At 51.6% G+C, this 51,968-nt stretch carries 39 protein-coding genes and 1 pseudogene; 25 read left to right on the forward strand and 15 right to left on the reverse strand.

Annotated elements, in window-relative coordinates; translation table 11 throughout:
* Positions 1-1,515 precede the first annotated feature (1,515 nt).
* From GTP27_RS21570 to GTP27_RS21585, 4 genes are read right to left on the reverse strand one after another with little or no spacing between them, the layout of a single operon-like run.
* Positions 1,516-4,611, reverse strand: coding sequence for a type I restriction endonuclease subunit R (locus GTP27_RS21570; RefSeq protein ID WP_161041162.1), 3,096 nt, complete (start codon positions 4,609-4,611; stop codon positions 1,516-1,518).
* 21 nt (positions 4,612-4,632) lie between these two features.
* Entirely contained in the window at positions 4,633-5,835 is a 1,203-nt protein-coding gene (locus GTP27_RS21575; protein WP_161041163.1) for an AAA family ATPase, read from the reverse strand.
* A 1-nt stretch (position 5,836) separates the two neighbouring features.
* Positions 5,837-7,069: a restriction endonuclease subunit S gene (locus GTP27_RS21580; protein ID WP_229634281.1), complete on the reverse strand. Its 1,233-nt coding sequence runs from the start codon at positions 7,067-7,069 to the stop codon at positions 5,837-5,839.
* Between the two features lie 2 nt (positions 7,070-7,071).
* Entirely contained in the window at positions 7,072-8,628 is a 1,557-nt protein-coding gene (locus tag GTP27_RS21585; protein WP_161041165.1) for a type I restriction-modification system subunit M, read from the reverse strand.
* 544 nt (positions 8,629-9,172) lie between these two features.
* Between GTP27_RS21585 and GTP27_RS21590 the strand changes: the two genes are divergently transcribed.
* The 5 genes from GTP27_RS21590 (at position 9,173) to GTP27_RS21610 (ending at position 15,539) form a co-directional block, all read left to right on the forward strand.
* On the forward strand, positions 9,173-9,568 hold the full coding sequence (locus tag GTP27_RS21590) for a helix-turn-helix domain-containing protein (protein ID WP_161041166.1): 396 nt from the start codon (positions 9,173-9,175) through the stop codon (positions 9,566-9,568).
* A 316-nt stretch (positions 9,569-9,884) separates the two neighbouring features.
* On the forward strand, positions 9,885-10,655 hold the full coding sequence (locus GTP27_RS21595; protein ID WP_161041167.1) for a hypothetical protein: 771 nt from the start codon (positions 9,885-9,887) through the stop codon (positions 10,653-10,655).
* A complete protein-coding gene (locus GTP27_RS21600) occupies positions 10,652-12,685 on the forward strand; it encodes a TnsB C-terminal domain-containing protein (RefSeq protein WP_161041168.1) in 2,034 nt (677 codons plus the stop codon). The genes GTP27_RS21595 and GTP27_RS21600 overlap by 4 nt, the downstream gene beginning before the upstream one ends.
* Positions 12,682-13,668, forward strand: a complete 987-nt coding sequence (locus GTP27_RS21605) for a TniB family NTP-binding protein (protein WP_161041169.1) — start codon at positions 12,682-12,684, stop codon at positions 13,666-13,668. Before GTP27_RS21600 ends, GTP27_RS21605 begins: the two co-directional genes overlap by 4 nt.
* A complete protein-coding gene (locus GTP27_RS21610) occupies positions 13,665-15,539 on the forward strand; it encodes a TniQ family protein (protein WP_161041170.1) in 1,875 nt (624 codons plus the stop codon). The genes GTP27_RS21605 and GTP27_RS21610 overlap by 4 nt, the downstream gene beginning before the upstream one ends.
* A gap of 225 nt (positions 15,540-15,764) precedes the next feature.
* On the opposite strand, the gene GTP27_RS21615 is transcribed toward GTP27_RS21610, so the two are convergent.
* From GTP27_RS21615 to GTP27_RS21625, 3 genes are read right to left on the reverse strand one after another with little or no spacing between them, the layout of a single operon-like run.
* Complete coding sequence (locus GTP27_RS21615) at positions 15,765-16,643, reverse strand: plasmid partitioning protein RepB C-terminal domain-containing protein (RefSeq protein ID WP_161041171.1); 879 nt, start codon at positions 16,641-16,643, stop codon at positions 15,765-15,767.
* A gap of 2 nt (positions 16,644-16,645) precedes the next feature.
* A complete protein-coding gene (locus tag GTP27_RS21620; protein ID WP_161041172.1) occupies positions 16,646-17,551 on the reverse strand; it encodes a ParB/RepB/Spo0J family partition protein in 906 nt (301 codons plus the stop codon).
* Complete coding sequence (locus tag GTP27_RS21625; protein ID WP_161041173.1) at positions 17,548-19,122, reverse strand: recombinase family protein; 1,575 nt, start codon at positions 19,120-19,122, stop codon at positions 17,548-17,550. The genes GTP27_RS21620 and GTP27_RS21625 overlap by 4 nt, the downstream gene beginning before the upstream one ends.
* A 1,207-nt stretch (positions 19,123-20,329) precedes the next feature.
* On the opposite strand from GTP27_RS21625, the gene GTP27_RS21630 reads away from it, so the two are divergent.
* The 5 genes from GTP27_RS21630 (at position 20,330) to GTP27_RS21650 (ending at position 25,257) form a co-directional block, all read left to right on the forward strand.
* On the forward strand, positions 20,330-20,620 hold the full coding sequence (locus GTP27_RS21630; RefSeq protein ID WP_161041174.1) for a P-loop NTPase family protein: 291 nt from the start codon (positions 20,330-20,332) through the stop codon (positions 20,618-20,620).
* A gap of 89 nt (positions 20,621-20,709) precedes the next feature.
* On the forward strand, positions 20,710-20,988 hold the full coding sequence (locus GTP27_RS21635; protein WP_371865977.1) for a helix-turn-helix domain-containing protein: 279 nt from the start codon (positions 20,710-20,712) through the stop codon (positions 20,986-20,988).
* Between the two features lie 648 nt (positions 20,989-21,636).
* Positions 21,637-22,629, forward strand: coding sequence for a tyrosine-type recombinase/integrase (locus GTP27_RS21640; protein WP_161041175.1), 993 nt, complete (start codon positions 21,637-21,639; stop codon positions 22,627-22,629).
* On the forward strand, positions 22,626-23,009 hold the full coding sequence (locus GTP27_RS24290) for a hypothetical protein (RefSeq protein WP_161041176.1): 384 nt from the start codon (positions 22,626-22,628) through the stop codon (positions 23,007-23,009). Before GTP27_RS21640 ends, GTP27_RS24290 begins: the two co-directional genes overlap by 4 nt.
* A gap of 877 nt (positions 23,010-23,886) precedes the next feature.
* Entirely contained in the window at positions 23,887-25,257 is a 1,371-nt protein-coding gene (locus tag GTP27_RS21650; protein WP_371865978.1) for a replication initiation protein, read from the forward strand.
* Between the two features lie 70 nt (positions 25,258-25,327).
* Here GTP27_RS21650 and GTP27_RS21655 read toward each other — a convergent pair whose 3' ends face one another.
* From GTP27_RS21655 to GTP27_RS21670, 4 genes are all read right to left on the reverse strand, one after another.
* On the reverse strand, positions 25,328-26,359 hold the full coding sequence (locus GTP27_RS21655; protein WP_161041178.1) for a ParB/RepB/Spo0J family partition protein: 1,032 nt from the start codon (positions 26,357-26,359) through the stop codon (positions 25,328-25,330).
* Positions 26,356-27,045, reverse strand: coding sequence for an AAA family ATPase (locus GTP27_RS21660; RefSeq protein ID WP_155436751.1), 690 nt, complete (start codon positions 27,043-27,045; stop codon positions 26,356-26,358). Before GTP27_RS21660 ends, GTP27_RS21655 begins: the two co-directional genes overlap by 4 nt.
* Before the next feature lie 478 nt (positions 27,046-27,523).
* Positions 27,524-28,867 carry a competence protein CoiA family protein gene (locus GTP27_RS21665; RefSeq protein WP_161041179.1) on the reverse strand — a complete coding sequence of 448 codons (1,344 nt, stop codon included), beginning with the start codon at positions 28,865-28,867 and terminating at the stop codon, positions 27,524-27,526.
* A gap of 631 nt (positions 28,868-29,498) precedes the next feature.
* On the reverse strand, positions 29,499-31,277 hold the full coding sequence (locus GTP27_RS21670) for a site-specific integrase (RefSeq protein ID WP_161041180.1): 1,779 nt from the start codon (positions 31,275-31,277) through the stop codon (positions 29,499-29,501).
* A 561-nt stretch (positions 31,278-31,838) separates the two neighbouring features.
* Here GTP27_RS21670 and GTP27_RS21675 point away from each other — a divergent pair.
* The 5 genes from GTP27_RS21675 (at position 31,839) to GTP27_RS21695 (ending at position 38,308) form a co-directional block, all read left to right on the forward strand.
* Positions 31,839-32,387 (forward strand): OB-fold protein, encoded by a 549-nt coding sequence (locus tag GTP27_RS21675; RefSeq protein ID WP_161041181.1) that lies wholly within the window; start codon positions 31,839-31,841, stop codon positions 32,385-32,387.
* Positions 32,388-33,492: 1,105 nt separating this feature from the next.
* Positions 33,493-34,122 carry a hypothetical protein gene (locus GTP27_RS21680; protein WP_161041182.1) on the forward strand — a complete coding sequence of 210 codons (630 nt, stop codon included), beginning with the start codon at positions 33,493-33,495 and terminating at the stop codon, positions 34,120-34,122.
* Between the two features lie 68 nt (positions 34,123-34,190).
* A complete protein-coding gene (locus GTP27_RS21685; RefSeq protein WP_161041183.1) occupies positions 34,191-36,101 on the forward strand; it encodes a TnsB C-terminal domain-containing protein in 1,911 nt (636 codons plus the stop codon).
* 32 nt (positions 36,102-36,133) lie between these two features.
* Complete coding sequence (locus GTP27_RS21690; protein WP_161041184.1) at positions 36,134-37,123, forward strand: ATP-binding protein; 990 nt, start codon at positions 36,134-36,136, stop codon at positions 37,121-37,123.
* Positions 37,124-37,378: 255 nt separating this feature from the next.
* A complete protein-coding gene (locus GTP27_RS21695; protein ID WP_161041185.1) occupies positions 37,379-38,308 on the forward strand; it encodes a hypothetical protein in 930 nt (309 codons plus the stop codon).
* 186 nt (positions 38,309-38,494) lie between these two features.
* Here GTP27_RS21695 and GTP27_RS21700 read toward each other — a convergent pair whose 3' ends face one another.
* Positions 38,495-39,550, reverse strand: a complete 1,056-nt coding sequence (locus tag GTP27_RS21700) for a WD40 repeat domain-containing protein (RefSeq protein WP_161041186.1) — start codon at positions 39,548-39,550, stop codon at positions 38,495-38,497.
* A gap of 539 nt (positions 39,551-40,089) precedes the next feature.
* Here GTP27_RS21700 and GTP27_RS21705 point away from each other — a divergent pair.
* From GTP27_RS21705 to GTP27_RS21720, 4 genes are all read left to right on the forward strand, one after another.
* Positions 40,090-40,452, forward strand: a complete 363-nt coding sequence (locus GTP27_RS21705) for a hypothetical protein (protein ID WP_161041187.1) — start codon at positions 40,090-40,092, stop codon at positions 40,450-40,452.
* 321 nt (positions 40,453-40,773) lie between these two features.
* Positions 40,774-41,163 (forward strand): DUF2946 domain-containing protein, encoded by a 390-nt coding sequence (locus GTP27_RS21710; RefSeq protein ID WP_161041188.1) that lies wholly within the window; start codon positions 40,774-40,776, stop codon positions 41,161-41,163.
* Positions 41,164-41,292: 129 nt separating this feature from the next.
* On the forward strand, positions 41,293-41,559 hold the full coding sequence (locus GTP27_RS21715; protein WP_161041189.1) for a hypothetical protein: 267 nt from the start codon (positions 41,293-41,295) through the stop codon (positions 41,557-41,559).
* A gap of 59 nt (positions 41,560-41,618) precedes the next feature.
* Positions 41,619-42,569 carry a TonB-dependent receptor gene (locus GTP27_RS21720; protein WP_161041190.1) on the forward strand — a complete coding sequence of 317 codons (951 nt, stop codon included), beginning with the start codon at positions 41,619-41,621 and terminating at the stop codon, positions 42,567-42,569.
* 1 nt (position 42,570) lies between these two features.
* Here the strand turns inward: GTP27_RS21720 and GTP27_RS21725 are convergent, their stop codons facing one another.
* Positions 42,571-43,107, reverse strand: a complete 537-nt coding sequence (locus GTP27_RS21725; protein WP_202416992.1) for a TlpA disulfide reductase family protein — start codon at positions 43,105-43,107, stop codon at positions 42,571-42,573.
* Between the two features lie 30 nt (positions 43,108-43,137).
* Complete coding sequence (locus GTP27_RS21730) at positions 43,138-43,302, reverse strand: hypothetical protein (RefSeq protein WP_161041191.1); 165 nt, start codon at positions 43,300-43,302, stop codon at positions 43,138-43,140.
* 621 nt (positions 43,303-43,923) lie between these two features.
* Between GTP27_RS21730 and GTP27_RS24295 the strand changes: the two genes are divergently transcribed.
* The 6 genes from GTP27_RS24295 (at position 43,924) to GTP27_RS21760 (ending at position 51,630) form a co-directional block, all read left to right on the forward strand.
* Positions 43,924-46,065 carry an RHS repeat-associated core domain-containing protein gene (locus tag GTP27_RS24295; protein ID WP_161041192.1) on the forward strand — a complete coding sequence of 714 codons (2,142 nt, stop codon included), beginning with the start codon at positions 43,924-43,926 and terminating at the stop codon, positions 46,063-46,065.
* 7 nt (positions 46,066-46,072) lie between these two features.
* Complete coding sequence (locus GTP27_RS21740) at positions 46,073-46,582, forward strand: hypothetical protein (RefSeq protein WP_161041193.1); 510 nt, start codon at positions 46,073-46,075, stop codon at positions 46,580-46,582.
* A gap of 806 nt (positions 46,583-47,388) precedes the next feature.
* Positions 47,389-48,009: a hypothetical protein gene (locus tag GTP27_RS21745; RefSeq protein WP_161041194.1), complete on the forward strand. Its 621-nt coding sequence runs from the start codon at positions 47,389-47,391 to the stop codon at positions 48,007-48,009.
* A complete protein-coding gene (locus GTP27_RS21750; RefSeq protein WP_161041195.1) occupies positions 48,006-49,991 on the forward strand; it encodes a TnsB C-terminal domain-containing protein in 1,986 nt (661 codons plus the stop codon). The genes GTP27_RS21745 and GTP27_RS21750 overlap by 4 nt, the downstream gene beginning before the upstream one ends.
* A gap of 27 nt (positions 49,992-50,018) precedes the next feature.
* Entirely contained in the window at positions 50,019-51,008 is a 990-nt protein-coding gene (locus GTP27_RS21755) for an AAA family ATPase (RefSeq protein ID WP_161041196.1), read from the forward strand.
* 28 nt (positions 51,009-51,036) lie between these two features.
* Complete coding sequence (locus GTP27_RS21760; RefSeq protein ID WP_161041197.1) at positions 51,037-51,630, forward strand: TniQ family protein; 594 nt, start codon at positions 51,037-51,039, stop codon at positions 51,628-51,630.
* A 127-nt stretch (positions 51,631-51,757) separates the two neighbouring features.
* Here the strand turns inward: GTP27_RS21760 and GTP27_RS24095 are convergent.
* A pseudogene (locus tag GTP27_RS24095) lies at positions 51,758-51,968 on the reverse strand (IS4 family transposase); the annotation flags it as partial.

Raw genomic sequence — 51,968 nt, forward strand, 5'->3', positions numbered from 1 at the left:
CGTCACCCAAAAGACGAGAGTAAACGCGAAAAGTCGGCAGTTTACAAGGGCAGATGCGAAAATTGACCAGCTAAGCCGGTTTCAGCTCGGGCGAGGCTCCGGCTGGACTTGTGTATAAGGGCATGGGGTAGACCTGATCTACTACAACTCCATTTTTGACATGTTCACTCTCGTTCAATACAAGTTAATGCGAGACGAAAATGGGGAAATGGTGTATCGCCAAGATAGTAATATTCATGCAGAATTGGATCGAATGGACCGATTTTATCTCTCAACCAAAGTTCAAAGTCCGGCTTCACAACACAAACATTTTCGTCTGAACGATGACGGATTTTTTTTCAAGTTCGTGCCAAATCGGGGCATTCAAGCCGCGACAGGAGAGCTTGTAAAAGGTATGTATTGCTCCCGGGAATATGTTCGCTATTTGCTCGGACCAGGTGGCCCAAAAGGGCCACAAAATGGGACACGTATTTCGTTTAAGGGAGCTCCGCGCTACTTGACGAATTCTCAATTTTCGGACCACGTACATGGCGGATGGCTTGGCAGTAGAAGCGACCAATCAAAGGCGATTTTCGAAATGGTGCAGACTCACCTGAGCACTGGCAGAGCGGTCGTCGTCTCCCGTGAAACACGACGCTAGCTGCATAAGTGTCGAGCATGACGACAAGACGACCCGTATTGGATCGACCATATCCCCCAATTCATCCAGGTTTAGGTTTCATCGTGCGTGGCCCGGCAATTGAGAGATAGCTACCGGTCGGACCTACTAAGTGGAATTGAACGCTCAGGACATGGTTTCGACCTTTACTCTTCGTCTCCCATTCGGCGTCGAAGCCGATGTGGACGACATCCTTTCCTTTCTTGGGAGGATATTGCCGTTCTTATCGGGGTGAGAGGGCGGCATCGCGAGGTATTGCAGATAGTATAGGATTGGCATGAGTCTGGAACTTACTTCGACTTGCGCAAGCGCTCGTGAAGTAAGAAGGATTTCTGCACGTCGGCGAAGCTCGCCAACGTGCGCAACTTCCGTACCTAAGATGCCTCCAAATTTTGAAAGAACCTGACGCGTTACTTTGCATCAGACGGTGCGCTTCGTGCACCACGGGACGCACTATAGCGGCAGTTTTCTAATCTGTCAGTATAGACGTCTGCTCACGTTTTTAGCACTTATCGACGCTGTTTTGATGTTTGGGGAACGCGCAAGATCTTATCTTCACAAAACGAATTCATATCGCGCGAATTGTCCGTATAAAATGGGGACTTTTCTTCGGAAATTTACACCGCCATGCTCTCCGCCTCAGAACAAGCCCACATCAAGCGACACCTACAGCAGTACGACGGGCGTTCATTCGCCCAGGTCGCAGTATCGCTAAGCCAAGCGTTCGGGCGCGAGATCAGCCGAAACACTGTTCGGCACTATCTCAGTCAGATGCAAGCCCACGTCGGCTTGTCGAAGGGGTGGCCTAGCGGCAGTAGCCGTAATGAGGATGCATGGGTACACCAGCCGCATGGGGGTTATAACTGTCCACCCACTCCTTTATATTTCTCAACAAAAGCGGCGATTTTCTGAAAAGCGCTTTGCTTCTTAGTCAGGTATTGAGGGTTAAGTGGGCTCATTTTGGGGAGGACAGCATTGAGTTCGGTGCCATTCTCGCTCGCGAATTCACGTTTTAATGAGTTGGCGATATAACGTTTCGCCGCGTCGGGATTTAGGTTCTCTGCGATGATCAGCTCTTGTGCTTCACGCTGTTGTTCCGCTTGTGCAAAGGTAAAGAATGAGTCTATCACATTGGCCTTGTCACGAATTTCGTCCAAATCGGTTTCGTTAATGAAGTCCACCAGCAGGCCCTCTTTGGCGCGGTTGCCGAGGCTAGCACGAATCACTCGGCGCACGTCTTCAACGAGGGCGGCCTTGTCCTTGACCTTCTTATTATTTTCAAAAATCAATTCAAGGATGTAGTCTAGATTGATTTCTTGTGACTTTAGCAGGTCTACCTCAAATACGACATCGTCCCAATCGATCGTAGATTTTTCTTTCTCGGCGGAAGATTTTTCTCGGCGCAGCCAATCGCGGATGTCGTTGTAGGTTGAGCGATAGTCCTGGATTTTCCTTTCAGAGGGTATCTTGATTGTTTGCAGCACCGCAAAATCATCATCGCTTAAATAATACTTCGACTTGAATTTTGCAACTTCATTCGGGTCGTCTACATTGGTGCTTTGCAAGGCTATTAAGCTGGCAAATTCATCGTAGTTTTGCAGCACGTTCTCCACGCGCAAATATTCGCCAAACAGTTTCGAAAAAGCCTTCTTATCAGACTCTTTTTCAATCATTGATGGATCGGGAAATCGTTGCTCTAACTCGCTTACTACGTCCACAAAACCACGCCTTGCCTCACCAGTTACGACGTCGGTGAAGCCTTCCATATATTCCGTGTAACTCTTCTCCAGCACCACATTCTTGGTATTTTTATCGCCAAATAAGGTAATAGCGTCAATGGTCGCTTGCTCAAGGTCGCGGAAGGTGACGATATTGCCGAAGGTTTTGGTGGCGTCAAAAATACGGTTAGTACGTGAATAAGCCTGCATCAGTCCATGATAACGTAGATTTTTATCTACAAATAAGGTATTAAGGGTCGGGGCATCAAAACCAGTCAGGAACATACCTACTACAATCAGCAGGTCGATCTCTTTTGCTTTGACCTGTTTGGCTAAATCGCGGTAGTAGTTCTGAAAGCCATTGCTGTCCACGCTAAAATTTGTTTTGAACAGCGCGTTATAGTCAGCAATGGCGGCATCCAGGAACTCTTTGGCGCTGGTATTCATAGCTGAGACATCAAAGCTCTCATCTTGAATATCTCCCACCGCATCCTGCTCTTCGTTAGGTGCAAACGAGAAGATGGTAGCCACTTTCAAAGGTCTGTCGATCCCTTTCTGCAAATCCTTAAATGATTCGTAATACAGCTTGGCGGCATCCACGCTGCTTACGGCAAACATTGCGTTAAACCCCTTTGCTCCAGCTTGAAGACGGTGAGTTTTCTGCTTGAAATTATTCAATACGTAAGTACTAATTTCCCGAATGCGGTCGGGATGTAACAATGCTTGCTTGTTTTCCGCTGCGCTCAGTTCCTTTTCATCTTGTTCGGTCTCAACAGCTTTGAACCGAGGACGGACATCGTTGTAGTCGACTTTGAATTTGAGCACCTTCTCATCTCGGATTGCATCAGTGATGACATAAGAGTGCAACTCACGACCGAACACGCTGGCAGTGGTTTCTGCACTAAGGGCGTTTTGAGGGAAGATTGGAGTGCCGGTAAAGCCGAACTGATAGAACTGTTTAAATTTCTTCTTCAGGTTCTTTTGTGCTTCACCAAATTGGCTACGATGACACTCGTCAAAGATAAAAACTACCTGCTTGTTGTAGATGGGCAGGTCGATTTCGCTTTTCATCAGGTTGTTGAGCTTCTGGATGGTTGTGACAACGATCTTGTTGTCATCTTTATCCAAGTTACGCTTGAGGCCAGCAGTGCTGTCCGATCCATTTACGCTGTCCGGAGAAAAGCGCTGGTACTCTTTCATGGTTTGGTAATCCAGGTCCTTACGGTCCACCACGAAGAATACTTTGTCGATGAAATCCAATTCAGTGGCTAAACGTGCAGCCTTAAAACTGGTCAGGGTCTTGCCAGAGCCGGTTGTGTGCCATATAAAGCCGCCACTTTCGGTATTGCTCCAGCCTTTAGCCTGATAGGCGCTGTTGATTTTCCACAGAATACGTTCTGTCGCGGCAATTTGATAAGGGCGCATTGCCAGCAACGTGTTGCTGACGTCGAACACTGAATAATGTAACAATACATTCAGTAGTGTGCGCTTTTGGAAAAAGGTAGCGGTAAAGTCTTTAAGATCTTTAATCAGACTGTTATCCGCCTTTGCCCAGTTCATCGTGAAGTCGAAGCTGTTCTTGTTGCGTTGAGTAGTGTTAGCGAAATATCGGGTGTCAGTACCGTTGGAAATTACAAACAGTTGCAAATACTTGAATAAAGAATTTTCGCTGTTAAAACTCTCCTTGCTATAACGGTGCACCTGATTGAAGGCTTCGCGAATGGCTATACCTCGCCTTTTGAGTTCCACTTGCACCAATGGCAGTCCATTGACCAGTATGGTGACGTCGTAACGGTTAGCGTGGGTGCCGGTCTGCTCAAACTGTTTGATTACCTGAACTTTGTTGCGGGCGATATTCTTTTTATCGAGCAAGTAAATATTTTGGATGTGACCATCATCAAACACAAAGTCATAAATATGGTTGTCATGAATCTTGCGAGTTCTCTCGACAACGCCATCGCTAGGCTTATCCAGCCAGGTTTCCACAAAGCGCAACCATTCTGCATCAGAAAATTCAATGTTGTTGAGAGTTTGCAAAGCGAGGCGCACATTGTCGAGCAACGCTTCCGACGTATTCAGACCTAGGAACTCATATCCCTGATTAACCAAGTCTTGAATAAACTCGCGCTCCAAGTCGCCTTCACTTTGGTAGCTATCGGCTATCTGCCATTCTTTGATGTATTTATCGAGAATGATGAAGTTATTGGACTCAGCCACGGCTGTGTAGTTAAACATGCTTACCCTTGGGTTCAGTTGCTAGCCTTCAGGTTGCTGAAAGCGATACATACTATTTAGTTCATTCACCAGATAACGCAGAACACGCTTATCATCTTCGGTTAGCTCTGCTACTTCTTCGCCGGCATGTTTCGAATGGCTGGAAATATTTATTATTCGAGTCTCATATGGATTAATTTTTCCATCGTCGGTCCTTGGCAGCAAATCGCCCCATTTGTTGTATCCAAGGAACGTCGAAGTCTTCTCAAGAATATTTCTCAAGAAATTAAAATGATACTTACTAATCTGACCGCTCGCGATTGCTTTTTCGATCTCTGACTTCAAGAAAAGATGGTAAGAAAATGGAGAGTCATTTGGCTGGCTGATGAGCTCATAAGTTCCGTCATCAAACTTTACCAGCCGATATTTTTCAAAATCCCTTCTTTTGTAGCTACCTGCGTCATTGCTCAGCTCGTTGTGTAAGACGTTGTAAAAAAGCGGATTATGTGTAGTGATAACGAATTTGACATCAGACTCGGTTGACTTAATCAACTGCGCGAGATCTACGGCTAGTTCAATCAAATGGTTCTCATCGAGCGAACTGACCGGGTCATCAATAAATATATACTCCAACAGGTCGAAAACATTTGTTTCACGATCGACTGACTCCGGCACATTTAGAACATCAATCACTTGCTCAAGCAACGTATAGAAAATACTCCAGATAAAATTACTTTCCTCACCTTTGGAAATTTTAAGATTGCCTGAGTGTTCATCATTGCCACGCTCAAGGGAGAAAGTCACCTCTGAGAAGGCTCTTACCGATGAATCTTTCCCAGCCTCATCTGTAGTCTTATATTCTTCGTTGAAGCGAGGTGTCAGCTTGTCATTAGTGTAGCGCTGGAACGTAGTGATGATGCGCTGATCTTGCCCTTGATCCTTTAGTACCCAATCGGTAAAGGTATTGGGCTGGATTTTAAGCTTAGGTTCTGCGTCTAGCTTCAAATCATTGTCCCAATAAAACAAATCCTCGGTAAAGGCGTTGTAGTAAAGAATTTTGTTACGAGTCAATTCGGTCGGTTCTGAGGCTTCATCGTCTCCATTACCGTCAGCACTTGGTGCAATCAATTGTTTAAAAGCCCTAGAAAGACGTGTCTTTCCGGTGCCGTTAAAAGCATAGATAAGTTGAACCTTTTTGTTTGCATCTTTTAGCTTCTGAGTAATTTCGACTAACGTTTTGCTCATGTCAATTCGTTACCTTTCTCGGCCTGGAAAAACCTAGTAGCCGTTCGCGATAATATTTGTATTGCATCTGACGCAATGATATTTCGCGCGGCAAACCTTCGCTCGCAGAGTAGATGAGATCGTTGAATTTATCCAGAATGGCGACGACTCGGGCCTGTTCAGCAAGAGACTTTTCGTTGTCGCTCGGGTAAGGTATTGGAATTCTGATTTTCGCGATTCCATCAATCAGCAGCCTATTTATTTTCCCCTGAGATACATGTTTCGCTTTCTCGTTGATGAATGTAGCGGTTTGCATCATGTAGGAGAGGAATTTTGGATTTATTGAATGGCGAAAAGCGTAGCTGTCGTCATGAATAGCGACGTTTTCATTGCCAATCCAGGCAACGGCCTTGCCAACATCTTCAACAGTTTCCCCAACACTTGCTATTACCACGTCTCCAGGCTCCGCATAACGTAGCGAATTGGCTAAACTAGGGCGAACCTTAGATGCCGCATGAGTTGTCCAAACACCGTACTGGGTATATATCTCACCGTAATGGATGGCACTGATTCCGTCCTCAACGTAGTCAGCTTTAGTGAAGCGTTTTCCTCTAATAAATTCGCCAATTTCGCCCAATGCCTTCCACTCTACCTCCCCGTCATCAAAACTCAACAACTTATCGCGATAGTAATTGTATTGTATTTTACGGGAAGTCAGCTCCGCGTTGAGCTCGACGGTGTACGATGTAAATGTGTCCAAAATACGGACAATTTCAGCTTGGATTTCCCGTGATTTTTTTGGGTCCTCCGGACATGGAATTGGAATTTGATACTTGTCAGTATCAGGCGTCGCAATTTGCGGCATCTGCATCTTGTTGCCGATATTTTGGAAGTGAGGCTCATTCAACTTCAAAAAATAATAAGCGTACTTAATATTAATTTCTTCACGGTTGGAGTGATATGACCACATCTCATTCTTGTGGGAGAATGGTTTATCGTAATATTCGAATTCAATGTTTCCACGGGATTTTACGACAATTGAGGGTTCATTATTTATGTCTTTTTCCGGGATATCCTCAAAATCGACAAATGCAATAGTTCTGCCACCCGCAAAAACTTTCAAAGGTGCGCCAGCCTTATGCAATTTTTTCATTTCGCCAGCGGTGATCTTTGTGCCCTTGGTACGAACAAGCAGACTCCCCAACGCCTCCCATTTGACTTCAACCCCATTCAGCAATTTTTTCATGACATCCATGCTCATTTCCCGAGATCCTTACCTTCGATCTTCGAGACAATTGAATCAATATCGGCGCGGAGTTTGTCGATCTTAGCAGCGGAGATCTTTAGCTCGGCATTGAGTTGGACGATATTAACGGCTTCACGCTGTTGTTCAACTTCGACGTAACTGCTCACAGAGAGGTTGTAGTCATTGGCTGCGATGGTTTCTATTGGCTCGGATTGGGCAAAATGCGCCACATCCATTTTGCTATCGAACACCTGCATAATTTGCTCGATATGCTCTTCGGTTAGCACGTTGTTATTGGTTTCTTTTTCAAAGAGAGCACTGGCATCAATGAATTGTGTTTTGGTATCGGTTTTGTGTTTGGAAAGAACTAGAATATTAACTGCGATGGTTGTGCCAAAGAATAGGTTGGACGCGAGCGAGATCACCGTTTCCACATAATTATTGTCTACCAGATACTGACGAATTTTCTGCTCGGCACCGCTACGGTAAAAAATTCCAGGGTAGCAAACAATCGCCGCACGCCCTTTGCTGGAAAGGTAGCTGAGTGCGTGCAGCACAAAAGCAAAGTCAGCCTTTGATTTGGGCGCAAGCACGCCAGCCGGGGCAAAACGATCGTCATTGATGAGCGTGGGATCGTCGCTCCCTACCCATTTTACGGAGTAGGGAGGGTTAGAAACAATGGCGTCAAAGGGTTTCTGATCGCCAAAATGGGGATCGGTCAACGTATTACCCAGCTGGATGTTGAACTTGTCGTAGTTGATGTTGTGCAGGAACATATTCATCCGCGCCAAGTTATGCGTGGTGTGGTTGATCTCTTGACCAAAAAAACCATCTTCAATGATGTGCGCATCAAAGTGTTTTTTTGCTTGCAGTAGCAGCGAACCAGAGCCACAGGCTGGGTCGTAAATCTTATTGACGCTGGTTTGCTTGTGCATGGCGAGCTGTGCGATCAGTCGGGACACATGCTGTGGGGTGAAAAACTCACCACCGGATTTACCAGCGTTAGCGGCATAGTTAGAGATCAGGAACTCATATGCATCGCCAAACAGGTCGATGTGACTGGCGTCGAAGTGGCCGAAATTTAACCCAGCCACGCCCTTAAGCACGGATGCCAGACGGGAATTCTTGTCTTTGACGGTATTTCCCAGGCGATTGCTGGTAGTGTCAAAGTCGGCAAACAAGCCTTTGATGTCGTGCTCTGACGGGTAGCCATTGGCGGAGGCTTCAATAGCGGAAAAGATGGCAGCCAAGTCGGTATTCAGGCTCTCGTTGCCGCTGGCATTCCCGGCGACATTCGCAAACAACTGGCTAGGGTAGATGAAGTAGCCCTTAGTTTTAATGGCATCGTCTTTGATGTCTACGGTGATGACGCTATCGGACAGCTCTGCGTACTTGACGGTGTCGTCCCCACCTTCGATATAGCTGGCAAAATTCTCACTGATAAAGCGGTAGAAGAGGGTGCCTAGGACATACTGCTTGAAGTCCCAGCCATCGACTGCGCCACGCACATCGTTGGCGATTTGCCAAATCTGGCGTTGCAGTGCGGCGCGTTGTTGGATGCTAATCATCGTAAAAGTTCTGTGTCAGTTCGGTTGGTGAGGCTTACGCACGACGCGTGAGCTAAGATGGGATGGTACGCAATAAAATGCGATATCGCCATAGGTAAGTGCTAGGAGGAGGCCATGGCCAACGAGCTTAGTCTCGATAGGTAAGCAAGCGCTACATTCACCGCAGATGTCCTTCCGGTTTCTGGTAATTCATTCGGACAACGACATGGGCTGCGTGGCAGTAAATGCGTGCATGATGGCTCCCGGCGGCACTGCATAAGTAAGGTAAGCGTCCTCCCAGCGCCGTCTGGACTACCTGACAGCCTCATCCATGATCAAATTTTGGCACAGCATTTGTGCCCACAATTTTCGATCTTGCCCTCAATAAAGGTACTTCGTACTTTTTGAGACCAAGAGCAACTTGGCATCGGACTGTGCAAAAAAATGATATTCGCAACAGAGAATAATTCCTTTAAAAACAATGGGTTATGTGAAATAAATTTCCACATGCATCTTCAACTGTGCTATCTTTATCCATCGTCATGACCAAGAATGGAAATACAAAATGGCCAGTATGTTGTTTGGTAGCGCCTTTATCGTAGCGAGATCCCGCGAACGGAAGCTCCAACGGGAAATCGCTCAAGCAGCTGGCATCGACCCAAGTTACCTAGCAAGCATTGAATGCGGGCGCCGAAAGGCCCCCAATTCCGAGACCACCTACAGGCTTATATCTGCGCTGAACGCGACCAAACATCAAGAGCAAAAGCTTCATGCGCTCGCTGTGGCTGACCGTCTGCTGGACACGACTGAAGAATATGCGGAGGAGGATGTCGCGGCGGCCAGGATGAGGAAATTGCTGCGCCAGGTGGCGTACTTTGGCAACAAAGAATGGAGTTCGCTAGATGCCGCAGTTTTCGCAATTACCCACTTGATGAACCAATACCAAGAGGAAATCATATGAACTGAAAACAAAAAAGCACCTACCCCTACTGGGGCGGCGCTTTTTGGCTTAAGCAGAAGAACTAGAACGTGAGAAGTCCAGTCTCTCCTGCCACACGCTGAAAGTCAAGCCCCCCTTACGCCAACTTCGCGATCTCATCATCGCGATATGGACTAAACACGTCCATAGAATTGACAAGGAATGTCATGACAAAGCATGAAGGAAGCTGTACACCCCTTGCAAACGCCAGAATCGGCACTTCGCGCAAACCACCGGCGAGGAGTGCTACAGCGAAGAAATTCATCGCTATCTACGTGATCCGCGTCGGGACGAGCAAATGAAAAATGCTCCATCTTATGGCGTGCGTAGTCGGCGACACCTGGCAAATACTGGAGTACGCCTCACAGCCAGCACCTTCGGCAAAGCCCGTATAGGCACATATGCCGAAAAGGCCAATGGCCATATCACGGTTGAGTCCGCTGCCGAACGCTTGGTCGCACACATGCTGTGTATCGATCCACGCGTGCGCTGCTTCAAACCGCAACCCTTTACGGTCGACTTGCACAGCAAGCGTTTACTACATACACGTGAAGAAGTCTCTGAAGCGCGCAAGGCTCGAAAAGGCTTGACCGGGAGCATGGAATACACCCCCGACTTCTCCACCGTTCAAATCAATGGCTTGCAGTACGCCTATGAAGTCAAAGCGGAAGGCTACGAGGGAGATGAGCACTACCAAGAAAAAATTGGACGAGCTCGGGAAATTATGGAGACTTATGGGTACTCGCTATTCACTTTGGTGGTACCAGCAGATGAACGGCATCCTCTGCTCATTAACACTCAACTGCTCAAACCTGCGCAAGCGAGAGCGCATGAGTATCTGACACCAGCCCTGGTTAACCAGATTGAACTCTACTGCGCTTCCGGCCCGGTTTTGCAGCGTGACCTCTGCGCTGACATCCAAATTTCAACTGGCTTGATTCCGCCGCTTCTTGCTATCGGTGTACTGCAAGCAGATGTGGCTCATCACCGTATCCAGGGATCTCTTGAATTATCAGCCGCGCTCGGTGATCTGAGCCATCTTTGCTTAATCGAGGCGCTGCAATCATGAATTCCGATCTGCGAATAGGAGATAGACTAGCCCCCGTCGGAAATCCAGAAAAATATTTCGAGGTATTAGACAGCCGCATTCATGCTGGCTCGATCCACATATTCGATGCCGAGAAACGCGAGTCCAAATTTATCGATGAAGCCAAGATTCGAAGCGGCATTTCGAGTGGCCAGATTGTTTTACATCGCAAAGGAATGCCACGCATCGGAATCGTCAGTCAGTATGATAATCCAGCGCTGCAGGCGAAGGTGCGCCTCCTTCAGAGCGCCTTGAAACGCATCGACACCCTTCGAAGCAAATGGAACATATCATTTGGCGCAGCTGTCCCCCTTGCTCGCCAAGCCTATGCAGAGGATAACGCCGGCGATGTACTGACTGCAGCATTTCCGTCGCGCGCAACGCTATTCCGAGCCCACAAGAATCAGCTACTCGGATTGCCTGTCCTTAAAGGTGACAAAAACAAAGGAAATGCGACGCCTAGGTATTCCCATGACCTATTAGAGCTCATCGAAAATGCCATTAACGAACTGTATCTGGTAACTGAATCAAGATGGACAATCCGGAACCTAACGGAATACGTCAATCGTGAAGCTCGGCGCCGCTATCTGCATGTCAAACAGCACGCAATCAGTCGCAAGTTTGTGGAATCGGTGATCCGCAGCCTCAGCGTCGATGCTACCTACGATCGAATGGACCCACTGGATCGTGTAGCAGGCAAGTCATTTGCAAAGAAAAGGATACGTGCCTCATTTGCGTTCGCACGCATTGAGCAGGACGCCTTGCACTTACCGTTCGTCGTGCAAACTCCGCACGGCATATCCCGAACCGTCTATCTGGTTCATGCTGTTGACGCGTGCACGGGATATCCAGTTGGATGGCACATCGTTATCGGAGCACCGCGCGAAATGGATTCAATCTCCTGCGTCGAGATGTATCTAACGCCAGCCAAGAAGGAGCGATTCAAGGAACTAGACATCAACCACGCATTCAACTTGTACGGCACACCGTCACAAATCATCTTTGACAACGGCCCCGAGTGCAAAGGAGGGCGAATTATCCGCCTAGAGTTGATTGAGATTGACATCAAACATTGCAAGGCGAAGGAAGCTCAAGGGAAACCATTTATTGAGCGACTGAATCGAGCGCTCAAAGATGCACTTGAGGTTCTCCCTGGAAGCACTCGCTTCAATGGAGAAGACGGCAAACGCGACCCGGAGGCCTTAGGTGACCAGCTGATGAGCATTGACGCACTTGAGAAATGGATTGTTCGATGGCTTTACGAGAATTGGGTCAACTCGCCCCTTGATCGTCTGCGTTGGGAAGAGCTGCTGGATAGCTCGGTCAAGGGGAAAACACCACTTGAACGCCTCACCTATCTGACCGAGGAGATGGGGCACCCCATCTCCATGCCACCGCCGCGGCAGAAATGGATGGGCGTAGTTTTTGAGCATAAACAGTGTGTGCTCAGCGCAAAGACCGGAATCACTCTGGAACATGGTTTCCGCTACAAAGGGGATGCAATGTCGTATTTGCTATCCCGCTACGGTGATCGTACTCCACTTCATGTCCTCTATAACCCCGACGATTTTCGCCAGGCATATGTGTACGAAGACGACGCACGTCCACTAGTACCACTCACGCATGAACATGTGCGACCGGATACCCCTGCGTGGACCTTCGCCGAAGCTAAGGAACGCTTCAAGGCTGGTATGGCCGATTGGGCTGAGCCCAACGCTAAGACTAAATTCCACGATGACCTGGACGATGCAGCGACCGCTAAAAATAAGCCCCAGAAAGGAAAATCGCGCAGCAAGCGCGAAGAAAACAAGGAAACAACCCAACGGGCAAAAGATCATGCAGCAGTTCAGCGAAGCATTAAACAGCCCCTTACTTCAGCGGCACAGTTTGGATCGTCATCGCAGACCGTTCCGCCGTGGGATACCGAAGGCAAAACTTCTGATAACTCCTGGTACAACAGCGTGCCAACAATGACCATCGTGAACCGAAACACGGGAGAAAGACTACTATGAACACCGCCCAACAGCTGCGCAAAGATATTGAAGCATGCGAAATTCCGCATCTGTTTTTCGATACACTTCTTACAGCACTTGAGCAACGGATCGAGGATACTCTTGCTGGGTTTGCGCCCAAGATAGAACGCATCTCTGGTCCAAGCGGAGTAGGAAAGTCCTCAATCGTCGCCTCGTTGGCGAGAAAATATCCGGAAAGCCGAATAGAAGGCCGACGCTATATACCTGTCCTTATCGTAAGAGTTCCCCAAGCCGCGACGCCGAAATTACTTCCAAAGAGCGTTCTTGCCGCGCTCGGCATCAAGGTTGCTGCGAGCCCTACCGCAGGCACTATGTTTGACCTAATGGTGGAGCAGCTTCGCCTGGCCGGCACGCGTGTGATCGTTTTTGATGAAACCTCCCATCTGGTTGATGAAGGTTCCCGAGTTCCCCCACGTGCAGCCAGCGATTGGCTTAAGGAATTAGCCGATAAGCTCGACATAACCCTGATTCTCCTCGGAATTCCTCGAATAGAAAAGCTCTTTTCAGCAAATGAACAACTACCCCGGCGTGCCCGTCCAGTGCGCTATTTCCGGCCATACGACCCTCGTGATGAAATGCAAATGGCAGCGTACGCTTCATGCGTTGCTAGCTACGGTGAGATGTTCGCCACAGCTGGCTATCCCATTAGCGTGCCCTCGCAGATCCTGACAGAACAAAGTTTTTTGCTATCGGGTGGCTTGATAGGAGTTCTTGCAGACTTTGTACGGGAGCTGGCCCGCTTACTGAACAACGTTGCTCCTCGGCCTGTTACATATCTCGATTGTGTACGAGCAGTCGAGGAAGTCAGTCACGCAGGATCGCCACATCAGTTAGCTTTCCAGAACTCCGCCGAAAACAATGCGGATGTGGAACCCGCTGCCCTGACACAGGCATACGCCCATGTTTTGAGCAGGAACACAATGCCTGTCACCATCCGCAAAAATGGAGGTATCCAACAATGAGCCTCGTCGTCACATCTGCGCCCCGAAACGACGAAGCTGGTTTCGGCTACTATCGTCGTCTTGCCTCGGACAACGGATTTTCCAGCTGGCGCGATCTCACTGATACAGCCGGAGTTGATCGAAATCGACGCCAGCTACTAATGCGCACAGATGAAGTAGCCAAAAATCTTGGATTGGAATCGATGTGGGCCGAGCATGCCAGGAAGCAAGAAGTCCTCTGTCGTAGCTGGGGAGCGCTGTATCGATCTCACACAGATGCAGTATGTTCTGAATGCCTGGCAGAATCTCCTTACATTCGCCACAGTTGGGAGCATGCATATTTCATCGCCTGTCCGCGACACCAGGTACAACTGGTCGATCGCTGCGACTCGTGTGGAAGAGGGTTGTCGAGGGAGCGTATCCATATCGGATCGTGTTCATGTGGCCACGATCTCACCAACTTGCCACGCATTCCGGCGACTCGCGTTCAGCTGTGGCTTTCGACACTTATATCCCACAATGGTCTGCAGTCTGAAAATATGGCGCCGATTCTGGATGGTATAGACCTAGGCCTGCTAACGAAGTTTATTCAGATCCTTTGCCTGCATGCCGACCCTATGCAGCCAAAACTAAAAGGCATAGTACCTACGCCGAAAACCATCTCCGAGGCGATTCTATTCCTCGCGCCACTTGAAGTCCTACTTACGGAGTGGCCAACAGGCTTCAAGCAACATGTAGAGCAACGCATTGCAGCCGGGCGTAAAAATGCTCGCACACTAAACACTCTACTCGGTGATTGGTATATTCGACTGCGCAAGCTTTCCGTCGATACGGAACTTGAGCAATTCATACGGATCGTCATCGATGTCGCCGCGCAGAAAACCGACTGTGTTCTTGGTCTTGACTCAGCCAGGGTATTAGCTGAATCCACCACTGGCCATCTTCGATCCTCGGAGGCAGCAAAAGCAATTGGAGTCAGTCATTCGAACCTTCTTGATTCGATCCAAAAAAATGAATGTTTGCACCGTACAAGACGAACCGGAACCCGTGGTCAAGTTTACGAAGTACCAAGCGTTGAAGTCGAACGCATCCTACAACATCGGGCCCAATGGATTTCTGATGCGGCAGCCTGTGAAATGGCACGGATATCTCAGGCAGTACTTGATCGCATGAAAGCGGCTGGTGTCATCCAGTCAGACGTCCGACGGCGAGAAGATATTTTGAAAGGGGGGCCGATCAATCATCAATCAATGATGAGCCTGTTTGAGAAGGTAACCCGTTTGGCCGAGCCAACCACGATAGTCAGCGATGCTACCGTCACCTGGGCAGAATTTACCAGCCGCCGCATGGGAGAAAAACAGGCCATCGAGTCGCTGATGAAGGCCATCTTAAACGGTCAAGTTAGAGCAATCACATCTGCTAAGCATCTTGGCGATCTATCCTTCCGACGCTCTGAAGTCGCGCAATATTTCGGTATGCCGCTAATCGAGGCAGGTATGTCGATTCAGCAGCTGTCCAAAGCAACCAACTGGAAATGGGAGTCCATCGCACACTGGGTAGATAACGGGCTACTCAATTCCGAGGTGGTGAATCGACGTGGTCAATCTTGTCGGATTGTGCTGCCGCATCAACTTCTCGCATTTCGACAAAACTATCTCCCACTCGCGGATCTGGCGCGAGCAATGGGCACTAAGTCATCCGCTCTAGCTCGTCTGCTTCATCATATCCAATTGATAGGTGCAAAGAGATTACATGATGGCACCATGCGAGGCGGACTGATTCGAATTGCTGATCTGGGTCATTTAGCCTTAGCCGGTGCAAAGGCGAAGGACGACCTATTCCCTGAGTGGTCACTTCCTACCGAACAGGAGCAACATAGAAGATTCCAATAACCTTGATAAGGTGCCGCTGTTTGCACATCCATTTGCCCCATGCGAATGAATGTGCAGGCCAGCGGCGCGCCTGTCGGCCATAGTCTCAAGAGGAACCAACACATCCATCTCGATGACTACGCCCCTAATACATTCAGATTGTTAAAGAACGGCGCATCGCCCAAGCAAGTAGCAATGCGCTCTTCCATTAGGAAGGAGCTCAACGCAAACCTACACATATCACTGCTATTTGTCCAACGCGGCCATGCTGACGATAGCATCGAACTCGCTCAACACATCCGGATGATGTCTTGTCAGATGACGTAGGATGGAGTCATTGGCCATTAGCTTCGCCAAATACCCTCTAGCTAGTACAAGGTTGAGGACATCCTGGCCATAGGACTGCTCTGCCAGCTTGAACTGCTCCTGCAGATTCCCCATCTCCCTTTCCATCTTCGCCATCTGGTCAGCGCTGATACCCGTCATTTTTCTGGTCTTGGTTTCACCGACAATCATGTTACTGGGCGTAGCTGCTACCAAGGCCTGTGAGTATGCAATGGTGAAGTTATTAGCGCTGACCATCAACTCTACACACTCGACCTGTCTGGTCGGCTTCAGCTTGCGTAGCACTGCTCCGAGATTAGCAGAGAACACCTGATCGCGCATTAATTCCACTGCCTCCGGGCAGATTCCGTCGAGCAGGTTCAGCTTTTTCAGAATATGGCTAATATCAACGTCCAGCGCCTCAGCAAGTCTCTCCGGCGTTACGCCACGCTCGACAGCACGCCGGATCATCACGTGCTCCTGAATACTAGAGAGACGATTTATTCGATTGTTGTAGGTATAGCTTTCATCATCGAGGGCGACTAGACATGGTGCCGTATCAAAGCCCAGCTGCTCTAAAACCGTCAGCCGCGAATGCCCATCCAGTAGGATGTATTGTTTGTCTCGATCAGGCTTACCTACCGATAAAGGCTCGATCAGACCAACGGCCTTGATCGATGCAAATATCTGTTTGAATTTTCGCGAGGTCAGCAATCCATCCGGTCTTTTTCGCGAAGGTAGAATCGACGACAGCGGCAAACTTAATGGTTCAGGCACAAAGCCCAGAGGCGGCTTTCCCATAATTAAATTCCTTTCGACCATACTCTGTCTGCAAGATACTGCGGCAGTGTATCCAGTCCTTCTGCGCGCAAAAGGTTCCCGAAATTTTCATCAACAAGTAGCTGGCGCAACGCGCCAACAATGAACAACAGACTGCGTTGCGCAGTCTCTGCTTTTCTGACCAACTGCTTCTGGCGCTCGACCTCGCGTTTATAATTGCGCACCAGGCTCGATGTGGTGACATCCTCGTTATGTTTACGGGGTGCCACCTTGCCGCCCATGCCTCGACCACGTGTGCGACGACGTTCAATTACCCTACGTGCTTGAATCAGTTGGCTGCCGCGTAGCTTGCCGGACTCATAGGCTTCCTGCAAAGCTGACTGGATCGCCTTGTCATCGTTGCCGGCGCCGGCGATAGTGATTGCTGCATTGAGCGGGATGCGTCCGCTACCGACAGCCATCAAAAGCCGCTCCTCACCGTTCTTGAGCAAGTATAGGATGCCCTGCACATAATCCAAGCTCAGGCCTGTCTTTTCTGCGATCGCCTTTTTATCGTATCCCTGATCTCGCAACTGCTCTATGCCAGCAAGCAGTTCCAGCGGACTGAACTTGCGGCGAGCGATGTTCTCCGTCAAACTCATAATAAAAGCTGACTCGTCATCGACGCTCATGACAATCGCTGGGATCTCTGACTGACCAAGGCTTCTGAACGCCTTGAAACGTCCCTCACCGCAAATCAGCAGGTACCGTTCGCCATCCTTACCTGATCGTGGTGTCACAACGATGGGTTTCTTCAGGCCGAGGCTTCGAATGTTGATAACGATCTGTTCAAACATCCGATTATTGCGTTCGCGCGGATTGAGTACGTCGATTTTCTCCAGGGGGATCATGCGCAGCTCAGAATGATGATAGTTCTGATTGTTGCTCATGCACTCCTCCTCAGACGAATACGCCGAGCCATGCCGTACAGATAATCCAGCGTGTCGAAGTGGTAGCACTCGAACTCAATGCAATTGTGATCGGCCAAGTGAATGCGTGGCTGCCCGAAGTCGAGCCGCGGCAAAAGGTAGTAATCCAGCACAGTCTGATTTTCACCATCCAAGCGTACTGCTACCGTAATGTCTGGAGCCAGAGTGGTGTCGAATCGCACCTTCCAGCGCCGGCGCCCATTGTCGAATGACTGGCAACGGGCCAGTACTAACGAGACCGTGAACTCGCGGTTGACGGTGAGAAGGTCCGTGGCCGGGTCGCGTTCAACTACGCCACCGACGTCGGAGATCATTCTCTCCGTCTCACCAACAATTTCTGGATACAGCCGGCGTAGGAACTGATTGGCTTCCAGGTACTGATAATCCCGGTCTGGCGTAAAGCCCACCGCCTGATATGCCCGAATAAGACTACCGAACCTATGCGCATAGGCCGCTGCCGATGGCATGCCTTCCGCTTCGTTGATGATCATCCCCGACAGGAAGCCATGTCGCTGATAGAGATTGCGCAGCTTCTCGACAAGTTCCTCCTCGCTGTAGCGGTGCGCCCTGGCGCGCATAATACCCTGCGTTGTGTAGAAAATCTCCGCAGGAACAATGCCTTCGAATGCCCCTTCCTTCTTGGTCCACATATCCGGGCTGTTGACTACACGATGCTTCTTGAGCTTGAACGATCGGCGGTTGTAGATATTATTCCCAATGTACTTCTCGTTAGAGAGTACCTGCCGGACCGTGGCTCGCGTCCAGTCGCGGCCAAGATCGGTCTTGACGCCCTGACCATTGAGCCGCTCTGCAATCTCTGACTCCACCAAATTGTCATCAGCAAACCAGCGATAAATTTTATTGACCACGGCCACTTCAGCATCTGGGCCTGGCTGCAAGATAACGCGGTCCGTTTGTAGGCTCTTATGCTCGCCGCGTGTCAACTCGCTTTTGAAGACACCCATCTGATCGACCAGGACGCGTCGCAGGCCATATCCAGCAGGGCCGCCTTGTCGAAATCCAAGTTCAATCAGGCGGCACTGGCCAGCGAATACTTTGGTCGACAACTCCCTGCTATATTCGCCGGCCATCGCGCGCTTGACACCTTTGACGATGGTAGACACAGGCGAGCCATCGTTCTCAAACTGCTCTGCACAATAGGCCACCTGAATTCCGGCACGACGACAGATATATTCGTAATATGCACTTTCATCGGCATCCTGAAATCGCCCCCAGCGGCTCACATCATAGACAAGGATGATCTGGAAATCCGTAGTTCCTGTCTCGACGTCTTTGATTAGCTGCTGCAAAGCCGGGCGACCATCGATGCTCAATCCGCTCTTACCTGCATCAGCGTAGGTACGAACAATCTCAATGCCGCGACGCTGTGCGTACTCGCGGATTTTGTCGGCCTGGTTCTCGGTCGAATACTGCTGATGCTCGGTGGACATCCGAACGTATTCAACGGCACGGAAAGTTGCCGGAGTTGTCGAGCGAGCTGGCACGCCAGCGGATTGTTCGTCTAGGTACATAGCATCCGATCCCTCTGCTTTGATATGCACGCCTTCGGTTCAGCCTTTCCAGCATCTGGCCACGATCACGTGTGCAGCGGCGCATCCCACCGCAGCGCTTTCATCAATCCGATCGAAAGCACGTCTGGCCGAAAGTACCGAACTTCTTCCGAAAAACCTAACGAGTCCTATCTTTGCACGCGTCCTTTTTGCAAAGACAATCCAGGCATACAGGAGTCATTTCAACGATTAAACTACCGTCGCTGGATATGCCATTCGCTCTGGCAGGCGATATCTTGTACAGTCCTGGCGCCAACATTGAGGGTGCAATCCACGAGTCCATCTTTACACTGTCTGTGTTGCTAAATGTCCCGGCTCGTTGTGGATCTGGGCGGCGTTGTGCATACTTTGGGTGGCGGTCGCGATATTGACGCCAGTAGTCGGGATGGTTCTCATGCCAAGCACGCTGAGCCTGTCGCTGGTTGTCTCGGTAATCAGGATCGGACTGCAGCTTACTTTGCTGCCATTGGCGCTTCCTGGTGCGCTGGCACGCCGGCGCTGAACAAAAGGTTTGCTTAGGGGCCTGGGGACGTGTCTGAAACGCCTGACCACAGCCGGCGCAGTGCTTGAGCGTCATTGATTTCTCCACATGAGGAATATGGAGACCTTGCTTGACTGCGGAACTTTGGCGCGCCAGATAGGCGCGCCGGTTATTTTTAACCCGAAATGGAAGCACGACCTCGATTAAGCCGAGCGGTTTCCTGCGATAGCCAAGACTCACTACGGCCGCAAATACGCGTCTTAGCAGCCCTCAGCACCTGCTCCTTGCACTCATCTACGAAGTAGGTCGCAAACGTTTTTCCATGCGTTTGGCAGAGCGCGCGGTAAGTTTCAGCCAAGGCGGCTTGCTGGTAGCTGAAAACTAGATCGAGCTGAATCGGGAGGGGCATTGTTCATGTCTCATTTGAGAGGCCTGTGCCACAGCATATCGCAATCCGGCGCGACATGGTTCATCTCTTCGAAGCTTCTCCTGCACCCAGAGCATGGGTGACGTGGATAAAATCGCTGCCCTCGGAACCCAAGGCTACTTCACTGATGTGAGAAGTCTCACATTATGCGTCCTCAAATCTCAATGGATTCTTCTCACCTTCCCGCGAAGACTGGTCGCACAGGGGTGTCGCGTCTCAGCATATGAATCTCGCTACACATTAATATCATGAGCAAGAACATGAATATTGATAAGCGTCGCTTTGATGAGTTGATCGACACGATTCTCGAATTTGAAGGGGATGCGCTGGTGGACAACGGCTCTTCGTCATTCCTTTCTTTGATGGCCTACATGATTGAGGGCGACACGATTGAGCAACTGCGAGAGGGAGGCAAAAACGTCATTTTCCATGCTGTAATTGTTGGCGGTATCGGCCGTGACGAAACGCTGCGCTCCCTCGCCGCCCCCGTTGGCCAGGCAAAATCCCCCACCGCTGGCCGGGTCAAAATCCCCCACCTCCTGACCGCTTAGCGCCGCCATAAGGCTGCCGACCAAAGTAGAGCAATCCCGCTGGCAGGACGTAACCTTACCCCTTCGACCATCGAAGGGGAGCATGGAGGGTGAACGTCTTGAAACCAAACAAACGAACCACTATCGCCACGCTGCTGGCGACCGGCACCAGCCAGCGCGAGATAGCGCGGCTCACCGGGGTAGACCGCAAAACCATCCGCCGCCTAGCGCTTGGCACGACCGGGCAGGAACCAAATTCCCCCGCCCTGGCCACCGGGTCAGCGACAGCAAATTCCTCCACCCCGGCCACCGGCGCCAACGTTGAAATTCCCCCACCCCGGCCACCGGCTAACACTGGGTACTCTACTGCCTTCATTATGACGTCATAATTGGATCACGAAAGGCATGGGGCTGCTGGATTTTCGCATATAGTTGCACAGTTTTTTGCGAGAAGATTGAGTAAATTCCCATAGAAACAATGACATAGTTTGCTCGTCTTTAGAATCTCAGTTTCAAATTGATGGGATCTTTGCGGTAATCCTCTAATTAAGAATTCTCATAACTTTTGATCTCACTTCTTGCGACGTATTGGTCCGTTGCCTTCCTATTCTTCAGCAATTCTCCTTTGGTTTTCGTGCCCAGAGCATGCGGCCGCCCCCTACGATGCGGATGTTCGCGTTTGTATGCTTGCTCATGCCCACCTCTCTCCAGCACTCTCCCTCCAGGTAATTCGAATTGGCTTAGAAAAATCAGCTTAATTCAACTAACCAACGTTTATAAAAATACCGTCAAAACCCTGCTTAGGCCGCTGACTTCGGATACAAACCCCGGCACTACCTCGTGCCAGCCCTCTGCGCGGCAACAAAAGAGCAAAGAGAACAAAGAGAGTGAACAAGGTCAAAAGCGTCTACAAAGGGACGGCCTCAGAATTCAGCGGCTTGCACCTATCAAAAGCACACGTAAAATGTCGGTTAGTTGAATACCGCCTGAAATGGCGTCGAATTCGTGGCCAATGTGGCTACCAGCCGAGAAAACACATGAACTCTGTAATCGAACAATGGGATGCAGACCCCATCGCCTGCTTTGGCAAATTCGTCGAGACGATTGAATTCGTTCGTACCGGCTCACGCCCTGCAGATCAAACACGCGAGACGCCCATGCGTGCGGAAGGGGCAAAAGTCTACAAGTTCATGTTCGGTAAATTCGCGCGCTGGCTGGCCAGCCGCAGCGTGCGCTTCTCGAAAGCCACGCATAACGACCTGCTGATGTTTCTGAAAATTGGGAGCGTCGTGGGCAATACCCAGGTTCAAGACCTCAATAGCAAAATCTCGTACCGCTACCTTCGGCTGATCGAGCGTTGCTACCACCACTTGAAGATTGCACCAAACCCAGCGCGACACGCAATATTCGGCGCCTTAAAGCAGCAGCGCTATTTCAAGGACACGGCAATGGTGGCTCTTAATGCTGGTGAAATAGAACGCTTCATGGCAGCCCTCCCCTCTTCCCTTGCGCCTGCAGAATGGCGCCGGCGGCGCGATCGCGCTATCCAGCTCACGATGCTATTCGCTGGCTTGCGTGTGTCGGAAGTCCTTGGGCTGTTGGTGGATGAAATCAGCCTGCAGGCCGAACTAGATGGTTCGCACAAAATCGAACTGACTCCACAGCAGAAGCATTCCACCAGCTACGAACATACGACAATCCTCCGGCCGCCAGCGGTCAATGACGTACTCGCGTGGGTAGATGAACGCAGCCGCTTGCAAATCCCGGGCTCTTTGGCTTTCCCTGCGCCCAGTGGCAAGCGCCTTAATGCATCGACGGTCTATCTGCAGGTGAAATCAACGCTGGCCAGCGCCAAGATCGATGTTAAGCGTTCCGGCGGCCGCACGCTGCGCAACACTTACGCAGTGCAGGAAATCACTCTCGGAACCCAGAAGCCTACGCTCACCAAGCAGCTCGGCCTCGCCCTTGAGCGCTCGACCGATACCTACATCAATGCGAAGCGCCAAAATGAAAATCCAGACCATACATGACGTGCTCCGAGCAGCTGACAGCAGCTGGCCGCACGACGTACGACTGGCAAAGCAAGTTGGTCTTTCAGTTATCACCAACGGAGATGTACCAGCTGCTCGCGGTTCTTGAACGCAAACTATCGGCCGTGAAGTTCACTGGCCATGGGCCAGCGCACGATAAGTTCATGGACTGCAAGGTGCAGGATGGCGGCTTCTTTGTTCGAATGGGGCAGACTGGAAGAGCGATCATTGCAGTACCAGTAGTTCCGGCCGATGCTGTGCGAATCATTAGCCTTCTGTACAAGCAGATACTGGCAAACGACACACATTTATGTGCCTCAGATCTTCAGCAGCTAATATCCTCCATGGCATCCATGATATCGACCAGCACAAGCACCTAGTACCTGATGGCCTTTCCTGCCAATTGTGCGGCCAACAAAAACAGTGACCTTACGCATACAGTCAGAACTAACGAGCCTCCAAAACTCAATGGCAAAGTCACGCTTTTTGTACCGGTGAATCACAAAGTTATGTTTTTGAGGCGCGCAAGCAAGTCAAAGTCACTGTTTTTGTAGGGAATTTGTGAATACTCACTCTCATTGAAACCCGCATTAACATGGAAAGGTCACTAAATTTGTAGTAGTTCTAGCGCCAGACAATAAAATTCCCGCGAGCTTCACAAGCTATACCCAACGAATCACAACAAATTTAGTGACCTTTTCAATTTAAACCGAGAAAAAAACAGGTGTATAACCGCCATTCTTCAAATCCAACAACAAATCTAGTGACCTTTCAGTCCCCAAATGCTGGCCACGCACTGATAACCTAATACCAATATTTTGAAAAAGTACATTTTAAAGGCTGAAACTTATCAAAAATTTACCTTTTGGCGTTCATTTTTAGCGACAACAAATACAGTGTCTTTGGCCTACAAATATAGTGACCTTCGTATTCCCAGAATCAGAACCCCACAACAAATACGGTGACCTTGTGCTACAGAAAATGACCTATCTCTACAAATCTAGTGACTTTGCTCATCATAAACGTGACCTTTCTTCACTAAGTCCTTGTTTTATAAAGAAAGCCGATTCCTCTGTTTGTATGTTTTGTTTTTAAAAAAAACTAACTTACTTCCGAAATTCTGTGGATAACACAAAAGACTCATAACATTAAATTCGCGAATCAGACACAAAGTCACTGTTTGTGTTTTGACACGGTGACTATTTCCAGTCACTATCTGTCACTATGAATCTGACGAACAAAACCAAGGATCGAACTGTGAACGACGACCGACAACTAGCACTAATGCTGTTTGACTCACTTTCACAGCAAAACAAAAACATTACCAGTGCCCCTACCAGTCTCGGGTATCGTCGCAATAACGCCTTGGTTCAAATCGTTGATTTGTCACTGGCAGGCCGCCGATTGCTCGATGTTGCTTATTTCATCGTAGCTACTGAAAGCGAAGTAAAAAAGACCTATTCAATTGAACTGGGTCTGTTCAAGTGGTTGCTTGGCACAACAAGCGATAACCGAGCGCACATCAAACGTCTGATTCGCGAGGCGCAAATGGCTGCTATTGAACTCAATGGCACTGAAATCCAATCCGATAACACGTATCCATGGGGTTCTATTCCATTGATGGGGACAGCACGCATAAGCAATGGTCGGTTTATCTTCGATCTAGCTGAGGAACTGCAATTGGTCATTCGTGACCCACGTGCTACGCACTTTTTAGCGCTTCGATACGTCTTCAAATCGGTCTACACTAAAATTTTGTATGACCGCCTGCAGCCCTACATGCAAGAAGGTGCAACACCTTGGTTTGGATTAGAAACACTCCGGATATGGTTGGAGTGCAACAAAAAAACCTACGAGTTGTTCAAACACTTCAGATCACGCGTTCTCGACGTTGCGATCGCTGAAATCCACGAGGTAACTGGTCTAGAAATCACTATGGTCACTCAAAATGTACCAGGTTCTAAAAAGGTAAATGAAGTTCGTTTTGTATGGGACGAAAACAATCGTGCCGACGAACAAAAGGCTGCCCTGGTTATTCTGAAAACACTATATGAGACGCTCAGGAACGAGATTGGGTTAAGCCACGCGGATATCGATGAAATCATCAAGGACCGAGCTCGTTATTCTGATGAAGTAATCCAGCAAGCCATTGACTACACTCGCCATGCTGCTGCTGCCGGCAAGATTAAGATTCGGGTCAGTGGTTACTTTATGAAAGCATTGCGCGAAGGCTACATCATAGGGACTCTGGATCAAGACCTGCGCCAGCGTAAAGCGATAGCTGCAGCAGATAGTCAGGCAGGTGCCGACGCGAAAGATATACGAGAAAAGTCGGCAGATAGAGAATTCACAGCCAAGCATAAACGTGACGCAAACGCCGGCTGGGAGGCCTTCGAAGCAATGTCAGTCGACGACCAAAATAAGTTAGCCCGAGCATTTGCAAACCTATCTACTTCCGCTCTATTTGCCACCAGACTTGGTATTGAAACTCATGAGCTGATTGATCACCTGCAAGAACCAATCGTGCATCAGAGTTTCGGCGCCTTCGTGACACTCCAGCTACAGCAACAAAAGAAGGCAGCCAAGATGAACAAAGGCCCTGGACTATTTGCTTCCGACAACTCCTAATCTAACAAACAAAACGGAGTCGATTTTTTAGAACCGACTCCGTTTTTATATAGTCACTAAAATTGTGGGACTATTCTGTCAAGCCAAAGCGATCGCGTAGTTCTGCGATCAGCTTCTGGCGCTCTACGGCATCGATGATTTTTACATCGAAAGATACTCGACCAGAATCCCACGTTTTCATAGATCCGATATCACGACCGTCGCGCGTAATCTTATATGCACGCGACGTTTCTTTCTGCTTACGCGCAGTTTTTGGTTTCTCGTAAATTTCACGTGCGTCGGTGATCGTTTTACGACTCACCTCCCCTGCCAAGATCCCTTGTGTCAATTCGATAGCTTTTTCAATCGGTGCCGATTCAGCGAACAGCTTCAATTCATATAGCAAACTAACTTTGAACTGTACCGGGTTCTCACGTACAATTGCCAAGATGGGTTCTGGCAATCCCAAAATAGCCATTGTTTTATTGATCGATGGCAGTGAATAGCCGGTTACTTCTGCGATTTCGGTTTCACTGGAATACACGCCTTTATCAATCAGGTTACGCCACGCCAATGCATTATCGAGCGCAGTTTCTTCTTCGCGATCATGATTCTCACGGAAGCTTTTAGCGTATAGCTCTTGGTCGGTCATCGGCGGATAAACAACCAGCAGCATTGGACGACCAAGGCGCTTGAGAGCTTTCCAGCGATAGTGGCCAGCGATCAGAATTACTTTATCGCCTACAGCCACGGCTGAGCCCGGCGTTTCTTGTCCATTGGCGCCAATACTGGTCGCTAGTTCATTCACTCGCTCTGGCCGATAGATGTGCCGTGCATTAAAGGGATTCGGTTCAATTTGATCAAGTGGAACTTCACGCAGTACTCCACCACCAGCGACCAAGACCGGTGCGGCTGTTGCAGCTTGTGTAGCAGGCACTGTCGGATGAACTGTTTCGGCAGGAGCGCTCTGTGTCGAGGCTTCTTCTTGCGCCTGCGAGGCAGGGAGCACTGGATTGAGTTCCGCCCGAGCAGCAGCGTGTGCAAACCGATTATTCAACGTGGGCGCAGACGAGACTGCAGAACGCATCCGCTGTGACAAATCCTGTTTTTTAATCTTATTCATTTCTTAGCTGCCTTGGGTTTTTTGAGATTCAGACCAACTTGGTTCGCCAGTTCATAGGCAACCGCCTCGATTTCATTTTTTGCGACAGATGCACCAAAGGCTCCTACAGAACATCCGTAAGCCTGGCACTCTGGGTAAGCATTACGCATGCCGACCTTAGAATTCATGATTGGGAGTTTGCTGTCCTCTTTAAGGGAGTCAAGGCAAGTATCAAACACTTTTCCTTTTCGCATCACACTTAAGAGGTACGTCGCGCCCAGCACTTCGTTAGGACGTTCGTCGCGTGCTTTAATAATAAGATCTTCAGCTATCTTCGATGCCCATACGTTATCAAGAACAGGGATGACGGGGATCACGGCGTAATCAGCAATCAGAAGCGATGTCCATGGTACTGGCGATTCAATCGCCGGTGGGCAATCCACTAGGATGACATCGTACTTATCTACTAGCTGCTCAACTTTGTGAATGAAGTTCTTACCGAGCGGCGCAAAATTCAGCACTTCAGCTGGGAATGGAGCTTCAGCAGTTGCCTGCAAGCTCCATAACTTGGCCGTGTTTTGTGGGTCCATGTCGATAATGCAAACCTTCAATCCAAGCATGCCCCAAGTACCACCAACCTGCATGGTAGTCATCGTTTTTGCACAACCGCCCTTCTGGTTGAATATCGTCACAATCTTGGCAGTCATCCCATCCTCACTTTCACCGGTGAAAGCGGCATACCGTTACGCCGCGATAAAGTAACATCATATTTTATTTTTTATTTTTGTGCAAATAATAAAAATTATGCGATCAAAATTACCAGAAGAAATTTCGGCGCAGTCTTCTTCTTATCGCATACAGACTTTCACCGGTGAAAGTGGTGAAATATTGAATCGATGAGGCGCCAATAAGTCCTGTCAGCTAAGTCGACAGCAGAAATGTCAGAGTCTTGAGTCAAGGTAGATGCTAAGGCTTAGCGCATTCAAATAGAACACAATCGCGTACCGGATATGACATATTCGGCGTGTCAATTTTAGGCACCGCTACTGATCATTTTCACCGGTGAAAATGGACGAAATGTGGCTGTCGGAAAAACGACCGAGCATTGCGCAATAGCCCTCAATGTTCTCTCCACAGACGTAATGACAAGCCACTTTCACCGGTGAAAGTGGCTCAGGAGGAGTATTAAATACTTTTCAGCAGCTTTTGCTTAAACAGGGCAGTAGCCCCCTCAACTTGGAATGTTAATCGAGGCATGGTCTGTCCCACGTCACGCATACTGAGACTGGCAAAAGGCGACTTGGTATCCAAGAACACGAAATTATCGCCCTGTATAGCGGAACAGCATGGGCAAGTATTCGCCCAATACCTCCCACCATAAGCGCGAGAACTTGCATACCTAATTGAACTAGGTGCTGGTGACGGTGGCGCAGTTTCAGCAAAGGGGACGCCAGGCCACCAGTCCACCACAATATCCGCGCTGCATTTATAGCACGATACCACTGCCCCTACGTAGGGATCATTAGGTAGTAGTTGACCGCGCTTATTAGCAACTGCCTTAATTCTCCTCGCTTGATCTCTGCAGTCCGGGCATAGGGTGTCTTTCAATCGTTCTTGCGTCGGCCTCCAGTAGTACGGATCATTGATAATGTCATTGGCATCTAACTCAATCCATGGAACCCGAAGTGCTTCACCCTTCGCTTGATTCACTGCGTGTGTATTGATCACTTCGATAACTAAAACCGCACTATCTCCCCTGTAGGCCATTACATCACAACGGAACGCCCCTTCCTGCGCTTCATTCACTGCGCGATCAAAGGCGCTACTTCCGAGCACAGTATCGAACTGCTTCCGACACTTACGACACGTACATGACAAACGCAACTCCTTAGCTGAGCGAGTCATTTCATTAATCACCTGTGCCACGAGTTCCTTTGCAATTTGATGGAGCACAGATTCGCCATCACAACGAGATCCAACCTTGTGAGCGAAGTGGTGGACCCGGAGATCGCCAGCTTTAAGTGTTAGCTGTGCGGCACAACTTAAACAATGGTACGGCTCCGTCGAATCAACATCATTTGCACATACAAGAACACCATGTGAGTTGATCCCGTATGGCACGGCCAATCCCTCAACCTCACGGGGCCGAGTCGCCAAGAATCTCTGTGGAGGTGGCGAAGATATCGGGGGGGAAGGATGCTTTCTGCGGCCACCCTTCAAACGTAAGTAGGCATCTGCGTCATCAATCGTTGCCTGAAGTTGCCCGGGTAATTTCGCATTGCGCATGGAATACGGATCGGGTATGCCTGCCTGTCTTCGAATGTCTGTAAGTGTGAGCAAAGCTCGATGGCGAGTGATGCCTTCTCGACTATGATTGTCATGAATGATGTGATTAATTTCTTCACCTGAGATGCCGATCTCTAGCATTTTAAGTTGCTGAAACTCCAACTCTTTATGCAAGCTATTAGGGATAAAGCTAACAAGACTCAGCAACGCTCGAAATTTTAATTTTTCATCTGCTACATTCATTTATCACACCATGAATTCGGGACACATGATCGCCGTGAGGGAGGGGAGGCGTGCTTGACACTATAGACTAGCCGACCAGGTTGGAGTTCGGCTATTCCATGAAATGAAGGTAACAAAACGTTTTCACTTTCACCGGTGAAAGCTGCGCTGCAATTAACTGCGATCCCTAGATTGATGCGCTGGGATCAGAGCAATTTCTTTAAGCCATGATACCGCTGTGGCACTATATGACGGTCGCCATGCGGCATATCTCCTCATTACCGTCTAGCTGAGTCAACGATTCAGCTATGCACAGCATCCTTTAGCTGGCCTGCATTTCTAACGCCGATTCTCGGCATTCGCTCTTCGATCACCATCTCATGCTGGTGCATCGCAAAGTACTTCACCTCAATGAGCTTGCCAGCTCACTATCAATAAGGATCTCATCATGATCAACGCAATCTACGCGGATATGCTCGCCATCATCAATAAACATCAGTTCGAAGTCTCCACGTTGTACCCAGTAGATCTGATCTGTGATCGCAGTCGACTGGAGGCTAGTGCGACTCCAGGTGCATCTATCGCATGGTGCGTGGGCAATAGCCGTGTGAGAGCTGCTGGTTTTCCGAACGCCAAGACGGACGCAAAAATTCTACTTTTTCGCTTTGGATATGTCTCTTTTGGCAAAGTACTTGGCACCTTCCTCCAAGATGCGCTTAGTCTTCGCCTGCACATAGATGGCCGTCGTGGCTGGACTCTGGTGCCCCATGATGGCTTGGGCAACATCGAGCGGCATACCATCTTCGACGGCCAGCGTTCCCCACGTATGCCGCAGCGCATGAGGCGATGCTGACTCCAGTTCATTGAACTGCTCGCTGGTGAATCCTTCAATCGCGTCCGGATCGAATTTGAGGCGCTTGAGCGTGGCTTGGAAGAGGCGATAGAGCGAGTCACCGGTATAGCCCACGACATTGGGCGTGGCATGACGCTCGATCGCGTCCTGATGCTGCGGGATGATGAGCGGCGCCAGTAGTGATACGGGCTGGTCGGCTTTATCGAAATCGAGCCCGCGATCAATCCAGTGCGCGCGCAGAGCATCCAGCGTCCGGGGACTAACTGGCACGATCCGCTCGGCGTTGCGCTTGCCGATCACGGTCAGCTGGCCAGCGTCGTAAGCCCATCTATTCGGTTTGAGTGCGTCGCGCATCGCGCCGGCGGCTTCTTCACGACGCAGGCCGGAGTCACCCAAGAGCAGCATCATGGCCAGCGCAATGCGGTCCTGGCTGTTCTCGGGTAGTTCGCACCGTTCCGTCAGCCGGTCGATGACTTCATCCCACAGGTCGCGCGACAGGGCTTTGTCGATCTGCATCTCGTGCACTTTCTTGACCACGACCGGACCTTTGACGGCCAACCACGGGTTGCCGGCCAGGTAGCGCACCGCGACGAGGTAGGCGAACGCCGAACGGATCACGACGATGGCGTGCAGCTGGGAAGCAGAGGAGAGCGGTTCCTTGCTGAAGGGGCGCCAGCGGGTCGAAGAGCGTGGTGCGCGGTCACCGACAAAACGGGCGCTTGGGCGCTTCAGAAACGCCTTGTAGGCCTCGCAATCGGTCACCAGCACCGAGGAGAGCGGTTTATTCGCCTCCAGCACGCACCAGTACAGGAATCGCTCCAGTTCCTTGGTGTAGGAGCGCAGCGTGTGGGGCTTGTCGCTGAAACGGTCTAGATAGGCTCGTATAGCCTCCAGATCGTTCTGTGCGCTGATGAAATTGAAGCGGTGGTCACGGTTGATGCCGGCCGAACCATCGAGCCAATCGGGCGCTTTGGCGTGTTTGATCGGCACCATGTACTCGTTCTGGCCAACGCCGAGCAGTTCGAGCTGGGTAGGGGAGGGGACATAGTTCCCCGTATAGATGCTGCCGAGGCTCGCTTCGTGTTTGCGCATCCAGTTGGCGATCGCCTCGGCGCGGTGTATCCCCACACGCGGCACCCCGCGCCACCAACTCGGGCCGCGGCGCAACATAAAGGCTCGCAAGTCGCCCAACGTGACTAGCTGCTCGGCCTTCAGGGCGGCCGTCGTGCGTGGCCGCATCCACATGGCGATGGTTTGCTCGGGCTTAGGTGTCGCCGGCGGCGCCTCGGCGATCTGAATCAGGAGATCCAGCGTGCGCGCGGTGATATGGCCGTTACGTCGCGCCGTTTTGAGGTTGTCGGCCAGCAGCGGGTTGTTCACGCTGGCGCGTTCGATCAGATCGTCGCGCATGGCGATCAGGTAGCGTTCCAGACCGGTTTCGAGCTGGGGCGCGTCATGGCTGTAGTAGCGGTCGGCGATCACATCGAGGGGGATTTTGAGGCAGAAGGCGCGCAAGGCGGTGTAATCGCCGCGGGTGTATGCCAGTGTTGGCAGAATAATATCGCTATGTTGCGCCATCGAGCTATCCTGTATGAGTGATCCCCAAACAATAAAGTTTGACACCACTCTGGGCGGGAGGCCGCATACGGCTGTTGCCGATCTCGGACTATGCACTGCAAGGGTGCAAATCGGTGTCCGACTCTATTACTGGGTGTCAGACTTTATTCCATGGTGTCAGACTTTATTCCTTTCCGACGTGTTACCCCCTCAATGATAGCGTTTCACGGCAAAAATCACCATAAATGCTTTCCCGATAATTCGGATTATCAGGTAAGGATAGGCCACAAAAAAATGGCCTGAAGGCGGTTTTTTGCATGATTGTGTTCTTTAGGGCGCCACGCTGGCCAGCCGAACACCTACTACCGGCGCCAGTCCCACGGAGCGCACGCAGCGATACTACTGTTTTAGCACAAAACCAGCCGGGAACAAGGGGGCTTTGCAGACACCCACAATTCTTGTGCTTGGGATCGGCCGCCATATCGATAACATGCCAGATGACGGCACGATGCGTATAGATAGCAAAATGGGTTTGGTAGAATGCCTTATAGTTATAAATAAAATATCTAATTTGAGGTGTTTATGGATGTCGCGATAGTTATCCTGTTCCTGCTATGTTGGCTTCTAGCGTCGCATTACCTGAAAACAAAGGGACAAAGTTTGTTTTTACGGAATGCAATCGGGATTCTGTTCGGTTTTTGTACCGTATTTCTGTGGTTCATGCTCTCGTCGATGCTTGAACTGCATCAGGTGACTGACGCCACGCCTGATTCGAATCCTGCTCCTTTAGAAAGTCCGGTGGCTTCCGAAGAAGTGAAGGATGATGGCGTTCTTACAGCACAACAGTATTGGTTTGCATATCAGGCAAATGAAGTCGCAGCTGATCTGAAATTCCGAAGTAAGCCGGTAACCATAAAGGGAGTGGTACGCGGCGTTCGGAAGGGAGCATTTGGAGGGATGTATGTAGACCTTGCAACTGCCGATGAACACAAGGATGTAAGTACTTCGTTTGAAACTGAGTTGGAAGCCTATGTTGCTAAACTATCTAAAGGAGATCAGGTGATCTTGACCTGCATTGGCAACGGACTGTCTTTTGGCGTCCCAACATTACGGAACTGTACATCAGAGTAGCCGCTTGATTGCATAAACTCATTCCCGGTATTTGCATAAATCTGTTCCCTTCTGCTCCACGTGAAAACTGCTGTGCTGTCTTTACGCTGAAGTGTACTAACCTACAACCGGAGCCAGAAATTAGCTGAGCAGGTGATTTCGACCAGCTAGGTTGAGCGGAATCACCTGGTGCTTTGCGGGTGTGGAATCGATCGGCACAATGAACGTTAGCGGCCGCGAGCGCGATCGATGTAATGATTAGGACAGGCGCAGAGATAATACCTTTCGACCTAATGGTTTAGATGCTTTGCTAAGTGCTTGATAATCGCGAGGGAAAGGCGCCGCGTACGAATCTTTATGTTGAGGCGTTGTGTGCATAGTCGAAACTAAGGTTATGGCATTGCTATTCTAGCATTGCTTGCGTGGTATATTGCGTAACCGCTTCCGGCCGGAACGCTTCTGTAGCGCCCTGCAGGATTTAGTCGTAGTCTGAATCGGCGCGGAACGGTAGGTCTGTCCGATCGCCCCCATTAGTATTAGGGTTGAACTCAATGTATGGAAGCACTGGGTCGTTCACTTGTGCTCCGCCTCGATGTCATTACCTATTCTTCCGTAGGTGTGATAACGCTGTAGAAACCCGCTTCGCTTCAATTAGATCCAGCGCTGATATTCTCGCAGCCCAATACTCCAGAACGGCGTCATTCTGCTCTCCCGCTTCAGATAACAACGCATAGACAAGGATCGGATCGTAGGCATTATCACGAGAACCAAAGATACTAACGAGTTCTTTGCGTCCGGTTACGTCACCTGAAAGTGCCGCAACCATTTTCCAACGCCTTGCTGCGACTTCATCTGAAGGTGTTCCTGTCCCAAACCCGTGCATACTCGCTAGCAAGCGTTGGCACGCAGTGTCGCCTTCCACCGCCGCAGCCTGTACATGCAAGAACGCGATTCGTCGTCACTCAAAGTAAATCTGCAAAAGGTACGATTCTGTAACTAATTGATTTTATTGGTTATCGTAAAATATTTTAGCATTTTTACTTCGATCATCAGCGAAGTAATTCTGTCATATCCTTGAATTTCCAAGTAAGTCTGCTAAATTGTTGTCAACCAGTCGGAGAACCGCATGGCGCCTAGTTCCATACCGCTGCGCTTCACCCAAGCGATCACCGAAACGCGTCCTAAGGGGGCTGGGCGTTTTGAGTTCTGGGCGCCCAAAATTGGCCGGAGGCTGACGCTGTTCAGCTCCCTGCAGGTGCGCCTCTGGACGTTGTTTGAAGCTACTCCATGGGTTAACTCTTATTGTGAGCGTCCGGCGTATTGGCGGCACGACGGCGGTAAACTGCTGACTGATTTCTGGGTTAAGGCCGGACGACGGGAGGTGTGCTGGATAGTCGCCGGCGAGTCCCGGCTGGGGTACGCCGGTGCCTTAAGTCCGAGCGAAGACATCAAGGTGCACTACATTGATGCCAGGTTTCTGACATCGCGTAGTATCTGGATTGAGAATTGGATGCGCATCCTGCCGTATCTGTCGGCGAATGCGCGTTTCGTTAGCCCCCGCTTATTGAAGGCCATCGAACAGGCGACGCGATCGGCACCGACATTGGGCGATATCGAGCGTGATTTTCAGCCGCTCGACATAGTGCTGGTACGCACGGCGGCGCTCATGTTGCTGCATCAGGGCCGCGTCACAGCAGGTTCTTTGCGCGACCGGGCGCTCGACGCAAGGACCGTCTTTCGGCGAGCGCGGATATGAGCCGGCTGCGACACGCTAGCGGCACTGTTCGCGCAGATCCTTGCGATTGGCCAACCGTGGCGTGGCCTATGCTCACTAGTAGCGAGCAGGAAGTATTTCGGGCCCGTGAAGAAGCTGTGCGCCGCTATTGCCTGCGCCAGTCGTTGCACGCAATTGAGGCCGCGACAGGTGTCTCGTACAGTACCGTGCGGCGTCACTATTTGCGCTGTCTTGAACCCCATGTGGACGGCCGGATCCAGGGCTTTCGTGCACTGATTCCATATGAACGGGTGAAACCCTATCGGCGTCTGGCGAGAATCGGACGACCTGGCAGTGCCGGCAAAGCCGGCGTATTTACCCAACTGCTGCAGCGCTACCCCGAGCTGGAAGCCCTGATCGTAAGCGAACTGCAAGCGCACCACGTGGTCTTGCACGAGGGGGCGAGTGGTCCGATTCTCGTTGGACTGACCGACTTGCATCAGCGCTTTCTCCAGCTATGCCTGCAACTTGGGCTGACCGAACGCGACTATCCATTGGTTCAGAAGCAGCGAGGTATCCGCAGTCTGGCCGCGGCCGCGAAAGCGATCGCGACGCGAACCTTTGAAACGGCGGCAGGTGCCGCGCTGGCGGACAAGCGCTCCGGTGGTGTCCGACCCGACGCACAGGGTCTTCCGTCGGTGGCGACGCAGCCTTATGACGTGGTCGAGTTCGATGGGCACCGAGTCGATGTACGACTGCGCGTGGTGTTCGAACGGGTGGCCGGCATTGAGGAGTCGTTCGACATTGAGCGGGTCTGGCTGCTCACCATCATCGATGTGTGCAGCCGTGCTGTATTGGGCTATAACATCGTGCTCGAGCCTGAATACAGCCGCTTCGATGTGCTCAAAACTGTGGAACGCGCGTTGCTTCCATGGCGCCCACCGGCATTGACGATTCCCGGTCTGCGCTACGCCCCCGGCGCGGGCATGCCATCGGAGCGCTTCCCCGAACTGGGCTACGCAGTCTGGAATATGTTTCGCTTCGATAACGCACGCGCCAATTTGGCCCACGACACCTTGCGCGTGCTGACTGAAGTTGTCGGCTGCGGCGCACAAGCGGGGCCGCTCCACCGGCCTAATGAGCGACCGCACATCGAACGCTTTTTCGGTACGCTTGCTTCGGTCTTGGCGCATCGTTTGCCTGGCACCACGGGTATCGGCGTTAGCGACCCGCGCCGGCGCATAGAGGAACTGGGGGCCGGTGCGCCGGCGATAGTGAGGCTCGATGAACTGATGGAGCTGACAGCGGTGGCCATCGCGAATTACAACGCCCATCCCCATGCAGGATTAGGCGGCCGCACCCCGCTGGAAACGCTGAGCTACTACGTCGACGAGAAACGCATCGGGTTAAGGTGGCTGGCCGAGCCCATGCGGCGCCATCTGTGCCTGCTGCAGCACCAACATGAGGGGCATATCCGCGGAAGCATCGCACGCGGAGTGCGGCCTTATATTCAATTCTTCGGCGCGAACTACACCAGCCGCAGCCTAGCTGGGCGGGCAGACCTGATCGGGCAGCCAGTGCTGATTTATTTTGATGTCGAGGACGTGCGTGTGTTGCGTGTTTTCGATGGCGGCGGGCGAGAGCTCGGCGTGATCGAGGTCCAGGGGGCCTGGCGACGCACGGCGCATACCTTGCATATGCGCCGGGAAATTATGGCACTGATGCGCGAGCGCAAGTTACGTATCCTGCGTTACGATGACCCGGTGCAGTGCTATCTCGAGTACCTGCGCAAGCATGCGGGAAAACGGCGTCGTGCCGCCAGCAAAGCGGAAACGGCGCGTCGTGTCGTTCAGGATGCAGCACCGGTTCCGAAGGCTCCGCCTGGGCCGGTTCACTCCGGCGGGCACGACTCGACGCTGGCGGAAGCCGCGCCCCAGCATGCCGACAGTGGCACCGGCTTGAGTGGCCCGGTGAAAGGACAGAGCCTGACTATCGGTACCGGTCAGGTGTTCTCGCACTAGCAGTTCTCTCGACAAGTAAAGGTGACTACGCTGTGAACCAGACTAAATTACCCGGACGCCCCGTCGCCAAAGAACGCCATCCCCTATCTACCCGCACCTATCGCGTCGCAACCGCCGCCATCGAGCACTGCTGGCAGCTGGTGTCGAAGTGCCTGCAATACCGGATTCCCGGTGCGTTAATCTATGGCGAGAGCCGGCTGGGCAAGACTTACGCGATCGAATATCTGCGCATGCTGATCCACCGCGAGCTGCCCGGCGTTCCGACTTTTCACGTGCAGGCCGAGTACAAGGTCAGTCGCAGCGAAGGGGCGTTCTTCTCTAGCTTGTTGCGCGCGGTACGCCATCCGCAACCCGATGCTGGACGTAATGCCTTTAAACGCAAGGCCCTGCACGATCGCTTGCTTGCGGTGGCGGAATCCCATGGTAGCGCCACGGTGGTCTTTTTTTGCGACGAGGCCCAGCGCTATTCTCTGCACGAATATGAGTGGTTGCGCGATGTCCACGACGAGCTGGCACAGAGCGGCGTACGCCTGACAACGTTCCTGTTTGGCCAGGAGCGGCTGTGCGAGCAGCGCACACACTTCCAGGAATCGGGTGATACCCAGATCGTTAAGCGCTTCATGGTTGAGACCCTGCGCTTTCGCGGCATATGCAGTGCGCTGGAGGCGGCCACTTGCCTCAGGAGCTACGACGAGCATGAGTATCCGCTTGGCAGTGGTTGGAGTTTTACTCGCTATTATCTCCCATACGCCTTCGAGGCCGGCTTACGGCTGGAGCAGTGTGCGCATCTGGCCTGGAATGCCTTTTCTACGGCGCATCAGCATGCGGCGCTGGCTGGCGATGTGGAAATTCCGATGGAATATTTTTCGCGTGCGGTGGAGGCGGTTCTGTTGGACGGCCTGACGCGCGATGCGCTTGATGCTGATTTAACCGATCGACGCTGGGCCGAGGTGGTGAAACACTGCGGCTACGTCGCTTCCGAACAGGCGGTCGAGCGCAACGCGCGCGGCGTGGGCCACTGAATCCGTCTTGGCATGGACTTGCCTTTACTTATCATTCCACCGAGCGGAATTAACGTGGTCGCTTCGCTCACACTTCCGCCACAGCTATTCGCTGCCTACGAAACCGCGTGGGCGTGGGGTGCCAAGCTAGCGGCAGTGAACGCGTTGTCGGCTTTCGAGGTGGCCGCGTGGATAGGCGTCCCCGCTAGGCAGGCGCACCCCTTGCTGCAGGTACGTCCGCCACGGAGCGCGCTGACGTTGGGACGGAGCGTGGGCTTGCCTTACCTGCGGATCGAGCAGGCGTTCTTGGGCGGCGCCTTGCAATGCCTGCATCCCCTAGTGTCCGAGTATCTGCGCAGGTGCCCGATCTGCGTCAGGCTGGGCTACCATTTTATTGTTCATCAGTTGCGCGTGCTCAGCACCTGCCCGCTGCACCATGTACCTTTGCGCGAGCACTGTTCGCGCTGTGCGACGCATCTGCCATATGACTTGGGCGCATCTAAAGTACAGGGCCCGATCATTTGTCCCGAATGCGCGGCGCCGCTGCTGCCGGTCACGCGTGGAGGCTTTCCAACCACGGTGGCGATCACTGGTCGCGAGTTCGGTTTGCTGGAGCGTTGGATGGCCTTCTTGCGGCGCCGCGCGGCGCTGCCGGCGTGGCGTAATGGCAGTGTCGTGATTGATACCAGCCGTCAAGCACTGACCGCTTCAGGGCATGAGCGGCTGTCGGCGATCCTGCCGGCCGGTTCAGTATGTCGTACGCTTACCTGCCAGCGCGCGTGCTGGTGCGACGATTGGGAACACCGGGCATTGGGGCAACGCTACTGGCAACATGCCAATGCACTCTGGCGGCAATGCGATCCACCATCGCGCCGGTGGTGCCGGTGCCTGCTGACAGGCGATGCTACCAAGACTGCGCCGAACGCTCACGTACTCGCCTTCCTGTATTGGCGCATGACCTGGCAAGGCTGCAGCAATCCGTACCTGTTACGACGAGGACATGGCTTGCCGCTGTATGGTATCGCCGAATGGCAGGCTGGCCAGCCTGCACCGGATAGCGATGATCTCGACGCGGAACTACTGGCGTTTTCCGACGCAATGGAGGCATCGTGGCGTGAATGGCTAGACTGCATCGACTTGCTTGGCGTCACGACATTGGAGCGGCGAACCTGGCGCTTGCGCGCTGTTCCAAGCGCCTATTTATAGATATCCAAAAGACAACCATAACCGCACATCGGCAATTTTGCATAATTACTTTGCATATGCTGTTAAGTCTCTGTTTTTTAATAAATTATTTGTCGAAGCCCGAAAGGTAAAATTTTTTTTGCACTTTTACTTCGATTTTTGAGCAAAATTGCTTTGCATGACGCATATATAGTTCTCTCTATAAATTTATTTATTTATTTCAAATATCGAAACAGAATTATTTTCGCAGGTGGCAATAAATTTATTGTTTGGTGATAGAGCTGCGCAATTCATTGATTTTTTACTCTGGTAAATTAATTTATTGTTGTTTTCATCTTTAATGTTGAACCAATTTACATCTCTGCTGGAAACGAGATCTATTGAGAATTTTCCATCTTTTGCATACTCAAATGATGTTCTTATTGATCCAGTTAGAGGTTTTCGGATGACTACACTTTCCCCTTTCACGATATTTATTTGCTCGATCCCCGTCCCTCCTGCGAAATAAATATCATCAGATGTCGTTCCTGTGCTAAGAGCTCCAAAGACATCCGGAACTTGAGAAAGTTGAATTATTTTTGTAATTTCTTTTTTTTCTAAATTTATTACGCTTAAGTATCCACCATCAGGTTTTTGTGGGTTACCAAAAACAGGCTGCGGCCCTGGCCCCTGCCATACGACAGCGTTTCTAACAGCTCCAGCGATAAGTAAGTTTTCGCCATCATTGGAATATTTCACCAGATATGGCTGAAATGGTACGGTGGAAAGGCTAATGATTTCTTGCCAATTATTGGTATTAAATACCCTAATCGTTGATGCTTTTTCAAAAATCCTACGGCCACCAATTAAAGCCATTTGAGTACCATCCGGAGAAAATGCAGTCGCAGTACAACCATTACCAGGAACTGGATCTTCGATGTCTTTAATAATTTTCCAATTATTGGTTTCCCATATTCGAACTACGCTACTCATTTTTGAAAATGTATGACAAGCAGCAAGTAGTCCACCATTTTGGCTAAATACTAGTTTTTGTGATGATAATATTCCATCTGTATTGTCAGGAATTTTTAGCTTTTTAACTATTGTTGAGTTTCTCCAATTCCAAATCTCTATATCTGAATTTCCGAAATAGACAGCGATATTGTCGCTATTTGGTTGGAAAGCAATGTAAGAACTATCAGAAATATTAATGGAAGATATTTTTTTAAAATTGAAATGCGATTTCACCTGATCAGACGGAAGAAGATCATTAAATAGTGTCATAGAATATGCTTCTTGGAAATTTAATAAAAAGAGTATCGATATGGTATTTCGAATTATCTTTTTTCTCATAGAAAAATCTTTCCTTAAAAATTATGGAAATTTCGCACAGCAAACCCAAGTATAGACAGTTGCCATAGGTGAAATGTCTCCGATTGTCACTAATATGGAAGTTAAAGGGAATATTTCCCAGCCCCCCCCTCCTAGTCTATCGTTCGAGGCCGTTTTCCCATCCTCACTGTTGAAATTTGGGTAAAGACAGAATTAGACGCATGATCTAAAGCAAAAAATTTAGCGCAATGATTATCACTTATGGCGACCTCTAAAAACCTACCTCTCGCTGGCGCGCCTCGGTAAAATTCCGCCATCGACCACGCCCAGCGAGTACCCGCGATGATGAAGCACCGGATCAGCCTGTTTGCAGAACATGAGCGCGAAGATCGGCGCTCAAAGATCGGCGATCCGCTAGTGGTGCAGCACTACTGGGTGTTCCCTGGCCGCGCTTGTCGGCCTGGTTGAAGTCCGGCGGGCCGCGCACACTGATGGCTCTGGATGCGCTAATCGCGTATCGCAAGCCCGCACCAAACATGGCACCTTTGGCTCAAATTGCTGCTCCTGTTTTGCTCAACGCACCAAGCCGTTCTCAATTTGAGCATGAAATATTGAGCACGCTAGAAGGGAGCAGTACGCCTCGAATCAAAATGGCTATCGAATCGGTGTTGAAGTATTCGGTAGAAATTCTTCGTGGCGGTGACCGTGGAGTCGCCATTTCCGAATTGCCCATGCTGTTCCTATGTCCAGAAAAATTCCTGAATGCTCAGCAGATTCTAAATCGCCATGATTCGGTGCTATCCGGAGTTAGGAACTCTATTGAGGCTGTAGTTAGCAAAAGTAACTCGAACTGAATAAGCCAGATATTGGTGAATAGGCTCCTATCGTAGCAGTGGGGTGAATTGGGAGATAGTGCGAAGGTCCGAGATAGTGCGAAGGTCCGAGATGGGGCGATTTGAGCTCGTGACAATTTGAGAGCTTTACGGTCCTTTGAATCGCTATGCTGATGCCTTTGTTGCAGGCTGCGCCTCTCAAATCGGAAAGCAGTTGCGGGCCTATCTCGACAAGATCGCAAGCACTCCTTCATCGCCACGGGAAAGCCACTGAGAGAATCTCTTGCGCACAAAATACTATGAAAACAATTTTCTGCGAATATCGTCGGCTATAATCGCGCCATGATCAACACGGCAAAGCGACATGCATTCTGCGTCTGGATCGCCATGTTGGCCATCCTGTTCAGTGCGCTTGCTCCGACAGTTTCGCACGCGCTGGCTGCTGTCAGCGTCGCCACCGATACGGTCGAAGTCTGTACGGTCAATGGCTATCAGTTGGTCAAGGTCCCCGATTCAGATAGCAGCAAAGCGCCGGCCCCGATGAAACACGGTATGGAGCACTGTGCGTTTTGCACCACTCAGGGCGGCTCATACACCCTGACAAGCTCGCTATCAGTAATCGCAGCCTTTGACGCCAGTCGCGATGTCTATCCGCCACTGTTTTATGCTGCGCCACATTCCCTGCATACCTGGTCTGCGTCCAATCCGCGCGCACCTCCTTTCCTTGCCTAACCATCCCTTCAGCCACACTTTCGTGCGCTGACCCGGTCACCTATCTAGTTCCAGTTTGAGTCCGGCTTGCCGGCGCACGTTGCCGCCGTTTATCTGGCGGCGATCCGAACCTGTCTAACAAGGATTGCCATGAACCAATCGGATATCGCTACACAAAACACGCTTGTCATTGTCCTGCGGACGGTGCGTTGTTTCAACGCCGCTGCTTTTATCGCGCTGGCGTTCTTCTACTTCGCATCATATAGCCTGCCGCCGTTGCCGTCCTACTCCTTGCGGCTGATTCTGATCACACAGCCATCACAGTACCTTTTACAGCTGCAAGCTGAAGGCAGTGCATTGCGACCGTTGCCGGGCCAGGGCCACTTCCTCGATGTGGACTGGACTATCGGCTTCTGATCACCCGCACCAATTTTGCAACGCTCACGATCTCATTCCTTACTACAACGGAGAATACCTTGAAGACATATGTGCGAATTATTTTGGCTGCAATCATTGCAACCCCATCCGCCGCCGCATTAGCATGCGCCAGTTGCGGCTGCTCACTCAGTTCGGATTGGGACAGTCAGGGGCTTTCTTCCGGCCCTGGCTTGCGCTTCGACTTGCGTTATGACTTCCTAAATCAGAATCAGATCCGCAGCGGCTCTGGCAAGGTCGGGACCTGGCCGGCAGCAGATCATGAGCAAGAGCTGTACACCAAAAATCAGTACCTGACGGCGGGATTCGACTACAGCGCATCGCCGAACTGGGGTGTCAGTGTCCAGCTACCTTACATTGACCGCTCGCATGCTACCAATGGATTTGCTTTTGACGGTTCGGACGCGGGCACTTCGCATACGCATAACCTTGGTGATATCAAGGTGATTGGTCGATATACCGGATTGATCGAAGAGAAGAACTTCGGAATTCAGTTCGGATTGAAGCTACCCACTGGCAGCCACACGGAAAATTTCAGCGGCGGTGCTATCACGGGTGCCCCTTTGGACAGAGGTTTGCAGCCAGGCACCGGGACGACTGACGCCATCGTCGGCATCTTCAAGTTTGCCCCTATCTCGCAAAATTGGGACTACTTCGCCCAAGCGACGGCGCAGGTACCTATGAACAGCCGGGACGACTACAAACCAGGCAACTCGTTGAACGTCAACCTCGGCATACGCTATATGGGTTTAGACAGCGTCGCGCTCCAACTGCAAATCAATGGCCGGGTGTCGGCCAAGGATTCGGGGGAGAACGCCTCACCGGATGACAGTGGCGGTAAGACTATTTACCTGAGTCCAGGCGTCACCGTGGCCCTCACGGAGAAGATCAAAACGTATGGCTTTATTCAGTTGCCGATCTATCAGAACTTGAACGGCTACCAGCTGGCGCCAAAATACACCGTCTCCGTCGGAACACGTTTCGAGTTTTGATTTAAGGTTGACTCAGGAGCGGCGTCACCAAGGTTTCGAGAGAACCGAGATCGACGGTCGGCACGCCTTCCTGGCCGTTCTTTCTCAAGATGCCGTTCCGATCAATCACAAAAGTGGATGGCATCCGCCATATTCGGCCCAATCCCTTGAAGTCCGAATCGGTTTTGAGCGCGATAGCGAAACTGTAAGACTGGGCGATCTTGCGCACATCCGCCACATCGTGCGGGTCGTCCATACTAATTGCCAGCACCTCCAGCCCCTGTGATTTGTACTTGTCGTAATACGCCTGGATTGCAGGCATTTCAACGCGGCATGGCACACACCAACTCGCCCAGAAATTGATGATTGTCACCCTGCCACTGCCTGGGCCTATTTTGACGTGCTGGGCGCTGTCAAGTAACGTCGCCTCAACTATCGGCATAGGCTTACCCACAGCCAAATCGGCAGCATAGGCATTGCAGGTGAACGTCAATGCGCAAGCAAGAAGTAGGTATCGGAAGATCATAGCTAAAGATTGTACCTTTTGTGGTTCCCGCATGCCTACCATCATCACGATAAGGCGAGTCTGTTAATTACCATCGCCGTGAGATGGTTTGTCTAACCCGCAAATTAATTTCCAAAGAACTCGATTGACCACGGCTGCCGGTAGTGCGACGTGCATCGTGGAGAGTGGGATGTAATCACCAACATTGGATTGCTGGTGAACTTCATTTGAACTTTTATCGCTATTCATGAGGTGCTCCTTAATAAATAGTAGATCAAGGCAGCGAAAGTGTAGCGCATGTGGGCGGCCCCAGTGATTGGATGCCCGATCATTCAGGCGCTGATCGCTGACCGACATGATCCGGTTGTGGCCGGATGCGCGGAAGAATACCGAAGCCTTCGAGACGAACTGCCTCGACAAGATCTCCGTCACGTCGACCGCACCCGATGCGGGGAAGTGATCCGATTCGAATGCTCGGATAACAGGGGAGCGTACCAAGTTCGTTTTTGTTCATACAATCAATGGCTTAGACCTATTTCTGCGGAAAAAAACCGTAATCCCTCCCGGCCCTCGTCAGGTCTTAGCTTAGCGTACGATATTTTCCGAATTCTGCGTCTGCCCTTATTTAAATCAATAGGTTACAGTAGTATTTGAGTTTTTTTACACGAATCCCGGCCGACCCTCTAATTATTGCTCCACAGTGAGGCAACCCGCAGTCCAAGATTAGGCCAATTAAATACCACAACTAATTACCTCGATGGTTTTATTACACAAGTGGTAGACCCGGCGGGACACACAACCTCTAGCGGATATCAAGCGTTCGATAACCCGGATGATGTCGCAGTTGCGTCTGTCGCTTTGCCTGAAAACGTGAATGTCGCGATTGCACGAGATAATTATGGTAAGCCGCAATCGATAACACGTAGTGGCAATGGGAAGACTGCTACACGCAGCTATATCTATGATGCTAATCAGCTGCTTTGTAAGACCATCGAGCCAGAGATTGGGGCTACGGTCCAACAACTGGATTTGGCGAACAACATCAGTTGGAAAGCAATCGGCTTGGCGCTGCCGAGCACAAGCGCTTGCGATCAGTCGTCGGTGCCTGCAACGAGGAAGGTATCTTATACATACGATGGACTGAATCGGCTAAAGAACACCAACTTCAGTGATGGTAGTCCCAATATCGCGCGTACCTATACGCCGGATGGGTTGTTGGCGACAGTTAATACAGATGGAGCTGCGCCGACGGCCTGGACCTTAAGTTATGACGCTCGCCGCATCCTGAACAATGAGAAGCTGGTGTTTGGTGGGGTGACGTACGAGTTTGTGCGCGGTATCGATAACGTTGGCAATTTATCGCAGCTGACCTATCCGGGGTCCACAGGATTTCCTGGGACGACAGCCGTGACGTTTGCACCGAATGCGCTGGGGCAACCAGGAAATATCAGTAGCACGACTGGAACGTACGCAAGCAACATTAGCTACTTCCCGAATGGTGCTGTAAAAGGTTTTACCTACGGGAACGGTATCGTACATAGCCTGAGCCAGAACACGCGTGGCCTGCCGCAGAACGCAACGGACGGCAGTATCCTGAACGATACCTATAGTTATGACCAGGATGGTAATGTGACGGCAATTGCCGACGGGACTGCCAATGGAATGAGTCGTAGCAACATGGTGTATGACGGCTTGCATCGCTTAACTAACATCAGCGCGCCTGGTATGTGGGGGACAGCGACGTATGCCTATGACGCACTGGACAACTTAACGTCTAGCGCAGTGGGTGGGCGCACTAGCCTGCATAACTACGATAACGTCAAGAATCGGTTGATGAGCATTAGTAGCAATGTAAGCGCTTATAACCTTTCTTACGATTACGATGGACAGGGCAATATCAGTCAGCGCGGTACGCAGGCTTTTGTGTTTGATCAGGGTAATCGCATCAAGAGTGCGACAGGCAAAGAGACTTACACATACGATGGCTTTGGTCATCGCGTGCAAGAACTGGCGGCTGATGGTACCAAGCTAATTCAGATATACAGCAGCAGCGGCCAGTTACTGATGGCGTCACAGACGGGAGGTGGCAAGCCGTCGAAAGATACCAAGTATGTCTACCTGAACCGACATTTGCTTGCTGAGATCGAGTTGGCCGGCGCGACCTCCGTTAGCTACAATCATACAGATGCGCTGGGTAGTCCGATCGCTAAAACTAACGCAATCGGTGTGCGTACCGCACTTACCAAGTATGAGCCGTACGGGCTCACGTTGACGGGTAGTACGACCCCAACTATTGGGTTCACTGGGCATGTGAACGACGCTGATACGGGGCTCACCTACATGCAGCAGCGTTATTATGATCCGGTAGCGGGGCGTTTCTTGAGCATTGATCCGGTGGTGACGGATATGAAGACTGGGGGGGGCTTCAACCGCTACATCTACGCCAACAACAGCCCGTACAATTACATCGATCCTGACGGGCGAGCTAGCGAGGTTACGTGGAATTCAGCTGGCACTGTGGTGAACATCAAAATTCCGTTTGCGATTTCTGATCCTGCAGGTGTCGCGAGATTCACCTCTTCGCAAGTTGCTACAGAAGTTGGCAACCGCCTGTCTGGAAATGTTGTGATCGGCGGTGTCGCCGTTAAGGTCACTACGGTTGGCGTTCCTGTTCCCTTGAATTCTCCGTCTGTAGTGAATGGGTCCGCAAATGTTATAACAGTTCGACCAGCGCTCGGTCGTTCCTTAACCAATGAAATTGGCGGAAACAAAATTAGCTTACGCGGAACGGCGGATGCTAAGGTCGTTACACATGAGTTGGCACATTCTGCCAAGGCAGGTGATCAATACCCTGGAGGTGTTGATGCAGCCGGTAAAGTAATCCCGGTTACTGCAACTCAGACAACCAATAACATTATGGGGGACGTAACTGGCGCTGCAAATGCACAGACATTAAGAGAAATGGCAGGACCACGTCCGCCACCGTCATCGATGGTATCTAAAGACTTTTGAGAAAATTATGAACAAGTCTTCGTTAATGGTTAGTCGTTGGTTTTGCGCCATTGCGCTCGCACTATCGACACCTATTCTTAGTGCTGCGCCACAAGAACCGCCGCTAAAATGTGAAGTTACTCACGGCGCATGGTGCGTTGCTAGGGGAATAGGGGAAATAAAATTTGTTGCTCATCAGAACGAACAATGGAACAGGTGGTCGCTATACGACAACTATTGGAAGCGGGAAGTCGGTGTTGTGCTCGAAACGCCTGGCTGCAGTGACACCGTGGCGGACAGGGTTGAATTAATTAAGATCAGCCCTAACGTGCTTTGGGAGGGTAGTCGATGGAAAGAGGCTGTGATCAGCCTACGGCGAGACGGAACTTGTGAGCTACGCCTAATGGTGCCTCTCAGTGATCTCAATTTTGTGGGGAAGGCTGCTAGTTCGTTAACCGGCCATATTGCCGCATGTATTGCCGGGCGTGCTTGCACCGATAACATGTTGTCGGCTTTCGCCTACAAATCACTGAAATAAAGTGACGGTGTCAGTGCTATCGAGCATGTGCCTTGCCACGCTCGCTGTCACGCTGCGCCATCACTGGCAAGGTTAATAAACAGGCAAAAATTAGCTTTCCTTGTATGCATCTGCAAGCCAGAATCGCGTATACGGATTTTTTGTTCTTTACTGACAACTCGCCCGACATAACCACCCCTGCGAGCCAAGATAGTTGTCGCATAAGTCTGTTTTAGAATGCGTCGGTCTCCCCTTTCTCAGCCGGTCACGCGGCGCGCTGCCGTCACTCAATGTAAATCTGCAAAAGGTACGCTTCTGTAACTAATTGATTTTATTGGTGATCGTAAAATATTTTAGCATTTTTACTTCGATCATCAGCGAAGCAATTCTGCCATATCCTAGAATTTCCAAGTGAGTTTACTAAATTGATGTCAACCAGCCGGAGACCCGCTTTGCGCCTAGTTCCACACCGCTGCGCTTCACCGGCGTGATCACCGAAACGGGGGGCGCTTTGAGTACTGGGCGTCGCGACGTTGGAGCGGCGAACCTAGCGCTTGCGCGCTATTCCAAGCGCCTATGTATAGATATCCAAAAGACAACCATAACCGCGCATCGGCAATTTTGCATAATTACTTTGCATATGCTGTCGTAGAGGAAAGCAATTGTGTCACCGGTTTCAACGCTTGCTTCCCTCTTGACCGCGGCCGGAAAGTGACACATTTACCGGCACGTCCAAGAAAGCAATTGTGTCAACTCGTAGCATCGGAAAGAAAATCCGTCAACTCGCAGCTTTGAAGATGCGGCAGCAGCGATAAGCTGCTGAAATCATGAGCAAAACCGCACGATTCCAATCGGCTGTTCCGCGCGCAAGGCCTGCCGGCTCTCGCATGATCGAGGCGTACAGCCTGAAGCTGGGCCGGCGCCTGCAGTGCTTTGGCGAAGCCGTTTTTGAACAGTGGATACGTCTCGAAGTTGATCCAACAATCCAGACATTTTGCGAACGCCCGCTCGACTTGAATTTCGCGGATGAGGTACTACAAGTCGACTTCTGGGTACGTCAGGGCGACCGCGAAACGTTGCTCGTCATGGACGATGCCTGCGAGGCGCGCAGCACGATAATCGATGGCGTCGAAATGGCGGTCCGCATCGTACCGCCCGCCGAACTTTTGGCGAGCAAAATGTGGACCGACAACTGGCAGCGCATGCTGGTGGCAATCACCTGCTCTCGAAAAGATATCCCCCCCTCGCTCCAACAATCGATCCTGAAATTTGTAGCCGAGCCGATGCAGCTTTCCCGCATCGAGCAGGAATTTTCCACCGGTGATCCAACGCCTGTGCGAGCAGCCATCTTTTGCTTACTCCATGCTGGAAAACTCCAGGCTCCGCAGCTGCACGCGGAAGAACTTTCGTTCTTGACTTCAATCCACCCGGTGAGGTCGCTATCATGAATCGTCAACGCAGAGACCTTCATGGCATCGACATCGGTATCTGGCCAGACGTTGATTTCAATGCCCTCTCCGATGCACAGCGCATCATTTTTTCCAAAAGACGGAGAGCAATTGAGCTGTATGCCGAAGGAGAGGCCATACGCCTGATTGAAGAGCGGACAGGCATCAACCGACACCAGCTCTATTTCCTGCTTGATCGTTGCCTGAAGATCGATGCGGATGGCCGAGTTGTTGGATTTCCGGCGCTACTCAAGTACCAACGCATTGCGCCATATACCCGCACTGCGCCGTTGGGAAGTGCTCACGCCGCCGCCAGCGGCGGCGGATTGGGCGGCGCCTTCGCGTTTCTGCTTGAACAGCATCCACCGCTGGCGCAATGGCTGACGCAAAAGATTCGCAAGCGCGCCGTCACGCTACACCAGGTCAGTACCGATGGCCCGCTCAAGACCAGGTTGAGTGGACTAGGCAAACTGCATGCCGGTTTTCTTTCGCAGTGCAGGGCCGTCGGTATCACGGCCGCCGACTATCCCTTGGACACGGATCGCATGGGCATCCGATCATTGTCGGCCTACGTGACGGCGAAAATACTCACCAACTTCGGTGACGCGGCGCGCGCCGCCGGCGCCACGCATCTCAAGGGCATGCCCGGCGCCGCCGGCCGCGGCGCCGTTCGTCCCTACCAGGTGGTCGAATTCGACGGACACCGGCTCGATGTGCGCTTGAAGATAGTGATCCGCGACCCGCTTGGCTTCGAACAGGAATTCGAAATCGAGCGCATCTGGCTGCTGGTGATCATCGACGTATGCACCCGCGCGGTGCTGGGTTACCACCTGGTGCTGTCGCGCGAATACAGCCGCTACGATGTGATCAAGACGATCGAGCAGGCGCTGACTCCGCACCGGCCGCGCACGTTCACCCTGCCCGACGTCGGATATGGATCGGCGGGCGGCTTCCCATCCAGCAAACTGCCAGAGCTGGGGTACGCGATCTGGGAACGCATGCGGCTCGACAACGCCAAGGCGAACCTGGCCAGCGACACCATGACGGCATTGTGTGAATTCATCGGCTGCGCCGCCGACGCCGGCCCGCCACATCATCCCGACGATCGGCCCTATATCGAACGTTTCTTCGGCACGGTCGCCAGCACGCTCTCCTCCCGCCTGCCCGGCTACACGGGCTCGAATCCCAAAGATCTCCGCCGCGCACTGGCCGACCCGAAGGGCAACCTGCGCTTGTTCGTGTCGCTCGCCGAGATGGAGGAATTGATGGAGGCGTCGATCGCTGGTTACAACGCCACGCCGCACGATGGCTTGAACGGCCGCACGCCGCTGGAGGCGATGGAATACCTGGTGCGCGGCAAAGGACAGATGATCTGGTGGCTGCCCGAGGCGAAGCGCCGCACGATGTGCCTGATGCAGACGGCGCACCGTTGCCGGGTCCGCGGCTATCTGGCGCAAGGCACCAGGCCGCATATCAACCTGTTCCAGGTGCGCTACACAAGCGAGGTGTTGGCCGCCAGCGGTGCGCTGCTGGGCAGGGATCTGCGCGTCTATTACAACAGTGACGACTTGCGCAGCGTGCGCGCCTTTCTCTCAGACGGATCCGAGCTCGGCATACTCAAGGCGCAGGGTGCGTGGGGTGAAATCAGGCACGACCTGAAGCTGCGCCGCGAGATCATGAAACTGCGCGCCAAGAAGCGGCTGGCATTCACGGTCACGCAGGAATTCATCAACCGCTTCGTCGAAGAAAAACGGAAGAAGGCAAAGCACAGCCGGCGCGCTGCCAGCGATCTGGAAAGAACGATGCGCGCTCTGGCCAATGCGCCAACGACCAACACACCGCCAGGGCCGCCAAAGTCCGGGCCGGTGTCGCCGGCCGCCGCGCCGCCGGCGACAACAGATTCGGCACTCCCGGCACAGACTCCTCAGAAAATCGAGCCGCTAAAGCTCACGATCCCTTCCGGCTTCACGACAGTCATCTAAACGATTCTTTCGCCAAGGAGAAGTCTGATGTCTTTGAAACTGCCCCGGCCCATCGCCCCCGATCTGCATCCCATCGCCACCGGCAACTACCGCATCGCCACACCGGCCATCCAGGAACTGCACGAGCTCGTCATGCGCTGTCTACGCTACCGGACCACCGGTGCGCTCATCCACGGTGCCTCGCGCATCGGCAAGACCCGCGCCATCGAATATGTGCGGCTGCTGCTGGCAGAGACCTATCCCAAGATCACCACCTACCACGCCCAGGCTGAACACAAGCCGCGCCATGCCGAAGGCCCCTTCTTCTCGAATCTGCTGGAAGCCGTGGGCTACCCCGATCCGGACCACGGATCGAATCCGACCAAGCGCATTCGGCTCATCAACAAGATCAGGGAGGCCTGCGCCAAGAATGGCGGCGGGACGGTCATCCTGTTTTGTGACGAGGCGCAGCGTTACGACGACAACGAGTACGAATGGCTGCGCGACGTGCATGACCATCTGGACCGGTTGCAGATCAAGCTGTTCACGATCCTCGTCGGCCAGCAGGATCTGCTGGCCATCAAGATCGCCATGCAGTGCGCCGGCAAGACCCAGATTGTGGCGCGCCTGATGGTCGACGAACTCGCATTCCATGGCATTCGCAATGCCGCCGATGTCGCCACCTGCCTGATTGGTTATGGCCAGACCAATTTCCCGCGCCGCACCGACTGGTCTTTTACGCGCTTCTATCTGCAGCAGGCGGTGGACGCCGGATATCGCCTGGTCGACGATGCCCAAGTGCTTTGGGAGGCCTTCGCCGCGATACACAACAAGGCGGGGCTGGCCGGCGCACTGGAGATTCCGATGGAATCGTTCACCCGTGCCGTCGAGATCGTGCTCAAGGAAAGCGAGCTGCAGGACGCTGCGCATTACCGGCCGTCGGCCCAGTTGTGGATCCAGGCGGTGCGCAGTTCCGGCTATGTCCAGGCTCGGGTGGCGACCACTTGCAGCCTGTCGGAACTGTCCAGCGCCGCGTGATGCCATGGAGGCCAAGAGCTTGCCCATCATGCTGTTCGACGAGCGCGCGCTGACGCCGTCTTTCGGCTACGTGTTCGACCCGAAATGGCTCGATCCGTTTGAATCGATCGTGTCCATCCTGTGGAAGCTAGCCAGGATGAACCGGCTATCCGGTCAGGCGATCACCACGCAGTTGGCCAAGTCTGACATTGACCCATATGAGGGCGTGGCGGCATGCCGCTCGGAGGTCGACCTGTGCCGCTTACATCTCACCCTGGGGCTACCGCTCAAACTGGTGTGGGACTCTGTGCTCCCCGATGCGTTGCAGGCCACCGCCGGCAACCATTTCCGGTATTGCCGGAAATGCCTGTGCCGTGGCTATCACAGTGTGGTGCATCAGGTCGGCACCAACAAATGCTGCCCGGTGCATGGCGACCCGCTGGAAATCGCCTGTCGCACTTGCGGCGCCAAGGCGCCCTACCGACTCAACGTAGCCCTGCTCGACGCGCCCTACCGATGCGGAAACTGTGGCCACCTATATGGCGCATCGCCGCCCGTTTCGCCGCGGAACAAGCGTCCATTCAACAAGAAGGCGCGCATCGCCATCACGCGGCTGCGATGGAGCTATTTTGCGTATTTCTGATCGTATCGATATGACGCTGACGATGCGAATCGGTGCCGATTTTCGGCGCCAAGGAAGTGACACATTTCCTTTCCTTGCATTCCAGTTGACACAATTGCTTTCCAAATTCGGTAAGTCGTTGAAAATATTAAAGAATTTCAACTTTCCCGACTCTGAAAAGATGGATTGACACATTTACCGTCGCAAAAGTGACACTTTCGCTTTCCACTACGATATCGAACAGCATCTCGATTTCCCAACGCGCCCTGTACCAATCAATCAATTCATTGACTTCATCGAGCGAGCTGGCATGGCGATTCGTCAGCAACCGCCATTCAACTGGCTTGGTCCCTGCCGGC

The sequence above is a fragment of the Duganella qianjiadongensis genome (assembly GCF_009857915.1).
Lineage (GTDB): Bacteria > Pseudomonadota > Gammaproteobacteria > Burkholderiales > Burkholderiaceae_D > Rugamonas > Rugamonas qianjiadongensis.

Coding starts and splice junctions, on each gene's coding strand:
- GTP27_RS21570 (WP_161041162.1), bottom strand. CDS start 4,611: ATGTTTAACTACACAGCCGTGGCTGAGTCCAATAACTTCATCATTCTC.
- GTP27_RS21575 (WP_161041163.1), bottom strand. CDS start 5,835: ATGAGCAAAACGTTAGTCGAAATTACTCAGAAGCTAAAAGATGCAAAC.
- GTP27_RS21580 (WP_229634281.1), bottom strand. CDS start 7,069: ATGGATGTCATGAAAAAATTGCTGAATGGGGTTGAAGTCAAATGGGAG.
- GTP27_RS21585 (WP_161041165.1), bottom strand. CDS start 8,628: ATGATTAGCATCCAACAACGCGCCGCACTGCAACGCCAGATTTGGCAA.
- GTP27_RS21590 (WP_161041166.1), top strand. CDS start 9,173: ATGGCCAGTATGTTGTTTGGTAGCGCCTTTATCGTAGCGAGATCCCGC.
- GTP27_RS21595 (WP_161041167.1), top strand. CDS start 9,885: ATGAAAAATGCTCCATCTTATGGCGTGCGTAGTCGGCGACACCTGGCA.
- GTP27_RS21600 (WP_161041168.1), top strand. CDS start 10,652: ATGAATTCCGATCTGCGAATAGGAGATAGACTAGCCCCCGTCGGAAAT.
- GTP27_RS21605 (WP_161041169.1), top strand. CDS start 12,682: ATGAACACCGCCCAACAGCTGCGCAAAGATATTGAAGCATGCGAAATT.
- GTP27_RS21610 (WP_161041170.1), top strand. CDS start 13,665: ATGAGCCTCGTCGTCACATCTGCGCCCCGAAACGACGAAGCTGGTTTC.
- GTP27_RS21615 (WP_161041171.1), bottom strand. CDS start 16,643: ATGGGAAAGCCGCCTCTGGGCTTTGTGCCTGAACCATTAAGTTTGCCG.
- GTP27_RS21620 (WP_161041172.1), bottom strand. CDS start 17,551: ATGAGCAACAATCAGAACTATCATCATTCTGAGCTGCGCATGATCCCC.
- GTP27_RS21625 (WP_161041173.1), bottom strand. CDS start 19,122: ATGTACCTAGACGAACAATCCGCTGGCGTGCCAGCTCGCTCGACAACT.
- GTP27_RS21630 (WP_161041174.1), top strand. CDS start 20,330: ATGAATATTGATAAGCGTCGCTTTGATGAGTTGATCGACACGATTCTC.
- GTP27_RS21640 (WP_161041175.1), top strand. CDS start 21,637: ATGAACTCTGTAATCGAACAATGGGATGCAGACCCCATCGCCTGCTTT.
- GTP27_RS24290 (WP_161041176.1), top strand. CDS start 22,626: ATGACGTGCTCCGAGCAGCTGACAGCAGCTGGCCGCACGACGTACGAC.
- GTP27_RS21655 (WP_161041178.1), bottom strand. CDS start 26,359: ATGAATAAGATTAAAAAACAGGATTTGTCACAGCGGATGCGTTCTGCA.
- GTP27_RS21660 (WP_155436751.1), bottom strand. CDS start 27,045: ATGACTGCCAAGATTGTGACGATATTCAACCAGAAGGGCGGTTGTGCA.
- GTP27_RS21665 (WP_161041179.1), bottom strand. CDS start 28,867: ATGAATGTAGCAGATGAAAAATTAAAATTTCGAGCGTTGCTGAGTCTT.
- GTP27_RS21670 (WP_161041180.1), bottom strand. CDS start 31,277: ATGGCGCAACATAGCGATATTATTCTGCCAACACTGGCATACACCCGC.
- GTP27_RS21675 (WP_161041181.1), top strand. CDS start 31,839: ATGGATGTCGCGATAGTTATCCTGTTCCTGCTATGTTGGCTTCTAGCG.
- GTP27_RS21680 (WP_161041182.1), top strand. CDS start 33,493: ATGGCGCCTAGTTCCATACCGCTGCGCTTCACCCAAGCGATCACCGAA.
- GTP27_RS21685 (WP_161041183.1), top strand. CDS start 34,191: ATGCTCACTAGTAGCGAGCAGGAAGTATTTCGGGCCCGTGAAGAAGCT.
- GTP27_RS21700 (WP_161041186.1), bottom strand. CDS start 39,550: ATGACACTATTTAATGATCTTCTTCCGTCTGATCAGGTGAAATCGCAT.
- GTP27_RS21705 (WP_161041187.1), top strand. CDS start 40,090: ATGGCTCTGGATGCGCTAATCGCGTATCGCAAGCCCGCACCAAACATG.
- GTP27_RS21710 (WP_161041188.1), top strand. CDS start 40,774: ATGATCAACACGGCAAAGCGACATGCATTCTGCGTCTGGATCGCCATG.
- GTP27_RS21715 (WP_161041189.1), top strand. CDS start 41,293: ATGAACCAATCGGATATCGCTACACAAAACACGCTTGTCATTGTCCTG.
- GTP27_RS21725 (WP_202416992.1), bottom strand. CDS start 43,107: ATGCGGGAACCACAAAAGGTACAATCTTTAGCTATGATCTTCCGATAC.
- GTP27_RS21730 (WP_161041191.1), bottom strand. CDS start 43,302: ATGAATAGCGATAAAAGTTCAAATGAAGTTCACCAGCAATCCAATGTT.
- GTP27_RS21740 (WP_161041193.1), top strand. CDS start 46,073: ATGAACAAGTCTTCGTTAATGGTTAGTCGTTGGTTTTGCGCCATTGCG.
- GTP27_RS21745 (WP_161041194.1), top strand. CDS start 47,389: ATGAGCAAAACCGCACGATTCCAATCGGCTGTTCCGCGCGCAAGGCCT.
- GTP27_RS21750 (WP_161041195.1), top strand. CDS start 48,006: ATGAATCGTCAACGCAGAGACCTTCATGGCATCGACATCGGTATCTGG.
- GTP27_RS21755 (WP_161041196.1), top strand. CDS start 50,019: ATGTCTTTGAAACTGCCCCGGCCCATCGCCCCCGATCTGCATCCCATC.
- GTP27_RS21760 (WP_161041197.1), top strand. CDS start 51,037: ATGCTGTTCGACGAGCGCGCGCTGACGCCGTCTTTCGGCTACGTGTTC.